At 47.0% G+C, this 57,671-nt stretch carries 46 protein-coding genes and 1 pseudogene (1 of these 47 running past the window's edge); 33 read left to right on the top strand and 14 right to left on the bottom strand.

Going from position 1 to position 57,671, the window contains the following annotated elements:
* A protein-coding gene (locus AC5JR3_RS05170; RefSeq protein WP_495843730.1) for an esterase-like activity of phytase family protein crosses the window boundary here: on the top strand, positions 1-94 show its end. 1,079 nt of this gene lie to the left of the window's left edge; 94 of the gene's 1,173 nt are visible here — the last part of the coding sequence; its start codon lies beyond the left edge, outside the window; it ends in the stop codon at positions 92-94.
* Between the two features lie 88 nt (positions 95-182).
* Positions 183-773, top strand: a complete 591-nt coding sequence (locus AC5JR3_RS05165) for a chromophore lyase CpcT/CpeT (protein ID WP_495843692.1) — start codon at positions 183-185, stop codon at positions 771-773.
* Positions 774-888: 115 nt separating this feature from the next.
* On the opposite strand, the gene AC5JR3_RS05160 is transcribed toward AC5JR3_RS05165, so the two are convergent.
* Both AC5JR3_RS05160 and AC5JR3_RS05155 read right to left on the bottom strand, forming a co-directional pair.
* The gene (locus AC5JR3_RS05160) at positions 889-1,824 is read right to left on the bottom strand and encodes an ATP adenylyltransferase family protein (RefSeq protein WP_495843690.1); all 936 of its coding nucleotides are present in this window, start codon (positions 1,822-1,824) and stop codon (positions 889-891) included.
* 50 nt (positions 1,825-1,874) lie between these two features.
* Positions 1,875-3,146 carry a TetR family transcriptional regulator gene (locus AC5JR3_RS05155; RefSeq protein ID WP_495843688.1) on the bottom strand — a complete coding sequence of 424 codons (1,272 nt, stop codon included), beginning with the start codon at positions 3,144-3,146 and terminating at the stop codon, positions 1,875-1,877.
* Between the two features lie 133 nt (positions 3,147-3,279).
* On the opposite strand from AC5JR3_RS05155, the gene AC5JR3_RS05150 reads away from it, so the two are divergent.
* Positions 3,280-4,134 (top strand): acyl-CoA desaturase, encoded by an 855-nt coding sequence (locus AC5JR3_RS05150; RefSeq protein ID WP_495843686.1) that lies wholly within the window; start codon positions 3,280-3,282, stop codon positions 4,132-4,134.
* Positions 4,135-4,256: 122 nt separating this feature from the next.
* On the opposite strand, the gene AC5JR3_RS05145 is transcribed toward AC5JR3_RS05150, so the two are convergent.
* Positions 4,257-4,553 (bottom strand): acylphosphatase, encoded by a 297-nt coding sequence (locus tag AC5JR3_RS05145; protein WP_495843684.1) that lies wholly within the window; start codon positions 4,551-4,553, stop codon positions 4,257-4,259.
* Positions 4,554-4,656: 103 nt separating this feature from the next.
* On the opposite strand from AC5JR3_RS05145, the gene AC5JR3_RS05140 reads away from it, so the two are divergent.
* The 12 genes from AC5JR3_RS05140 (at position 4,657) to AC5JR3_RS05085 (ending at position 23,807) form a co-directional block, all read left to right on the top strand.
* A complete protein-coding gene (locus tag AC5JR3_RS05140) occupies positions 4,657-5,127 on the top strand; it encodes an ABA4-like family protein (RefSeq protein WP_495843728.1) in 471 nt (156 codons plus the stop codon).
* Between the two features lie 428 nt (positions 5,128-5,555).
* A complete protein-coding gene (locus tag AC5JR3_RS05135) occupies positions 5,556-7,940 on the top strand; it encodes a response regulator (protein ID WP_495843682.1) in 2,385 nt (794 codons plus the stop codon).
* A gap of 159 nt (positions 7,941-8,099) precedes the next feature.
* Positions 8,100-12,467, top strand: coding sequence for a PAS domain S-box protein (locus AC5JR3_RS05130; RefSeq protein ID WP_495843680.1), 4,368 nt, complete (start codon positions 8,100-8,102; stop codon positions 12,465-12,467).
* A gap of 47 nt (positions 12,468-12,514) precedes the next feature.
* Positions 12,515-12,895: a response regulator gene (locus AC5JR3_RS05125; protein WP_495843678.1), complete on the top strand. Its 381-nt coding sequence runs from the start codon at positions 12,515-12,517 to the stop codon at positions 12,893-12,895.
* A 599-nt stretch (positions 12,896-13,494) separates the two neighbouring features.
* The gene (locus AC5JR3_RS05120; protein ID WP_495843676.1) at positions 13,495-14,082 is read left to right on the top strand and encodes a DUF1816 domain-containing protein; all 588 of its coding nucleotides are present in this window, start codon (positions 13,495-13,497) and stop codon (positions 14,080-14,082) included.
* 298 nt (positions 14,083-14,380) lie between these two features.
* Positions 14,381-14,761 carry an SPOR domain-containing protein gene (locus tag AC5JR3_RS05115; RefSeq protein ID WP_495843674.1) on the top strand — a complete coding sequence of 127 codons (381 nt, stop codon included), beginning with the start codon at positions 14,381-14,383 and terminating at the stop codon, positions 14,759-14,761.
* A gap of 242 nt (positions 14,762-15,003) precedes the next feature.
* Positions 15,004-15,891, top strand: coding sequence for a FecR family protein (locus tag AC5JR3_RS05110; protein WP_495843672.1), 888 nt, complete (start codon positions 15,004-15,006; stop codon positions 15,889-15,891).
* On the top strand, positions 15,872-18,607 hold the full coding sequence (locus AC5JR3_RS05105) for an EAL domain-containing protein (RefSeq protein WP_495843670.1): 2,736 nt from the start codon (positions 15,872-15,874) through the stop codon (positions 18,605-18,607). Before AC5JR3_RS05110 ends, AC5JR3_RS05105 begins: the two co-directional genes overlap by 20 nt.
* A 186-nt stretch (positions 18,608-18,793) precedes the next feature.
* A complete protein-coding gene (locus AC5JR3_RS05100) occupies positions 18,794-19,396 on the top strand; it encodes a hypothetical protein (RefSeq protein WP_495843668.1) in 603 nt (200 codons plus the stop codon).
* A 49-nt stretch (positions 19,397-19,445) separates the two neighbouring features.
* Positions 19,446-21,659 carry an OmpA family protein gene (locus AC5JR3_RS05095; RefSeq protein WP_495843666.1) on the top strand — a complete coding sequence of 738 codons (2,214 nt, stop codon included), beginning with the start codon at positions 19,446-19,448 and terminating at the stop codon, positions 21,657-21,659.
* Positions 21,660-21,771: 112 nt separating this feature from the next.
* A complete protein-coding gene (locus tag AC5JR3_RS05090) occupies positions 21,772-22,266 on the top strand; it encodes a Rab family GTPase (RefSeq protein ID WP_495843664.1) in 495 nt (164 codons plus the stop codon).
* A gap of 8 nt (positions 22,267-22,274) precedes the next feature.
* On the top strand, positions 22,275-23,807 hold the full coding sequence (locus AC5JR3_RS05085) for a sensor histidine kinase (RefSeq protein ID WP_495843662.1): 1,533 nt from the start codon (positions 22,275-22,277) through the stop codon (positions 23,805-23,807).
* 97 nt (positions 23,808-23,904) lie between these two features.
* Here the strand turns inward: AC5JR3_RS05085 and AC5JR3_RS05080 are convergent, their stop codons facing one another.
* Positions 23,905-25,287, bottom strand: coding sequence for a sensor histidine kinase (locus AC5JR3_RS05080; protein ID WP_495843660.1), 1,383 nt, complete (start codon positions 25,285-25,287; stop codon positions 23,905-23,907).
* Positions 25,288-25,849: 562 nt separating this feature from the next.
* Here AC5JR3_RS05080 and AC5JR3_RS05075 point away from each other — a divergent pair.
* The 8 genes from AC5JR3_RS05075 to AC5JR3_RS05040 all read left to right on the top strand — a co-directional run bounded on the left by AC5JR3_RS05075 (position 25,850) and on the right by AC5JR3_RS05040 (position 35,143).
* A complete protein-coding gene (locus AC5JR3_RS05075) occupies positions 25,850-27,169 on the top strand; it encodes a glycosyltransferase (protein WP_495843658.1) in 1,320 nt (439 codons plus the stop codon).
* 40 nt (positions 27,170-27,209) lie between these two features.
* Entirely contained in the window at positions 27,210-28,160 is a 951-nt protein-coding gene (locus tag AC5JR3_RS05070; protein WP_495843656.1) for a glycosyltransferase family 2 protein, read from the top strand.
* A 62-nt stretch (positions 28,161-28,222) separates the two neighbouring features.
* The gene (locus tag AC5JR3_RS05065; protein ID WP_495843654.1) at positions 28,223-29,290 is read left to right on the top strand and encodes a glycosyltransferase family 2 protein; all 1,068 of its coding nucleotides are present in this window, start codon (positions 28,223-28,225) and stop codon (positions 29,288-29,290) included.
* Between the two features lie 244 nt (positions 29,291-29,534).
* Positions 29,535-30,407, top strand: a complete 873-nt coding sequence (locus AC5JR3_RS05060; protein WP_495843652.1) for an ABC transporter permease — start codon at positions 29,535-29,537, stop codon at positions 30,405-30,407.
* A 218-nt stretch (positions 30,408-30,625) separates the two neighbouring features.
* Positions 30,626-31,645, top strand: coding sequence for a glycosyltransferase (locus AC5JR3_RS05055; RefSeq protein ID WP_495843650.1), 1,020 nt, complete (start codon positions 30,626-30,628; stop codon positions 31,643-31,645).
* Positions 31,646-31,720: 75 nt separating this feature from the next.
* Complete coding sequence (locus tag AC5JR3_RS05050; RefSeq protein WP_495843648.1) at positions 31,721-33,004, top strand: ABC transporter ATP-binding protein; 1,284 nt, start codon at positions 31,721-31,723, stop codon at positions 33,002-33,004.
* Positions 33,005-33,080: 76 nt separating this feature from the next.
* Positions 33,081-33,992, top strand: coding sequence for a glycosyltransferase family 2 protein (locus tag AC5JR3_RS05045; RefSeq protein WP_495843647.1), 912 nt, complete (start codon positions 33,081-33,083; stop codon positions 33,990-33,992).
* Positions 33,993-34,054: 62 nt separating this feature from the next.
* Positions 34,055-35,143, top strand: a complete 1,089-nt coding sequence (locus AC5JR3_RS05040; protein WP_495843645.1) for a glycosyltransferase — start codon at positions 34,055-34,057, stop codon at positions 35,141-35,143.
* Positions 35,144-35,492: 349 nt separating this feature from the next.
* Here the strand turns inward: AC5JR3_RS05040 and AC5JR3_RS05035 are convergent, their stop codons facing one another.
* The gene (locus AC5JR3_RS05035; protein WP_495843643.1) at positions 35,493-36,638 is read right to left on the bottom strand and encodes a sensor histidine kinase; all 1,146 of its coding nucleotides are present in this window, start codon (positions 36,636-36,638) and stop codon (positions 35,493-35,495) included.
* A 1,067-nt stretch (positions 36,639-37,705) separates the two neighbouring features.
* Between AC5JR3_RS05035 and AC5JR3_RS05030 the strand changes: the two genes are divergently transcribed.
* The 7 genes and pseudogenes from AC5JR3_RS05030 (at position 37,706) to AC5JR3_RS05000 (ending at position 48,891) form a co-directional block, all read left to right on the top strand.
* Entirely contained in the window at positions 37,706-38,752 is a 1,047-nt protein-coding gene (locus tag AC5JR3_RS05030; protein WP_495843641.1) for a permease, read from the top strand.
* 26 nt (positions 38,753-38,778) lie between these two features.
* Positions 38,779-39,570 (top strand): TIGR03943 family putative permease subunit, encoded by a 792-nt coding sequence (locus tag AC5JR3_RS05025; RefSeq protein WP_495843640.1) that lies wholly within the window; start codon positions 38,779-38,781, stop codon positions 39,568-39,570.
* Positions 39,571-39,712: 142 nt separating this feature from the next.
* Complete coding sequence (locus AC5JR3_RS05020; RefSeq protein WP_495843638.1) at positions 39,713-41,224, top strand: Ig-like domain-containing domain; 1,512 nt, start codon at positions 39,713-39,715, stop codon at positions 41,222-41,224.
* Positions 41,225-41,588: 364 nt separating this feature from the next.
* On the top strand, positions 41,589-43,325 hold the full coding sequence (locus tag AC5JR3_RS05015) for a pentapeptide repeat-containing protein (RefSeq protein ID WP_495843637.1): 1,737 nt from the start codon (positions 41,589-41,591) through the stop codon (positions 43,323-43,325).
* Between the two features lie 597 nt (positions 43,326-43,922).
* Entirely contained in the window at positions 43,923-45,470 is a 1,548-nt protein-coding gene (locus AC5JR3_RS05010) for an iron uptake porin (RefSeq protein WP_495843726.1), read from the top strand.
* A 412-nt stretch (positions 45,471-45,882) separates the two neighbouring features.
* Complete coding sequence (locus AC5JR3_RS05005; protein ID WP_495843635.1) at positions 45,883-48,012, top strand: hypothetical protein; 2,130 nt, start codon at positions 45,883-45,885, stop codon at positions 48,010-48,012.
* A gap of 209 nt (positions 48,013-48,221) precedes the next feature.
* Positions 48,222-48,891 (top strand): annotated as a pseudogene (locus AC5JR3_RS05000) (response regulator transcription factor).
* Positions 48,892-48,897: 6 nt separating this feature from the next.
* Here AC5JR3_RS05000 and AC5JR3_RS04995 read toward each other — a convergent pair.
* Positions 48,898-49,221, bottom strand: a complete 324-nt coding sequence (locus tag AC5JR3_RS04995) for a (2Fe-2S) ferredoxin domain-containing protein (protein ID WP_495843634.1) — start codon at positions 49,219-49,221, stop codon at positions 48,898-48,900.
* A gap of 160 nt (positions 49,222-49,381) precedes the next feature.
* Between AC5JR3_RS04995 and AC5JR3_RS04990 the strand changes: the two genes are divergently transcribed.
* The gene (locus AC5JR3_RS04990; RefSeq protein ID WP_495843633.1) at positions 49,382-50,029 is read left to right on the top strand and encodes a class I SAM-dependent methyltransferase; all 648 of its coding nucleotides are present in this window, start codon (positions 49,382-49,384) and stop codon (positions 50,027-50,029) included.
* A gap of 74 nt (positions 50,030-50,103) precedes the next feature.
* On the opposite strand, the gene AC5JR3_RS04985 is transcribed toward AC5JR3_RS04990, so the two are convergent.
* Entirely contained in the window at positions 50,104-50,994 is an 891-nt protein-coding gene (locus tag AC5JR3_RS04985) for a 3'(2'),5'-bisphosphate nucleotidase CysQ family protein (RefSeq protein ID WP_495843631.1), read from the bottom strand.
* 461 nt (positions 50,995-51,455) lie between these two features.
* Here AC5JR3_RS04985 and AC5JR3_RS04980 point away from each other — a divergent pair, with 461 nt between their 5' ends.
* Both AC5JR3_RS04980 and AC5JR3_RS04975 read left to right on the top strand, forming a co-directional pair.
* Positions 51,456-51,740 (top strand): hypothetical protein, encoded by a 285-nt coding sequence (locus AC5JR3_RS04980; protein ID WP_495843629.1) that lies wholly within the window; start codon positions 51,456-51,458, stop codon positions 51,738-51,740.
* A gap of 300 nt (positions 51,741-52,040) precedes the next feature.
* Positions 52,041-52,262, top strand: a complete 222-nt coding sequence (locus AC5JR3_RS04975) for a hypothetical protein (protein WP_495843627.1) — start codon at positions 52,041-52,043, stop codon at positions 52,260-52,262.
* A 253-nt stretch (positions 52,263-52,515) separates the two neighbouring features.
* On the opposite strand, the gene AC5JR3_RS04970 is transcribed toward AC5JR3_RS04975, so the two are convergent.
* The 7 genes from AC5JR3_RS04970 to lpxC all read right to left on the bottom strand — a co-directional run bounded on the left by AC5JR3_RS04970 (position 52,516) and on the right by lpxC (position 57,551).
* Entirely contained in the window at positions 52,516-52,848 is a 333-nt protein-coding gene (locus tag AC5JR3_RS04970) for a 7(1) septoil knot domain-containing protein (protein WP_495843625.1), read from the bottom strand.
* Between the two features lie 156 nt (positions 52,849-53,004).
* Positions 53,005-53,490 carry a pentapeptide repeat-containing protein gene (locus AC5JR3_RS04965; protein ID WP_495843623.1) on the bottom strand — a complete coding sequence of 162 codons (486 nt, stop codon included), beginning with the start codon at positions 53,488-53,490 and terminating at the stop codon, positions 53,005-53,007.
* Positions 53,427-53,753, bottom strand: a complete 327-nt coding sequence (locus AC5JR3_RS04960) for a hypothetical protein (protein ID WP_495843620.1) — start codon at positions 53,751-53,753, stop codon at positions 53,427-53,429. Before AC5JR3_RS04960 ends, AC5JR3_RS04965 begins: the two co-directional genes overlap by 64 nt.
* Before the next feature lie 61 nt (positions 53,754-53,814).
* The gene (lpxB, locus tag AC5JR3_RS04955; RefSeq protein WP_495843724.1) at positions 53,815-55,011 is read right to left on the bottom strand and encodes a lipid-A-disaccharide synthase; all 1,197 of its coding nucleotides are present in this window, start codon (positions 55,009-55,011) and stop codon (positions 53,815-53,817) included.
* Between the two features lie 131 nt (positions 55,012-55,142).
* Positions 55,143-55,955: an acyl-ACP--UDP-N-acetylglucosamine O-acyltransferase gene (lpxA, locus tag AC5JR3_RS04950; protein WP_495843619.1), complete on the bottom strand. Its 813-nt coding sequence runs from the start codon at positions 55,953-55,955 to the stop codon at positions 55,143-55,145.
* Between the two features lie 103 nt (positions 55,956-56,058).
* A complete protein-coding gene (fabZ, locus tag AC5JR3_RS04945) occupies positions 56,059-56,577 on the bottom strand; it encodes a 3-hydroxyacyl-ACP dehydratase FabZ (RefSeq protein ID WP_495843617.1) in 519 nt (172 codons plus the stop codon).
* Between the two features lie 74 nt (positions 56,578-56,651).
* Positions 56,652-57,551 (bottom strand): UDP-3-O-acyl-N-acetylglucosamine deacetylase, encoded by a 900-nt coding sequence (lpxC, locus tag AC5JR3_RS04940; RefSeq protein ID WP_495843614.1) that lies wholly within the window; start codon positions 57,549-57,551, stop codon positions 56,652-56,654.
* Positions 57,552-57,671 lie beyond the last annotated feature (120 nt).

Here is a 57,671-nt window from a genome sequence, read left to right as displayed (position 1 = left end):
TGGTAGCCAGAGTTTAGTGTTGGTGAGCGATGACAACTTCAGTGAGAGGCAACTGACGCAGTTGCTTTTATTTCGTCTCAAAGGTTTGAGCTAAAGAGAGTTCAAAAGTACATGTAGGAGCGATCGCCCTCGTTTTACAATTAATTAATGAAAATATCATGTCAATTTTGAAGAATTAGTTAATGACTCATTCTACTGATATCGCTACCCTAGCTCGTTGGATGGCAGCCGATTTTAGTAACCAGGAACAAGCCTTCGAGAATCCACCTTTTTTTGCTCACATCCGCGTCTGTATGCGTCCGCTTCCGGTGGAACTACTAGGCGGCGTCAGCTTATTTGTCGAACAAGCCTATGACTACATGCTGAATACCCCCTACAGATTGCGGGTGTTGAAGCTGACTGATATAGGCGATCGCATTGCAATTGAAAACTATACCGTTAAAGACGAAAAACCCTTCCACGGTGCCTCCCGCGACCTCAAACGCCTGCAATCTCTTACCGCCGACCAACTGGAGAAACTCCCCGGCTGCAACATGATTGTTGAATGGACAGGTCATAGCTTCAAGGGTGAAGTTGAACCGGGTAAGGCTTGCATGGTTTTTCGCCAAGGTAAGGAAACCTATCTCGACAGCAGCTTCGAGATCGACCAAGACAAATTTACCAGTCTTGACCGAGGATGCGACCCCCAAACCGATGAGCAAGTTTGGGGTTCGGTGGCTGGTTCGTTTTACTTTGTCCGCTGGGCAAGTTTTGCCGAGGAGGTAAAAGTTTAGTTAGCTTTTTGGTTGTGAGTTTTTAGTTGTTCGGGCGCACAATGCTAGTTAAGTTGCGTTGTTGAGCAAAACAGCCGCGATCGCCTAATTCCTCACTAAAACACGTACAGGCTCTCTAAATAGTTGGTATGGCGACATTTTTCAAAATACTCAGGGGGCCGTAGTCTTTCAAAAGCTTCATTTCCTCCGCATTCCGTACCAGGAGGGCACCCGCGAATCCTAAGGAATTTACTGAGATTGACTCAAAATGTTCTTGCGATCGCGGTACGATCAGCATCCATTCCCGTGTCGCGAGAAAGTTGTAGGGTGCAGATTGCCTGTTTTCCGGGGCGGCAACATCCCCCTGCAAGCCTAGGGTACGTAGTGAGGCGTGATAGCGCTCAAGGGTGGCGATCGCCGCTTCTAAGGGAGATTTCGACCAATTTGGGTCTAGGGAGACAACAGCATGTCTAAAGGGAAAGCCTGGTATTGTCCCAAAACCCTTAAATGTAGCGGATGTTAGCAGAGGTTCAATGGGGATCTTTGAGCCTTCTGGAGCCAGGGGTAGAGGGATGAGTTGTAAGTGCTTGTGTCGCTGGCTAGCCCCGGCAATCTGACCACCATTGTAGAAGACTAAACCATCAATTTCGGCAAGACTTGCCCACATCGCCTCAAAATCTTGCAAATTTAACCAGTTTTCCTGTTCCTCAAACGAGCGCGTCACAATCAGCAGGTGATGGTCAACGACATTGAATTTGTTCAACAAACCGACATGGGTGTTGGAGATGTCTGCAACAAATAGGTCTTGATCATAGGGAAGGAAGGGGTTGAACTCCTTTCCAGAATTGGTAACTTCCTGGTTCTGCTTCTTTGCCTCATCTTTGCGAACAAGATTGGACAAAATCCGCACCAGGAACCGAACGCCACCCTGCTCTACAAATTCATACTTTGTAGGGATTGGCTGGAGCGCACCGCATTGGAGTGCTTGCTCAGTTCGCTCGATCACCTTTGCCCATAACGTTCCCGGTTCCAGCACTTGTGTCTCCCGTGCAGTCGGTTTTTCTTCAGACACCGTTACTCCTTTAAAATCTGACGCCCTTTTTCGAGCATAAATCAAAACTACTATGCCTTGCGATCGAGTTTGAACGCCCGTTCTAAAGCAGCTTTTTCCTTTGCTCTTTGAGCATAAGGCTGTAGTTGTGTAGTATCCCACCCGCTCAAGACGCTTAAATCTTCTAAATCAATGCCCTTCATTAACATTTCTACGCACCAAGTCTGTCGGGCTTGGGAGAGTGATGGTGGTTGACCTTCAGGCGTGAGCAACTCCGCCGTAAATTCTTGCCACGCCACGTATAACTCGGTTTCTGAGAAGGGTTCACCAGAATCGTTGATAAATAAAGCAGATTTGTCATCTTTGCGGCTTTTTAGCCACTGGGTTAGAGGATTGCGCTTGTAGGAGCCGTAGCGCTTGCCCATAATCCACTGATTGATGGGGACTTGTCGCACTGCACCTTGATTTACCTGCAACAGATACTGTTCGTCCTTGATTTGATGGGTTAGCGAAGCGGCTCTGTAGGAGTCTCGCTCTAAACTCACCACTTCTTGCGGACGCAAGCCTGTAGCAAACAGCGTGTAGGCTAAAGCATAATTTCGCAAACTTTGTTTTTTTGCTTGTTGCAAAATTTCGTGAACTAATACCCCTGGCAAATCCGCTATTTCCTCTATAGCCCTGCTTTTAAAAGGGGGTTGGGGGAAGTCTCTCAAGCTAATACTGTTGTTTGAAGCCTCTGGCGCAGGCAAAACTGCACCGTACAAACACAACTGCACCAAGCTCTCCAAAAAATCCTCGCGATCGCTCCAAAGTTCGTGGAATTCGCTGGTAATTTCAATGACGAGATACCCGAACAACATACCGTTGAGCAAGCTGGATAAGTTTTCCGGGGAGATCCGGAGCTGTAGTTGCTCTCGCTCAATCACCGCTGCGAGATATTGGGCAACTTCCTGATTAGCAAGGGTGACACCTCGTCCTAAGGCGCGACGATTTTCTAAGGTGAATTGACCCGCTTCCCCAACGACAGAGCGGAGTAATTCAGGAATGGTTTCTAATACCTGGAGGCGATCGCGTGCATAGCTTTTCAGCGCCTGCGCGACATGGGTGGTGTGATGAATTTGCTCTCTCAAGGCTTCACCCAGATGGGTAAACACCGCAGAATCTTCAATAACGGCTAAAAGTAATCCTTGCTTGTTTCCAAATTGCCGAAACAGCGTTACTTCGTTGACTTGGGCGAGTTCGGCAATTTGCCGCGTTGTCGTTTCTGTCACTCCCTGAGAGCTGAACAACTCCAGCGCTGCATTGATTAAGCGCTGTCGAGTCGAAGAATGCGTTCGAGCCATAATCTTAATGCAAGTGACACTTGCAATTCTGAATTTCTGTTGTTAAGCTTAGGAGAGAAAGTGCAAGTAACACTTACATCATCATCAACTCCTCAATAGAGATTCCTTTTAAGCTACATAAGAAAAAAGATTTATGACCAACAACTCCCTTTCAGCAACTGCCCAAAGAAGTTCGCCCTTGACTATTAGCTGGGTCAGCGTGGGCTTTTTTGCCATCATTCATGCCTTAGCACTGCTAGCTCCCTGGTTCTTCTCTTGGTCAGCGTTGGGAGTAGCAATCTTTCTCCACTGGCTGTTTGGTAGCATTGGTATTTGCTTAGGCTACCACCGACTCTTAACTCATCGTAGTTTTCAAGTACCGAAGTGGTTGGAGTATATCATTACAACTATTGGTGTGTTAGCGCTACAAGGTGGCCCGATATTCTGGGTTGCAGGTCATCGTCAGCACCATGCTCACCCTGAAGATGAGGTGAAAGACCCTTACTCTGCACGACAAGGTTTCTGGTGGAGCCATATGCTGTGGCTTGTCCTTCAAAGAAAAGAATTTTTTGAGTATGAAACCTATAAAAGATATGCCCCGGATATTGATAGAGACCCCTACTATCGCTGGCTAAATAAGTATTTTCTATTGCTTCAGATTCCTTTGGCGCTGTTACTGTACGCCGTGGGTGGTTGGTCTTTTGTGATTTGGGGAGTATTTGTCAGAGCCGTGGTACTGTGGCACAGCACTTGGCTGATTAATTCTGCTACTCACCTGTTTGGCTACCAAGCCTATGAAGTAGAAGATGGTTCTCGTAACCTCTGGTGGGCGGCAATTCTCACCTATGGCGAAGGTTGGCACAACAATCACCACGCTCAACCTAATGTTGCCCCAGCCGGACGGAAATGGTGGGAAATCGATGTCACTTGGTGGGCAATTCAAGTGTTGCAAGCGGTAGGTTTGGCGAAAAAGGTAGTTATGCCTCCGCAGCAGCAAGCTGAAGGCTAACTTCCGTAGAAGTACAAAGAATTTTTCTAATGCGATCGCTTTTTCAATAGCGCCTCGCGTCTACCTAAGATCCCCGACTTCTCCAAGAAGTCGGGGATCTCACTTTCACGAATTATTTACAACTAGCGCCGAATCTCGAACCCTTGTAAACCTTCTGGCTTTTCGTACTCAACCGCGACATCTTTAACCACAGCACCGAGAGGGCCCTTGTGACACCAACGCACCATGGCTTTGACAGCTTCCTCCGTACCTTCAAACACCGCTTCCACCCGTCTATCTAGGAGGTTTCTTACCCAGCCATTAACTCCTAAATGTTTTGCCTGGTTCATCGTAGAGTATCGGTAACTAACTCCCTGAACCTTGCCGGAAACGAAAACGTGGGCGCGGACTTGCTCTGGTGGTGTTGATGTATCTGTCATTGACGGGAAAGGTATTTACACATCATCGGCTAAATCCGATTCTAATCGGTCAATTTTAGTAATACTTGAGTGTGTTGACCCTATGCTTGATCATTTTGGTGCTATGACGATCGCGCAATTATTTAATCTCGCCAATCTCTTTGTTTTGCCCTTCTGGGTACTGATGATTCTGCTACCCAATTGGGGCGTCACGCGGCGAGTGATGCAATCCTATCTGCCCTTCGTCCCCTTGGCTGGGGCTTATGTGTATTTGTTCATCAGCAGCGTGACCCCAGAAACGGCACAAGCGCTGTCTAATCCTCAGCTAGCCGACATTGCCCACTTCCTTGGGGATGAGACAGCCGCCGCTACAGGCTGGATTCACTTTTTGGTGATGGATTTGTTTGTCGGGCGCTATATTTACTTAGAAGGGCAGCGTACAGGACTGTGGACAATTCACTCATTGGCGTTGTGCTTGTTTGCGGGCCCGATGGGATTGCTATCTCATATTGTCACCTATGGGATTTCCCAAAAGTTTGCCTCACCTGTGGCGTCAGAGGTGGGAACGCCGTCGGCAAGTACTCCTCAGAGCTAGAGGGGTTTGCAGTTGAGTGTAGATTACAATCTCTCTTTTTGCTCCCCCTTGTCTCCAGTCTGTTTTCAGCCTTGATACTTCACCCTCAATCTCAAAAGATAGTCATCTAGATGAAAAAAGGATTTCTGGAGGAGATTCGTAACATTATTTAGAAAAATTTATGATTATTTACGGTTTTTGGGTGAAATTTAACTAAATCTAGGTAGATGATTAGTTAACACAGGATTGATGGCAAGAGGCGATCGCGCTTGTTCAAGTGACTGAGAACTATATATTTCAGTCGTTTTCAGCTCGCTCTGCTTGGCTGGTTATGCAGCGAACACTTCAGGAGATGGGCATTTGATGCGCCCTAATGATTGCAGTCATAGGGTTTTTGAAAAGCGATCGCAACGGGGATCAACTTTGCCTAAAGCTAGAAAGGTGCAGTAATGAGAATTCTCCTGGTAGAGGATAATGAGCCTTTAGCTAAAGCTTTGGCTTTAGCTTTGAGTGAGCAATACTACGTTGTCGATATCGCCAGGGATGGACAAGAAGCGCTGAGGATTGTGGAAACCTTTCCCTACGATTTGCTGCTCCTTGATGTCATGCTGCCAAAATTGGATGGGGTGAGCCTTTGTCGGGAACTCCGTACTCGTGGTTATCTACTGCCGATTCTCCTCTTGACAGCACGCGATACCAGCACAGACAAAGTCACAGGGTTAGATGCCGGAGCCGACGACTATCTCGTTAAACCCTTTGACTGGGATGAGTTATTGGCTCGGATTCGCACCTTACTGCGTCGGGGAAACTGTTCCCAGTCATCCATTCTCACCTGGGGTGAAGTGTCATTAGAGCTGAGCAGTTGTCAAGTCACTTATCAAGACCAGCTTGTCCCCCTGACGCCCACTGAATACCGCCTGCTAGAGCTATTTATGCGTCATAGCAATCGCGTCTTTAGTTGTGGAGCTATTTTGGAACATCTGTGGTCTTTTGAAGACCCGCCAGGCGAAGAGACTGTGCGCTCACATATTAAAGGGTTGCGTCGAAAACTCAAATCAGCAGGTGCACCCGTTGATTTAGTGGAGACAGTCTACGGTTTGGGGTATCGCCTCAAGCCCGAAGCAACGGAGCCAACAGCAACTGAAACCCTCCCTCCTGAGCCTGACACGGCTCCTATCACTCCTCAGATGTTGATGCCCCAGTCTAGCCGCAAGTCGCAACTCCTGAAAGCCCTGGCTGCGAGTTGGGAACAGCTTAGAGGTGAGGTTTTAAACCAAGTAGCGGTGCTAGAAGAAGCAGCGATCGCCTATAACTCTGACACCCTCAGCCCAGAACAGCAAAGGCAATCCCTAACAGAGGCTCATAAACTAATCGGGTTATTGGGAACGTTTGGCTTAGTGCAAGGGTCGCGACTCGCCCGCCAAATCGAAGACTTAGTACGCAGCGACACCTTAACCTCAGCCCAGGTAGAGCAATTAGAGGAATTGGTGGCAACCTTGCGTTCTGTGGTAGAGCAGCCGATTGCCGAGCCACCCATCCTACAAGCCCTACAAGACACAACAACTCTACCCAAAGAACGCCCATTCCTCTTAATCGTTGATGATGATCAACAATGGCTTGAGCAATTGCTACAAGAGGCGGCGGGATGGGAAATGGAAGTGCAGAGGGCTACCACCCTCACGTCCGCGAGACAGCAAATCGCCCAACGACGTCCAGATGCGATCCTGCTCGACATTTCCTTTGAAAGTGAAACAGAAAATGGTCTTACCCTACTGGCTGACCTGACGACGTTCACTTCGCAAATCCCCGTGATTATCCTCTCCAACTACGGAGACTTTGCCGACCGACAGTCTGCTGTCCGCTTAGGAGCTTGGGCATTTTTGCAGAAGCCTATCCCCGTAGAGCAAGTACTGGCGATCGTTACCCAAGCGTTGCAACCCAGCTCAATAACGACGGCAGAGATTTTAGCTGTCGATGATGACCCACAGGTCTTGGCGGTTTCTAAAACCCTGTTAGAGCCGTGGGGAATGCGGGTGACCACCCTGGAGGATTCTCGACAGTTTTGGGAAACCTTGGAGGAGACTTTACCAGACTTACTCATTTTGGATGTGGAACTCAATCACCACGATGGTGTTGAGCTGTGTCGGGTGGTACGCAATGACCCCCGCTGGAGTGGGTTGCCAATTTTGTTTCTGACCGCCCATACTGATTCCGGTATTGTGCAACAGGTATTTGCGGCTGGGGCAGATGATTTTGTTAGCAAACCGATTGTGGGCCCGGAACTGGTGACGCGGATTATGATGCGGTTAGAGCGAGTGCGGATGCTACGGCAATTAGCCGAAATTGACCAGTTGACGCAACTCACTAATCGTGCTAAGTCTTCTCAAGATTTTGAGAAGTTTCTGGATCAAGCCGCACGGACGGGAGGGATATTTTGTCTGGCGCTGATCGATTTAGATTGCTTTAAACAGGTAAATGACCGTCATGGTCATAGTATTGGCGATTCAGTGTTGCGCTGGCTAGGCGGGTTGTTGCGTCGTTCGTTCCGTAGGCGCGAGGACATAGTCTCACGCTGGGGAGGCGAAGAGTTTGTCATTGGTTTGTACGGTATGAACAAAGCGTCGGTGGCGCGGCGGCTTAATGAAGTACTGGAAATACTGCGCCGAGAGGCATTCACCAATACTAATGATGAAAAATTCCAAGTTACCTTTAGTGCGGGAGTCGCTGAATATCCTGAAGATGGGACTACTCTTGAATTGCTATATCGCGCGGCGGACAAGACACTTTACCAAGCGAAGGAGGCGGGGCGAAATCAAGTTTTGGTTACTAGCTAAGGATTCAATAGGCAAATAAGCTGCAGCTAATCAGGAAAGAATTGTCACCACGATTAATCAGGAAAGAATTGTCACCACGATTCAACACTTACCTAAAATCTCTCGGTGAATAACATGATTTATTGTGATTCTAGTTATTTTGGGCAAGTAGGGGGCTGGTTGCCTATTGCGGTTGCGGGGTTGTGGGCGATCGCCTTCTCCATTGTCGGCATATTAATCTATTCCAATCAACGATCAGCTCTGCCCAGGCGATTGGCACAATTGCAGGCGACAAATGTTGTGCTAATGCAGGCATTAACTAGTTATTCGCGATCGCAAACCACTTTACAACAAGACAAATTACAGCTAGAACAGCGATTGGCAGAGCTTTCTACCCAAGTTCTCCAAATCGCTAAATTCTTATTTTTAGAGGCTGAACCTACTCAGGGACAGGAAAGTCAATCCTTATTGCACGCTGTAACGACAGCGATTAACTCTGGGGAAACCTTGCTCCGAGAAGAAATTGAGATTGACCTTGGCGATGGCAAACGGAAAACTTTCCTTAACTCTGCTGTCCCCTTGCGAAATGAAAATCAAGAAGTCATCGGGGCAATCTTAGTCAATCAAGATATCACCGAGCAACAACTTGTTGAGAAAGCTTTTTGGGAAAATCAGTTATTGATTCAGCGCATTGCTGAAGCAATGCCAGCCATTTTGTACCTCCATGACTTAGTGGAAGGGCGCAATATCTATAGCAATCATCAAATCTCCGAGATTCTCGGCTATTCGCCCCACGAGGTGCAGCAGATGGGTTCAGAGCTGATGGCGGTACTCCTCCATCCTGATGATCGAGCAACCGTGTTTGCGGCGGGTAAACAACTGGCAACGGTTTCAGAGGGAACCGTTGTAGAAGTTGAGTATCGGATGCGACATGCCAATGGCGAGTGGCGCTGGCTTCATAGTCGAGATATTGTCTTCACCCGCAATGGGGAGAATTTGCCGCAACAGATTGTCGGCGTGGCGGCGGATATTACGGCGAACAAGCAGCGAGAAGCGCAAATCCAGTTTCAAGTTTCGCTTTTAGAGCAAGTGCGTAATGCGGTGATTGCGACGGATTTGGAGGGAAATATTACTTATTGGAACCATTTTGCGGAAACGCTTTATCAATGGAAAGCCGAAGAGGTTTTGGGTAAAGCGATTGGTGAGCTGCTCCTCCCGATTGGAGAGCAGGAACTAGTAGCAGCAGCAGAAGTTATGAGCCGTCTTCGCTACAAACGTTGGGAAGGGGAGTTTACAGTTCGCCGTAAAGATGGAAGTACGTTTCCTGCCTATGTTGTTGATTCCACGATTCACAATAGTCAGGGGCAGCCAATTGGTTATGTGGCGGTGAGTATTGATATCACTGCTGCTAAATGCTCAGAGCAGGAGTTAAAACAATACCGCGATCGCCTAGAAGAATTGGTGGTAGAACGTACTGTTGCCTTAACCAAAACTAATCAACAACTCCAACAGGAAATTTGCGATCGCATCGCCACTGAAACGGCACTCCAACAGAGTGAATATCGCTTCTACACTCTGGCGAAAGTCTCTCCCGTTGGCATCTTTCGTACCGATGTTTGGGGAAATTGCCTATACGTAAATGCTCGCTGGTGCAAGATGACGGGGCTGACTCTAGCAGAGATACTAAAACAAAATTGGGTAAGGGCATTCCATCCTGAAGACCAGAAGAGGGTTTTTGCCGCCTGGAACCAAGCCGTGCAGGAGAACGCCCCCTTTCAAGCTGAAGGTCGGTTGCAGCAACCGGATGGGACGATTGTGTGGGTGCTGGCGCAGGTGGCAACTGAACGTCAAGATGTGGCGGATGTCAGCGGTGACTACGTGGGGACAATCACCGACATTACAGAGCGTAAGCAAGCAGAAATAGCGATCGCAGAAAGTGCCAAGCGCTGGCAAATGATTGTCGAAACTATTGGCGAAGGGATCACCCTCAGCGATGAAACCGGGCAATTTGCTGTTTTTAATTCCCACATTCAACAAATCACAGGCTACACCCAGGAGCAAGCAAACCGTTGTCCTGATTTTCTGGCGCTACTCTACCCGGATTTCCCAGCTTATAGGCAAGCCCGACTCCAGCTCCAGAAGACGATCCGGCAGGAGGGATGCCGCAACGTTGAAACGACGATTTGTAATGCTCAGGGTGTGCAGAGAACGCTGCTCGTTTCCACCTCACTGATGCAGTCTGACAATAAACTCTGGTTCTTAAGTGCTTACCGAGACATTACCCTTCGCAATCAGGTGCAGGAGGCGCTTTGGGAAAGTGAAGCGAGGTATTGCTCTTTAACAAATGACGTTCTCGATAATTCAGCCGTTGGCATTTTGATTTTGGATGCGGAGTTTCGCATTGTCTGGATTAACACGGCGCTAGAAAGCTTCTTTGGTTGGGATCGCGAGAATGTGGTGGGGGAGGATAAGCGACAGCTCCTTCGTAACCAGATGGAGCCGCTATTTGCTTCCCCAGAGGAATTTATCTCAAAGGTGTTGGCAACTTATGAAAATAATACCGAGATTGAAAATTTTGAGTTCCACGTTCTCCAGAGTGAAAATTGCACCGAACGCTGGCTAGAACACTGGAGTCAACCGATCCAATCGGGGCTTTATGCGGGGGGACGTATTGAGCAGTACACCGACATTACCGAACGCAAACAAGCGGAGGTCGTCCTGCGTGAAAGTGAGGAACGCTATCGTCGTCTGGTAGAAATGTCCCCAGAAGCGATCGTTGTTTATTGTCAGGGGAAATATGTGTATATCAATGCAGCAGGAGCGCAACTGCTCGGCGCGGCAAATAGCGAGGAATTGATCGGCAAACCAGTCTTGGATTTAGTGCATCCTGAGGATCGAGCGTTCATTAAGTCTCGAATTCAACAAACTGAAGAGCAAGAAAAACCGACACCCCTCAGACAATTTAGGCTGGTTCGCCTAGATGGGCAAGTCAGGGATGTTGAGGCAGCAGGAATCCCCATTACATACCAGGGTAAGCCAGCCGGACAAGCGATCGTTCGTGATATTAGCGATCGCAAACACGCTGAAGCTCTACTCGCCGAGAGTGAAGAACGCTATCGCGTCGTCTCAGAGCAAATATCTGACTTTGCCTATGCCCTTTGCATTACGCCTGATGGTAAGGTGACAGTCGATTGGATCACTGACGCCTTTAGCCGCATCTCTGGTTTAACGCCACAAAAACTCAAGCAGTTTAATAACTGGAAAAAACTCATTCATCCCAACGACCTTCCCCTCGTCCTACAGCGGATGCAACGGCTTTTTAACGGTCAACCGGAGGTGAGCGATTACCGCATCATTACTGAAAGTGGTGCGGTGCGTTGGCTGCGGAATTATAGCCACCCGGTGCGTTGCGATCTCCAAAACCACTGTCTCCTCATCTATGGTGCCGCCCAAGATATCACCGAGAAAAAACAAGCAGAGGAAGCCCGCCAAGAAAGTGAGGAACGTTTCCGTAAAATCTTTGCCGACGCCCCGATTGGTATCGCCTTAGGTTCCCCGGAAGGTGAGATAGCTCACGTCAACTCTGCCCTTTGCCAGATGTTGGGATATACAGAACAAGAAGTAATCGGGCATGATTTTCGGGAGTTTAGCTTTCCTGAAGACTTGGAAGCAGAAGAGTTACTTATTGAGCAAATTCTACACAGAGAAATCTCTTCCTATCAGATAGAGAAACGTTTCATCAAAAAGAATGGCGACTTGTTCTGGAGTAATCTCACCTGCGGTTCCATCCTTGACCACAATGGGAATATTATTTATGGATTGGAAATGGTTGAGGATATTACAGAGCGCAAGCACATCGAACGCATGAAGGAGGAGTTTATCTCTGTCGTCAGTCATGAACTCCGCACTCCCCTGACTTCCCTACGTGGTGCTTTAGGATTAATGACCAGTGGGCGTCTGGGCACACTCACCAAAAATGGTGAACGCCTGCTGAATTTGGCGGTTGCGGATACTGAGCGCCTGGTGCGTCTGGTGAATGACATTCTGGATGTCGAACGCCTCAAGTCAGGAAAACTAGCGCTGAAGCTCCAGGCAATTCCGGTGACGAACTTGATGCAGCAGGGGGCAGATATTGTGCAGCCCCTAGCCGAGAACGCAGGTATTACCCTCAGGGTTGTTCCTCTGACTGCGACTGTTTGGGCAGATAGCGATCGCATTATTCAGACTCTGACCAACTTACTCAGTAATGCCATTAAATTTTCCCCAAATGGCAGTACAGTATCTGTCAGTGCTAAAGCCGATGGCGATCGCATCCTCTTCCAAGTTACAGACCAAGGACGTGGCATTCCCGCCGAGCAACTGGATAGTATATTTGAGCGCTTTTCCCAGGTAGATGCTTCCGATTCGCGTACTTACGGCGGGACAGGCTTAGGGTTAGCCATCTGCCGGAGTATCGTGCAGCAGCATGGCGGATGCATCTGGGTCGAAAGCACTCTCCAAGCAGGTAGTACTTTTTACTTCACCTTACCCATGCCGCCATCTGCTTAATCTATCTCTTTTCCATCAGCCCTCCCTAGTTCAGGAGGTTAAAGGCAATGAGTGTCAAGCGCATTCTCATTATTGATGACGAACCAAGTATCCGGCATGTTATTCAGCTGACTTTAGAGACGATGGCAGACTGGGAGGTATTAACCGCCAGTTCTGGTCGAGAAGGTTTAGTGATCGCCAAAGCCGAACAACCTGACGCTATCTTGCTAGACATTATGATGCCTGATGTTGATGGAACCGCGACATTAGCCAATCTACAAGCCAGTAAAAGTACACAGCACATCCCTGTATTTTTATTAACTGCAAAGGTAAGATTCGGTGATGAACAGGCGTTTAAACACTCAGGAGCCACGGCGGTGATTGCCAAGCCATTTAATCCATTGACCTTAGCCGCAGAGATTGCTAAAACCTTGGGATGGAAATTATAAACTCAACAAAAACGCATCTGGGGCTAGTAATCGTCAAATCCTATAAAATTTCCGAAAAATAGCCGTAGTTTTATCTACTTCACCCCCCTGCTAGAGATAAATTTTTGCATTTGTCCTGTCTAAATTTGAAAATAAAAAATTTACTATCCCTGATTGATTATTACCGCCTACTTACTTACACGCCTATCAACTATTCACAAGTGATTTATAACGGCTATATTCTGATTGCTATCGGCTTAAGAAGACCTTATAGGTAGTAATTTATCAAATCAATATAATTTAATCATTAGTTTCAACTTATTCACAAGTTATTCATACTTATGCTCTAATCTCAAACCAATGTCAGATTGTGAGAACTTGTTTATTAGACCTCTTGCAAAAATGTACCAGACCCCTCCCCAACCCTCCCCTTACTAAGGGGAGGGGGCAAGATTTCAAGTCTCCCCCCTTAATAAGGGGGGATTAAGGGGGGTCTATTCGACTTATGCAAGAGGTCTATTGCTGCCCTGCTGGTTTAGAAAACTTTGTTAGCAGTAAAACAGATAATCAGCGGACAGAAAACCTTATTCTGATTTTTGCTCGTATCGAGGAGGGCTTCTATGGATTTGGGAAAAACCATTGAGCAGATGGCAATGTCTTCCCTTGCCAAACTAGGATTGGCTTGGTGGGTAAAAGTTAGCACTAAGTTTCCTCGTTGCACCTACTATCTTGGTCTTTTTGTCAGTGCCAAAGAAGCAAAATTGGCCCAATCAAGTTATCTTGAAAGGCTAGAGAACGAAGGTGCAACAGGTAGCACAATGGAAATTGTCCGTTGTCAACCCAAAGGCTTCAGTGATATTGAAAAAAATGAGAGTGGAGTCACTCCGTTATCAAATTTTCTTGATTTGATCCTGCCAATTATCAATGAAGAAATCGAGAATGTCTTAGAAACCTATCCCGATCATTTTTGTCAAAGCTTTTTTGCTATTCCTCAATGGTATGGCAAATTAGTGACTTACGTGCTTCCTAAAATTCCCCGCGTTGGCATTGTCATTGAAAATCCGTCAAAATCTCTGGCTCCACAAAAAATTCCTACCTCTTCCTTAGAATTTCGACTAGATGTGGAATCATGGGTTCGTTCTGGAATTCAGCTCATTTGCCAAGAGAACTTTAATCCTCTACTACTTCACTCAACTCAGAAACTTTAATCAATGATTTGGCATTGTAAGCCTAACGGAGGCTGTCTCTAAAGAATTGTAAATCCCTGGAGATCCCCCTCGCATCCCCCTCGGAGATCCCCCTCCCGTCCCCCTTAAAAAGGGGGAAGCCAGAAGAGGCTTCGCCTTTGATATCACGGGGGACTTCCAAGAGAGTTTGTTCCCCCCTTTTTAAGGGGGGCTAGGGGGGATCTATCCAATCCGCAGACTAATAAGAGTCTTGAGTAGAGCCTTTAACTGGTAAGTTTGAGAGGTATTCCCATTCCCAACGAGACTCTCTTTCCCAAACATGCCATCGGTTAAACACCCCCGGCTAGATTTCTCCGCGATCCTCCTTGTTATGGCATGTTTGGGGCTAGCTAGTCAGTACTCCATTGCCCAACAGGTTCCTCCGAATTTGAGCGCTCCAACAACTCAGGCGGAGACTATTATTCTGGGTCAACCCTGCGAAAATACTTATGTAGTAGTGATTCCCGCCTCTGACCCTAAAATTTTGGACAAAGTCAAGCCCTATAGACCCCTAGCATTTCTCACCAACTCGCGGTTGGGTTGGTATGTGCAAGCTGGCTCTTTTAGCGATCGCGCCCTCGCCGAGTCTCTGAGCTATCAGTTACGCTCAGTAAATCTGGATGCACGCGTAGCGTATCTCCCCGTGCGTTGTCAGCGTTAGGAGAGGGAGGATTAGGGAGGGGAATAGCTTTTAATTTAGGTGTTGAGGAGAATCTTTTTTTCTCTCCCCTGCGGCTTTGCCGATTTAACAATAAGTAATGGAATGTAGTTAATAGCAGGTGGGAAGGCAAAACATCGCTAGGTGACTGCCAAATTCAGAATTGTCACCTATCGTTAACTTGGAAAAACCATTGCTGTGATAAACCAGGCATAAACATTTAACCGCTTTACCCAGAGGTTGTAATGGTGCGAATTTTCTTGGAATCCCTGACTAGACGACGCTCTCGTAAAGTGCCTCAAACTTTATTGGGCTTAACCGGGCAAATTGTCCTGCTAGTGGGTCTATTAAGCAGTAGTGAAAACTCGGCAGCACAAATCCTCCCGGTTCGGGTCGATCGCTGGCTAGAAGTTCGCTCTGTTTCTGGTAATGTTACGTATCATCAAGGAAAGACATCTCAAGTCGCTAAAGTAGGAACAAGGCTGCAGTCAGTCGGTGATGCCATTGACACAGGTTCCAACGCTAACGCTGTTCTGGCTGTAGATACAGGGATTGGAATTGTCGATGTCTCTCCCGATACCACCGTACGTATCAAAGCCCTACACGTTAACAATAGCGGTGGGCTAGTGACCCAACTGCAGGTCAATGGTGGGCAAGCCAGATTAAGGGTGCGTCGATTTAGTAATCCGAGTTCAGAGCTGGAGATTCATACTCCGGCGGGGGTGAGTGCCGTGCGGGGAACGGAATTTGGTGTTGCCGTTCACGCCGATGGTAGAACGGGTGTTGCTACTTTAGAAGGCAGTGTTCTCAATATGTCTCAGGGGGAATCTGTACCCCTTCCCGCCGGGTATCAAATTGTGATGATTCCAGGTCAACCCCCAACTACCCCTGTCCCCATCGCCAATGACACGCGCCTAAATCTGCGCCTGCTCACGGCGGTCGATCAAAAAACAGCGCGTATTGTTGGTGTGGTCGATCCAGTTAATCTGACGATGATTGCAGGGCGTAAAGGAGTAAGCGATCGCAATGGCTATTTTGATATCACAGTACCCATTCCTCCCAATCGGCGGATTTCCGCAGTTGTTACTACGCCCTTAGGAGACCGTAAGGTCTATGAATTGGCAGTTCCTTAAACATTTACAGGACAAGCAAGACTTTATTTCGAGGACAGCGCCTCATCCATCAGTCCCTACCCCCACTCCTCGATGGCGGCGATACCTGCGCTTGGCTTCCCCGGCTTTACTCGGAGGCATGACGGCGGTATTTGTTGCGGGTTTGTCGGCATTGGGGACTTGGCAGCCGTTGGAACAGCTTGCCTACCGAACCTTATTCAAATTACGGGGCCCGATCCCGTGGGATGACCGGGTGGCAATTATTGCCATTGATGAAGCCAGCCTGAGAACCCTGGGGCGTTATCCCTGGGGGCGCGAAGAATACGCCAAATTGCTTGATGTTTTGAGCCAAGCCGGTTCCAGTGTTGTTGCTTTTGACATTTTGTTTCCAGAACCCAGCCCCGCCGACGCGCAACTAGCCGCCGCGATGGATCGTCATGGGCGGGTCGTTTTATCAATGGTGTGGGACGAAGGTACTACGCCGTTGCTGCCTACCCCACAATTGCGGGAGTCTGCCCTCGAAGAGGGACATGTACGTACCTACGCCGACAGCGATGGCATCACGCGTTATATAGAATCCTACTCCTTTGACGTTCCGGCATTGTACATAGCAGTGGCTAAAGCTTATTCTCTGACGGCAGAGCTAGTAAAACTCCCAAAGCTCGACGAACCGTTATGGATTAATTGGCTAGGGCCAACGCAACTAGCACCGGAGTATTCCTTTGCCGATGTTGTTCAGGGAAAAGTGCCAGGAGCTGCCTTTAAAAACAAGATTGTGCTGGTGGGGGCAACGGCTACCGGACTTGACCCCTTGTATACTCCCTTTAACCTCAATCCCGCCGCCAGTGGCGTTCACTTACACGCCACCGCCCTCAGCAATCTCCTCCAGGAAAATTACCTGCGTCCTATGGCTCCGGGTTGGTTCCTGCTGATTTGGGTGCTGGGGGGGCCTGTGCTCAGTGTCGTCATTGCCCCTTGGCGTTTTGAGCGACAACTCGCCTGTTGGGTAGGGTTGTGCGTCTCGTGGGGAGTTGTGAGTTTTCTGATGTTTCGAGCGGGCTACTTGCTGCCAGTGGCAACACCGTTAGTCTTATTTAGTCTCACCGGAGGTGTCATCGCCCTCCAAGAACGGCTGCGAATGAGGACGCGGCTCCAGCAAAGTGAGGATCAATTGCAGTTTTCCGCGTCTCATGATGCCTTGACAGGTTTGTCTAACCGCATTTTATTCGTTGATGCGGTGGAGAGGGTGATGTCGAGAGCGAGCTTAAATGAACGCCTTACCTCGGAAAAACCTTTACCCGATCGCTTATTTGCCGTTTTATTTTTAGACCTCGATCGCTTTAAGGTGATCAACGATAGCCTCGGCCATGGTGTTGGCGATCGCTTATTAGTCGCGATCGCTCAACGCCTGAAAGCCTGCTTGCGCCCTACCGACACCATCGCCCGCTTTGGGGGAGACGAGTTCGCTATTCTTCTCTCCCCCATCCACGACCTCAGTGATGCCACCTATGTTGCTGAAGTCATTCACACCGCCCTCGCTAAACCGTTTCAACTCCATAACTATGAAGTTTTCACCACAGCGAGTATTGGCATTGCCTTAGGGAAAACTCGCAACAACCCCTTGCCAGACAGCAATGGCGAAAGGCAAAAACCAGAGGAATCCCTCCTCCCTCAAAGGCTAGACGCCCTACAGCGCAATTGTAACTACGAGCAACCAGAAGAGATTCTGCGTGATGCCGATATTGCCCTACATCAGGCAAAAGAACTGGGTAAATCTTGCTATGCCGTTTTTAATACAACGCTACATACCCGCGCCTTTGCCCGTTTAGAGTTAGAAACTGACCTGCGACGGGCAATGGAAGAACTAGAGCCTCCCCACTACCAAGTATCTGGGCAGACTTTCTACCCCTCCCTACTCCCTAATCCCCAGTTCCAAATTTACTACCAGCCCATCGTTTCCCTGAAAACAGGTCAAATTGCTGGTTTTGAAGCGTTAGTTCGCTGGCAGCATCCCAAGCGTGGCTTGGTGTCTCCCGTTGAGTTTATCCCTTTAGCAGAAGAAACTGGGATGATGACAGCCCTTGATTGGTGGGTGCTGAGGGCAGCCTGTCGCCAACTACAAATCTGGCAAGAGCGTATTGCCCTCTTCTCGCCCCAAGCATCGCGCTTGCCGTGGGGAGGGGCAGATGCTGGTTTTCCCTCTCCAGATACGGGTGTAGGGCGATTGACGATGAGCGTTAATCTTTCGAGTCTCCAGTTAAAGCAATTGAGCTTGATTGAGCAAGTCAAGCAGATCCTTGAAGAAACGGGTGTTTCTGGCGACTGTCTGAGATTGGAGATCACTGAAGGCTGTTTGTTGGACAATTCCCTTTTCTCCATCACTCCGCTGCAACAACTGAGAGATTTGGGCATTCAACTTGCCATTGATGACTTTGGCACCGGCTACTCCTCCTTGAGCCGTCTCCACGGCTTACCGATTAATACGTTGAAAATTGACCGTTCCTTCGTCACCCGACTAAATCATCAACAGGAAGGCGTGGAAATTGTCCAAGCAATCCTTACCCTCGCCCAAAGCCTCGGTATGGACGTTGTCGCAGAAGGCATCGAAACGCAAGAACAATTGGCTAGATTGAAAGCCCTCCATTGCGACTACGGACAGGGGTACTATTTTGCTAAACCCTTAGACACGGCTGCTGCTACGGCGTTGATCGCCAAATCCTATCTGGATCAAAATTAACCACTAGCTTTCCCCTTGAGCTAGAGCAGATGTTCCCAAACCTCAAAATCCCCATAAACTAATAAAAGCAGATTAAAAAGCGCTATAGGTATATCTGCAACTAGCGAGGTTTCACTCCTTTTAGGGGACAAAAGCCGCGCTAGACTCAAACCAACTTTATTGCAGCAGGAATTTAGTATGAACGAGATGACCAAAGAAGAAATGCGAGATAGGCTGGGGAATATTGACCAAATTCGTGACATTCTTTTTGGCAATCAGCTCAGGGATTCTAATAGCCGCTTCGATCAAATTGATGCGGAATTGTCTAGACGATACCAAAGCTTACAAGACCAAATTAATGATGTTCAAAAGAGCTTATCACTGGATTTACAAACAGCGGTTGATTCCTTAGAAAAAAAAATTAGAGCGATCAATTTTAGTACTCAAAAAGAAACGACTGAGCTTCGACAATTAACCGACCGCATTAATAAAAATCTCTCTAGCCACATTGACGATCTCAGTCAAGATGTTGAGCTTCAAACCAATTCCCTTCGCACAGAGCTTTTACAAAACAAAGAAAAAACCGAAATCGATATGCGATCGCTAAAATCGTATATTCTCGAAGAACTTGACAAGCGGCTCTCCTTGGTGAAAGATGCCAAAGTCTCCAAAGATGATATGGCAGAAATTATGTTTGAGATCGGCTTGAGACTCCGAGAAACCGAGATGATTTCTGAAATGCAAGCCGTCAACGAGCCGAATAACTCCCTAGATAATCGCTTACTAGAGCCGGGACAATTTCACGAATAAGAGGAAGACTTCGTTTGCGAGGCTTTGGTCAAAATCCCCCTGACCTGTAATGTCCAATCACTCCTCAAATTCTACCCGCAACGACTTCAACGACGACTCAACCCCTCCCTTAGAAGGGTTATTCAGTTTGTTGAGCGAGTTCAGCCTCCTAAACTCAACGGTTGTCTCATCCGAAGACCAAACAAAAGTTGAGCCGCCACCTCAGCAAAGCCATGAAGCCGCACCTCTGGAGGCTGACGGCTTTCCAGGTGCGGCTTCAGATACACAGCCGCCTGTAGCGGAAAACTTTCTCCAGGAAGTCCAGAACCTTCAGGAGCAAATAGCCGAACTGTCTTCAGCCCCGGAGGATTCGCTCTTAACAAGCCAACTTTCTGCTATTTTGCGGCAAACTCAGCCAAATTTAGAGGAAGAATCGATTCAACGCTTGCAAAATGTTTTGTACGATGCTGTAATTCCCAACGACCGCCAAATAATTAGCAAACTGGCAGAAAACCTGGCAAATCTTGAGCGAAAAATTTACGACCCCAATGAGTTAATTGTTCTCCTGTTGCCATTGATTGCAGAATTAATAAGCTTAAAAATCGTTGAATCAAAAGAAGAAGTAGTTCAGGCGGTTTTTCCGATTATTGATCAGGTAATTCAGGAAAAAAGCCAGAAGGATCGAGCTGCTATGGGGAGGGCGTTCGCCGCAATTATTCCTACGGCAATTTCTCAACAAATTCAGGACTCCCCTGAGGAAATCGCCAAGGCAATTGGCCCCACAATGGGCAAAGCGATTAAAGAGCAAGTCACCCTGGAGGGGGATGCCATGGTCGATGCCCTTTATCCGGTGATTGGCAACACGATTTCTAAATACATGGCAGAGGCGGTGCGAGACATCAACGCCAAGGTGGAAAATGCTCTGAGTGTAGAGGGCGTTAGTCGTAAGATTCGCGCCAAAGTCCAAGGGGTTTCCGAAGCAGAACTGATTTTAAAAGAGTCTTTTCCCTTTAGTATTCAGGCAATCTTTTTAATCCATAAAACTTCGGGTTTGGTAATTTCTGAGGTACAACCAGGAAGCCAACAGCTAGAGTCAGATATGGTGGGAGGGATGCTCACCGCCATCCGCAGCTTTGCTAACGAGTTTATTGGTCACTCAGGCAATGCTTCGGAACTGACGGAGATTGAATACGCAAGTTTCAAGATTATTTTGGAGGTGGCTGGCTACTGCTACATCGCTGTGGTGACTCAGGGGGAGACGCCCAAGGTGTTCATTGAGCAGCTACGCCACACTCTCAGTAGCATTATTCAACTTTACGGCAAGCCGATTGAGTATTTTGATGGCGATCGCGCTACTATTCCTGAGCAGGTTCATCAACGTTTAGAAACTTTGATCTCTACCGCCTCTGAAGCGGTTAAACAAAAAGACCCCAAAACCAAAAATAAACCGCCCGCTCTGCTGGTAATTGGGTTAGGGATTTTACTGGCTGTTGGTGGTTGGGGAATTTACCAATATCGTTTGCGCCGCTTGGAAGCAAAAGCCGCATCAGCCTTATCATCCACTCCGGCGCTAGCAATTTATCGCCTAGGCGTAGATGTTCGCGGTAATACCCTAGAACTTCAGGGGCTGTTACCCAACGAAGAGTTGCGCCAAAAAGCCGGAGAAGTTGCCCTCTCGGCTGTACCTAAGCTGAGGTTGGATAACCAAATTATTGCCGTTGAGGTTCCGCCCGACCCCGTGCTGATAGCAGAGGAAGTCCAGCGACTAACAACGGTTCTCAGCCAGCTAGAAGGCGTTGAGATTTTTGCAACTTATGCCGACAATCGTGTCCGGGTAGAAGGAAAGGCAAACCAAGCGCTGGAGGTAAACGATGTTGTCCAGGCGTTTGAGCAAATTCCAGGCGTTCGTTCTGTCATTGTTACTCTCAACGCTCAGAAGTTACCTATTGACAATCGTATTTACTTTGATAAAGATTCGACAGCTTTAAGAACGAGTGAAATCAAGGGTAAAATTAGCTCAATTGAACAGTTTTTGGCACAATACCCAGAAACACAACTAGCAATTATTGGTCATGCTGATGGTATTGGGAGTGCAGCCAGCAACGAACAATTAGCAAAACAGCGAGCCTTCGTTGTAAAAAACACTCTCGTTCAACAGGGCATTGCACCTGAACGATTGCAAGTCACCTGGAGCGGACAACCGCCTCCCGATGTGGATACCCCAGAATCGATCTGGTTAGCTAGATGCGTAAGATTTGAACGACTTCTTCCCAGCAAAAAGTAACTAACTGAACTGACAAAATTCACAAAATTTGCATAGAGATTCTTTTGGGCAAATCCTTTATAAAAGATGAAAATAGAACCTAGTCGTGTCAATAATATCTAAGAAAATTTGTATGGTTGGCGATTTTGGTGTGGGGAAAACCAGCCTAATTCGCCGTTTCGTGGAGCGTCAATTTAGCGATCAGTATCTTTCAACCGTTGGGGTAAAAATATCCCGGAAGACGGTTGCCGTAACTCCAGACCACAAAAATGACCTCCTGGATGTGCAATTACTGATCTGGGATATAGAAGGTCATACAAAATTTAATGCGATCGCGCCTTCTTATCTACAGGGAGCAAGTGGTGCTTTAGTTGTAGCCGATTTAACTCGTCCAGAAACGATAGAACATTTAGGCGATCGCATTCAGCTATTTTCATCAATTAATCCTAAAGGCGTCATTAGTGTTGCCTTAAACAAATTTGACCTGATAGATCAGGAGACGCTCCCAAAAATCCTTGAAGAACTTCAATTTGATCGAGAGCATGTAGTGGCTATCCACATAACGTCAGCAAAAACAGGTGAAAATGTTGACGAAATATTTGGGAATTTAGCTCATAAAATAGTTTAACTTTTATTATGAACAAGTTGTTTGAAAAGCTTTTATCTTCTGGCAGTTTAGAATATTTTACCCTCGATCGACAATTAACTATTTTAGAAACATCCCCTAGAGTCAGTCAGTTTGCCGATCATCCTCAAGAAGTTTTGCCAGGGAGGGATGCACGCTTAGGTTTTCCTGAATTAGTAGGATCAGAAGAAATTTTAACTGCCATCCTTCAAGGACAACAGGCGAGTTTTGAAATTAAGGGAATTGTACGTTCCTCTGATCAGAATTCTCCCCTGTATATAGATGTTTCTGTGGGTGAGTATCAAGAAGAGAAGACGCTTGAGCGTAAGTTACTGGTATTAGTTGCCGATGTCACAGAAATGATGGTTTTAAGACAATCATTAGTCCAGCGAGCCAGTGAAGCTGAATTGTTGCTCAGTTCGCTGACAGTCTCCAAAGATTACATCGACAAAATATTGCGGGCGATGGGAGATGCTTTGTTTGTCACCACAGCATCAGGGAAAATCAAAACAGTTAATCAATCTGCTCAAAAATTATTTGGTTATCAAGAGTCAGAACTGCTTGGTCAATCAATTTCCTTAATTATCAGCGATCAAGACTTTCTTAATGAAACCCAAGAGCAGAGTCTGGCATCGGAAGATTTTTTGGAAAATGTGGAAGTGAGCTGCAAATCAAAAACTAACCAAGCAATGACTGTAGAGTTTTCTTGTGCAGCTGTTCAATCAGAAACAACGGGTTTACAAGATTTTGTCTTTGTCGGTCGAGACGTTACAGAACGCAAGCAAGCAGAAATAGCTGTTCGTCAAGCACTACAAAGAGAACGAGAACTCAATGAAATAAAATCAAGTTTTTATTCTATGGTTTCCCACGAGTTTCGTAACCCGATGACTACTATTTTAACAGGAGTAGAGTTAATCGAAAATTATAGAAATAGAGCTTCTGAACAAAAACTCAAAACCTATTTTCAACGCATCAAACAAGCCGCTAAAAATATTACTCATTTAGTTGAAGATGTCTTGGTAATTGGCAAGGCAGAAGCAGGTAAGTTAGAATTTCAGCCCTCTTTGTTAGATCTAGACGCGTTTTGCCAAGATTTAGTAGAAGAACTACAACTCACAACACCTCAACATCAACAAATTATCTTCGTCAATAAAGGAAACGGCATCCCTGCTTATATGGATGAAAATTTGCTGCGGCACATTTTGGTTAACTTGCTTTCTAATGCGATTAAATATTCCCCTGAAGGCAGCAATGTTGATTTTAAGCTGCACTGTGAGTTTGAAGAAGCAACGTTTGAGATCAAAGATGGGGGGATTGGGATTCCCCCAGATGCTCTACAGCGTCTATTTGAATCCTTCTATCGAGCAACGAATGTCGGGAAAATCGCTGGAACGGGTTTAGGATTGGCGATCGTTAAGAAGGTTGTGGACTTACATCAAGGCAAAATTGAGGTGGCGAGTGAAGTAGGTGTGGGTACAACCTTTACTGTTGTAATTCCCTTGGATAATCGTCAAATAGAACAATTGGAAGCCGGAGTTGAATAGGAACAAGAGCTAGGAGTATAGCGACGGCTCTAAAATAGAAGCGATCGCCCCTACCTCAAGATGACTTTTAGGATAATTCATTAATACTCTAACAAAATTAAATTAAGGGAAGCAAAATTTCAAACTCTGTACCCATATCTGACGGAGAATCTCTCAATTCAATAGGAGTAGAGCGCAACTTTAACTGTCCCCCATGCCTTGCAGTAATAATCCAATAACTTACGGATAAACTGGTTTCTTTTTCTGCCCGTTTCTTTGTTGAGAAGGATTCGATAATCTGCTGTTGAGCTTGAGGCGACAAACCGGAACCATTGTCAGCAATGCGAATCGAAACCCATCGAGTATAAGGAATGCTGGGGTTGATTGTTTCTCCAGAACGCACCTCTGTTGTAATTTCAATACAGGGATTGTGAGCTGATGCTGATGATTGGGTTGCAAAATTTTGGCGCACAGCATAGGTAATTACTGCATCTACAGCGTTACTCAATATATTCATGAAAACTTGACTAAGCTGACCCAAAAAGCAGGAAACGGGGGGGAGATGACCGTAGTTTTTGACTACTTTAATTTCACTATTCAGGCGGCTTTTTAATAACAGGATAATGTTGTCTAAGCAAGAGTTTAAGTCTGCAGGTCGGGGATATACTTCATCAATATGGCAAAAATTTTGTAAACTTGTGCCTAGCTTTTTTAAGCGCTCGGCTCCGGCTTCGACGCTAGCGATCGCTTGGGGTAAATCAGTTTGCAAAAACTCAATTTCAATTTCTTCTTTGATTGACCTTATCTCGTCGGAGGGCTGGGGAAGTAGTTTCTCATAGACTGCTAACAATTCTAAAATTTGCTGGCTGTAACTTGAGATGTAGGTTAAATTTCCCCAAATAAATCCCACAGGATCTAAAATTTCATGGGCAACGCCATCGACAAGTCGCCCCAAACTTGCCATCTTCTCACTTTGAACCATCTGCGTTTGGATGCGTTCATAGCGAATCTGCGTTTCGATCCCTCTGATTTGCCAAGCGGCTAAGTGTAATTGCTGAACATCTAGGAGTTGATAAGTGCCTGATGTAGTTTGCACCACTACGGGTTCTGCCAATAATTCCGGACGACGACGCAATGCCGACTGGGTGGCGGCTAAAATCGGCGTACTCTGTGGCAATATCAATGTCTCTGTGCGAGCATAGCTGTACAGACTGCTCAACGGCTGCGGCAAAAATAACTCTACTCCCTGAGGATGCAGCAGACACTCCAACAACTGCCGCCGCGAGATCATGCCGAGGAATTCACCCTCTTCAAATAAGATGACGCCCGGTAGTAAGGGATACTTTTCAAAAACTCGCGCGACTTTTATCCCCCGGCACTTAGGACTAACGGAAAAGTCATAACGCGGCAACTCCTCAAGAGTTGAGTCGATACTGAGGTCGCGATCGCTTCCGGCTAACAACGATGGCGGTGGCAAAAATTTGTTTTGCACCGACTTCAACACCCATCCATACAAATGACTGAGCTACATGTAGCTCTTTTTTTAGCTTACCATTGACGAGCATTTATTTAGATGCTGTCAAACCCACAATCGTATTCAATATTGACTTTTTTGGCAAAGATTTTCACAAATTATGGAAGCAATGTCAGCGTTTATTGACTATTAAGTTGCACAGAACGCGAACCTTAACTAGAATTTAACCTAATAGCGGAAGTTGAGACAGATTTATCAGGAACGATCGCGGCAAAGTTAAGTGTAGATAGGGTTGCCACGACTAATCGAAAGCTTAACTACTGAACTTTTTTCAGGAAAATAGCAATCTTCACATCCTTCAAAGGAAGGATTTAGAGGCTACTTTGCAATGTCTTTAAAATCACCAGGCAAAGATGAAGTTTTAATGAAACTTCATCTAAGATATCTGTACATTTACTGACCCTGGGGTAGGATGACGTGCAGTTCAAAAAGTCGCTCGCTCAAGTTCCGCCGCAACTGTTATGTATGAGCGCGATTGTTCAAGCTCAATGACTGTCACAGAAGCAAGCAGAATTACAGGGAAAATGTAATGAAAGTAGCCTTTATTGTTGGCAGGTTTCCTGTCTTATCAGAGGCATTTATCCTCAATCAGATTACAGGTCTGATCGATCGGGGGCACGAGGTTGATATCTACGCACTAGAAGGTCCATCAGGCGAAGATAGGATGCATCCCAGTGTGGAGAAATACGGACTCCTCGATCGCGTCCACTACACACCCCAGGCTCCAGTTAACTATTTATGGCGGGTGCTGAAAGGTTTATGGCTACTGGTTACTAATTTTTACAAAAACCCTGTAGCCTGCGGACGATCGCTAAATGTTTTCAAGTACGGCAAGCAAGCCCTATCGTTGCGGTTGCTGTATGGGGTAATTCCCGCACTAGGTACTCAGCCCTACGACATCATTCACTGTCAGTTTGGCTTCTACGCCCTCCGAGGTAAGTTAATTGAGGATGTCGGTGCTCTAACGCTTCACGAGCTGGGTGTTCTTCGAGGAAAGTTCATTACCTCATTTCGCGGCTTCGATATCAGTTGGTACGTTCAGAAGCATGGCGATCGCGTTTACGACCAACTGTTTGAGAGAGGACACTTTTATCTCACCAACTGCGAATTTTTCCGACGCCGAGCCATCTCCATCGGTTGTGATCCCAAAAAGATTGTCGTACTTGGCTCAGGAATCGATTGCAGTCGATTCGCCTTCTCTCCCCGTCGTCTACCTGCTGATGGTCGAATTCGGATTGCAACAACAGGTCGTTTGGTAGAAAAAAAAGGAATCGAGTATGGTATTCGTGCTGTTGCTAAGTTAGCCAAAGACTACCCCAATATCGAGTACAACATCATTGGCGATGGCTATTTACGGGAACCCTTTGAGCAACTGATTCAAGAGCTGGGGATGGGTGACATCATCAAGCTCCTCGGCTGGAAACAGCAGCAAGAAATTGTTGAGGTTCTCAAGAATTCACAAATTTTCGTTGCGACTAGCGTCACCGCGAACAATGGCAACCAAGATGCCCCAGTCAACACCTTAAAAGAAGCCATGGCAATGGGTATGCCTGTGGTTGCAAGTCGCCATGGCGGGATTCCAGAATTAGTTAAAGATGGGGTTTCAGGCTTTTTAGTCCCAGAGAGAGATGCTGAAGCGATCGCTAAAAAATTACTTTATCTAATCGATCATCCGGAAATCTGGTTAGCGATGGGCAAAGCGGGTCGTGCTTGTGCAGAAGCGCGCTACGACATGCACAAGTTGAATGACGAGCTTGTTGAAATTTACCAGCATGTATTGACAGAAAAAGCGACGGTGTCAGCGGTGAATTATAGAGACGTATTAAAAATTGGGCCTAATCTTACCTAACCTATAGCGACAGCTCTCTCATCAAAATTCACAAATCAAGATGCCGACAATCTCTATTATTCTTCCTGTACACAATGCTGCTTCTACCCTACTAGAAACAGTCCGATCGGTTCAACGGCAGACCTTCTCTGATTTTGAGATTGTTGCAGTTAATAATGGCTCAACCGATCACTCCAAGGAAATACTAAATAATATTGCAGACCAGCGTTTAAGAGTTTTAACCTGCGACACCATTAGTCCGTCATCTGCCCGTAACTATGGTTTAGCTCGCGCCACAGGAGAATTCATTGCTTTTCTGGATGGCGATGATCTATGGACACCCGATAAGTTGGAAACGCAACTCGCTGCTCTGCGGCGGCATCCAGAAGCAGGTGCTGCCTATAGTTGGGTTCGGTTCGTTGATGCAAAAGGAAAACTTCTGTACCAACAACAACCAGTCATCTTTGAAGGGAACGTCTATCCTCAGATGCTACAGAAAAATTTTCTTGCCTGTGGTTCTGTTCCTCTCATTCGCAGACCAGTAATTGAGTCCGTCGGTGAATTTAACACCTCACTTGGATCTTCCGAAGACTGGGATTACTGGCTGCGAATAGCAGCGCGCTGGTCGTTTGTAAACGTTCCTAAGTATCAGACAGATTATCGTCAATCTCTATCGTCAGCGACATCTAAGGTAGCGAAAAGAGAAAAGTACAATCTCATTATCATTGAAAGAGCGTTTCAAGCGGCGGGTGCAGAGCTACAGTATCTCAAAAATCGAAGTTTAGCTGAGAACTATTTGTATCTCTCAGAACTTTATCTTCGCCACAACCCTAATAGTGGAGGGGTGAAGCTAGCTAGTCAGAAAATTCGGTTAGCGATTCAGCTTAATCCAAAGATACTAACGTCTATAAGAACGGCTCGCGTACTTCAGCAAATTGCCAGAAGACGATTTTTGCACCGTCCAGAAGGCAATCTGCTGAAGCGATCTCCGCCTGAAAGGTTAATTGATTAGCAAAAACCGACCCTCTCATAAGATTCCTAGAAAACCCTTATTTGTACAAGGAAAGAGTAACAATGACAGCTTTGCAAGTCACAATCGTTGTTTCTCCCCGCGAGCGTTTTAGCTGTACCCGCGAATCTCTTGAAAGTATCTACGAGCATACAAACACACCCTTCAAGTTAGTTTATGTTGACGGCAACTCTCCGCGTGAGGTTCGTTGCTATCTTGAGGCTCAATCACAGGAAAAGAACTTTCAACTTGTTCGCACGGAGAACTACCTCTCCCCCAACCAAGCCAGAAACATAGGTTTGGCTCAAGTGGACACTAAATATGTCGTCTTCTTTGATAACGATGTCATCGTCTCACCCGGATGGCTAGACGCGTTGGTTCAGTGTGCTGAAGAAACAGATGCCTCCGTCGTCGGTCCCCTAATGTGCCAACACCTACCTCTGCATGAAGTCGTCCACTTTGCTGGAGGTGAATCCCGCATCGTTGAGGATGTTAAAGGCAGACGTCATCTGCGGGAAAAGATGTACAAGCAAGGTCAGCGGGTAGCCAAGGTACGCGACCAACTCAAACGGACGCCAACTGAACTAGCAGAATTCCACTGTGTTTTAGTACGTACCGCAATTTTTGAAAAAATTGGGCCGCTGGATGAAGCCATGTTCAACACCAAAGAACATCTTGACTTCTGCATGACGGTTGCCGAGGCAGGAGGCACCGTTTACTTTGAACCTGACTCTATCGTTACCTATGTACCTGGCCCCCCCCTAGAGTTAACAGATATACCGTTTTACATGCTGCGTTGGAGCGACGCTTGGGTGCTCAATAGCTTACAGCGCTTGCGCGAAAAGTGGGACTTAACAGAGGACGGGTATTTCAAATATAAGTACAAAGTTTTGGGATGGCGGCGAAGAGAGACCATTCTCCGCCCCTTAAGCCGTAAGCTGACTTTTGGAATCAAAAGCCAGTGGATGGAGAAAGTTCTAGTGCCTTTCGACAAAGTGCTAAACCGTTATCTGACCGACCGCTATATGAAAAAGTACTTGGATCAGAAGCAACAACAAGCGGCGAATTCATTGCCCCCTGCTATAACGGCAAAGCCGTTGCAACCGACTAAAACGATGACCGCTGTTAAGTAGTCGGGAAGTTTGCTAATTGCCAGGGTAGTAGAAATTGTTCCAGCGCGATCGCGACACAAAGTTAGATGAGGCTCTTAGGGATAGCTCTATTCTTTGCTCTAACGTCGCCAGCAGTCGGGAGAGAACAATATCTACATAAAAAATAAAAACCCTGGTAAGCTCCTAGCAAACCTACCAAAAAGACAGCCAGGACACAAACCCAAAAGATGCTATCTCTTGGTAATTGAAGTGAAGGAGGAAAATTTTGAGGCAACGTCAGGGTTTGAGGCATCTATCCTCAGAGGTAGTTTACACTCCCGAAAGTAAGCTGAGGCATCCTGTTGCCTTGTTGCAACGGATGTGGCTAGATTTGCTCGCATCTCGTGAACTGGCTTGGCGGCTGATGGTGCGAGACATCAGCGCTCAATATCGTCAGTCATTTCTCGGTATCGCTTGGGCATTTATCCCGCCCATTGTCCTGGCAGCCGGATTTACCCTGGCGAGTAATGCCAACATCATCAACGTTGGTGCCACGGATATTCCTTATCCGGCTTATGTCGTGTTTAGCACCGCACTCTGGCAAACATTTGTTGAAGCCTTAAATGGCCCAGTACAGGCAGTAACCGCAGCAAAGTCAATGCTAGCGAGAATCAACTTTCCCAGAGAAGCGCTAATCTTGGCAAAGTTAGGTGAAGTGGCGTTTAACTTCGCCATCAAGCTGATTCTAATTATCGGGCTATTTATTTGGTTCCAAGTTCCCGTGACTTGGACGGTCATTTTAGCGCCTGTCGCTTTGATTCACCTGGTGTTGCTGGGGACGCTGTTTGGCATTTTATTAGCACCGTTAGGTGTCTTGTACCAGGATGTCTCCAAGGGGCTAACGATGGTTACAGGTTTTTGGCTGTTTTTGACTCCGGTTGTTTATCCCGTTCCCACTGGAGGAGCCTTTAAATTTCTGGTGCAACATAATCCGGTCACGCCGCTGTTGGTGACAACACGAGAGTTGGCAACTACGGGAGTGTTAACAGAAGCTCCAGGGTTTTGGGTTGTGAGTGCGCTTACCTTCGTTGGCTTGCTGCTAACTTGGATTGCCTTCCGTTTGGCAATGCCCTTTGTGATTGAAAGAGTGAGTGCCTGATTAGCGTTACAGAGGAATAAGGGCGATCGCCAGAGCTAAAATCAAGCCTTTGTATACCTTGTGTTTCTCTCGTTCAAACGCTGAGATTTATTAGGCAAGCAAAATAACCCTTATATCTTTGTCAATCCACTGGAAACTAGCCAAATTAATAGTAATTAAACTGGCACTGGGATATTGACTTGTGGAAGAAAAGCTGTAGTTAAAACCCTAGAAAAAATATGGAAAAACTTGTTTCCGTTATTATTCCTTGCTTTAATGCCCAGAAGTGGGTGGCAGAAGCAATAGATAGCTGCCTTAAACAAACCTATCCTCAGATAGAAATCATTGTAATTGATGACGGGTCTACTGATAATAGTTTAGAAATTGTCAAGAGTTATAAAGACAAAGTAATCTGGGAGACAGGAGCAAATAGAGGCGGAAATTATGCCCGCAATAGAGGGTTTACATTATCAAAAGGTGAATATATTCAATATTTGGATGCCGACGACTATCTATTGCCAGAAAAAATAGAAAAGCAAGTTCAGGCGTTGGAAGCAACGAAAACAGATGTTGTTTATGGGGATTGGCGCTACAAAAAACACCTACCAAATGGTAATAGCTTTTTGGAAGATATCAAGACCTGCGGGCCGAAAACGGATTTTCTGGAATCATTACTAGCAAACGACCGCTGGGTACCTCCTGTCGCCCTACTCTTTACAAGAGATATAATTAGCCGTTCCAGTGGTTGGGATGAAAATTTCAAAGCCGCGCAAGATCGAGATTTTCTCTTATCCTTAGCTATTGATGGCGCAAAATTTACCTACCAGCCCATCTGCCACTCAATCTATCGAAGTCACGGCAAAGTAACCGTTTCTACAACCTCTAAACTTCACTGGCTGAGATCCCACTGTTTAGTAATGGAGAAAGCCGAAAAAAAACTCGCTCAATCCGGTAGACTTTCCTTAAACTATCGTCAAGCTCTCGCTAAAGCCTACTTTGAAATGGGGAGAGAGTATCTGTATGGTGATTCCTCTAATCCAGAAAATAGTAAATGCTGGCACTACCTGCAAGTACTCAAAAAATCTCTATCCGTCTATCCAGAGTTTCAGGTAACCTATCGCAATATAGTTTATAAGCTTACACAAAAGTATTTAGGCAGCAGTCAATCAGAACTACTTGCCTATGTTGTAACAAAAGTAAAAAAGAAAATCTCACCGCAAGCTTCAGAGAAGTTCGTTCAGGTACAAAATTCAGTGTAATTCTATGAAAATTATTTTTTGTAATTTTACTATATTATGCTGTTTGGCTAAGTTTTTTTCGATTAAGGAGGTTTAATGATGTTAATTGAAGCCAAAAATCAAAAAATGGCAGTTCCGCCAGAAGATAAGGCAGTAGTTGTCTCAGTTAACAATATCTCAAAAAAGTTTTGTCGAGACTTAAAACGCTCTCTCTTATACGGCGTACAAGACATCGCCACCGAGGTAACAGGTGGAACGAGAAAGAGTGACACCTTACGAGCCAAAGAGTTTTGGGCACTAAAAGATGTCAGCTTCCAACTGCGGCGGGGAGATGCTGTGGGCTTAGTCGGTTCCAATGGAGCCGGAAAAAGTACGCTGCTGCGGATTATTAGTGGTTTGATTAACCCCGATACTGGCTCCATTACAGTTCGCGGAAGAGTTGCGCCTCTCATTGCTCTAGGAGCAGGATTTAACCCAATCCTCACCGGACGAGAAAATATTTATGCCAATATGTCAATTTTAGGGCTAACCACTAAAGAAATTGATAGTAAATTTGATGAAGTTGTAGAATTTGCTGAAATCTCGGATGCGATTGATGCACCAGTACAAACCTATAGTTCGGGAATGGCAGCACGGTTAGGATTTGCCTGCGCCGTTCATATCGAACCGGAAATTTTATTAGTGGATGAAGTTCTATCTGTTGGGGATATCAAGTTTAAGATGAAGTGCCATCATCGTTTGGCAAAACTTCGAGAAAATGGTACAGCGTTTATTTTAGTTTCTCACAACTCCCATAGCGTATTAAATGTTTGTAATTCCGCAATTTACCTAAAAAAAGGAGAATTAATTACTCAGGGAGAAACTGAAGATGTAATTCGTCACTATGAAGAAGACTTGTGTTTGAGTGGAACTGAAACGGCGGCGGGACCACTGTTTTTGCCAGAAAAGCCTGCTAGTGAAAGTATGGGCTTAGATATTCTTTCTGTATCGTTTAAGGATGAGGAAGAAAATATTTTGCAATTCCCTTTATGTGGGGAAACAGCTTACTTCTGTGTTGAATGTAAATCTTATGAGTATATTGATGATGCTAATTTAGGTATTAAAATTACGGCTTTAGCAGGAGAAAGTGAACAGGTATTGTATATGACATCGGCTAGTGAGAATGAATATTTAAAGATATCTCCTGGAAAAACCGAGATCCAAATGCAGATGCCTCACTTGGGTTTAGTTCCTGGAACCTACAACGCCAGAATTTACGTGAGGAGTGGCGTCCGCTCCTTTGATATTGTTAGATCATTTCGCTTTACGGTGAAAGCGAGTAAGAATACCAGCCACTGCTTATTTTATCAGCCCCGAAGCTGGAAAGTTATTAATAAATAAGTGCTTAATGCGTTCTGAATTTAGATTCGAGCGTAACGTCTTTTGAGAGCGCGATCGCCTAACTTAACAAACAAAAATGAGCAATCCCTCCCTTAGCATTATCATCCCTACCTACAATCGACCTCACTTACTGCCGCGTGCTGTTCAAAGTGCTCTAGCACAAACGGTAGAGGATCTGGAAGTGGTCGTCGTTGATGATGGCTCGCCAGAACCCGTGAAGTTGCCCGAACACCCTCGGCTCAGGGTGATTCGGCTGCCGGAAAACCGGGGAACCGCCGCCGCTCGTAACGCGGGAGCCGCATCCGCACGGGGGCGCTGGATTACCTACCTCGACGATGATGACCAACTATTGCCCCACATGGCGGAAGTGTCCCTCGCCGCCCTGGCAAACACAACACTGCCAAAACCAGTGGCGGTACTGTCCGCTCTAGAAGTGGTGAATCAGGAGGGCAAAGTCACCCAGACTCGCCGCCCGCCAACTCTCCCACGAGGCAAGCATTTTTTCCTGGAAGAAATTGAGCCAGGGCAGTCATTTCTCTCCAAGCAGACACTAGTGGTAGAGCGCGAGCTGATTTTAGAAATCGGTGGTTATGACGAGTCCTTCAGCTCCCGCGTCCACACCGAGATTTTCTTGCGCCTCAATCCAGTCTGCTCAATCCTGGGTGTGCCAACGGTCACTTACCAACTGATCAGCCACGAAGGGCCGAGAATCTCGCGCGATCCGTCGCGGCGTCAGGTGAGCTTCCACCAACTGGTACGCAAGCACAAATCCCTCTTCAAAGCGCACCCAAAGATGTTTGCCGACTTTGTCTACAAACACGCCTTGATGTCCTATGAACTAGGTCAGAAAAGCGCTGCTCTTTCAAGCGTATTGTGGGCGCTGCGAATCCGTCCCCGTCACATCCTCGGTAAAGTTACTTGGCCCTTAAGGAAAAGCTTGCGTGGCTATGCCATGCAGGTGAGACAAGCACCGTCAAAGAGCAATTAGCGTTGCTCAAACAACAGCAAATTTCACCTAGTCCCTTTGATTAACGCTTTAAGAGGTTCGACATGAAAAAAGCTTCCGTGATGTACATCATCAGAGGATATCCTCAGATTTCTCAGACTTATGTCAAGACAGAACTTGAAGCAATTCATGATGACTACGATGTGACCATCGTTTCTCGAAAGCCATCCAACGTCCCTTATCAAAACCACTTTCCCTATCATCATTTGACCAAACAGGATGCGATTCGAGAACTAGTCGAACAGGTGAAACCTGATGTTATCCACACCCACTACTTGAATCAGCTAGAGTTTGTTGGGTCCTTGGCTGAAAAGATGGGCATACCCTTCACTGTGCGATCGCATTCCTACGATACGATGGCTCTTAGAAAGAAGAACTGGAAAGGTCGTATCAGAGAAGTCCTCGAACGGAATACGCCTCAGTTCCAGAAGGTAGCGAAAATTAAACAAAACCTTCACTGGGCTAACCACGAGCTTTGTTTGGGCATTTTAAGCTTTCCCTTCGCACGGCAGTATATGGAAAAAGCAGGCGTCCGCGCCGACAAGATTATCGACTGCTATCCTGTCGTGAACTACGAACTCTTCCATGACCGCTCGCCGAACGGCAACGCCATCATGAATACGGGCGCTGCTATTCCCAAGAAGAAGATGGAAGATTATATCCAGCTCGCTTCGTGGATGCCGGAACAGGAATTTAACCTCTACGCTCTCGGCTACGATGTCGATCAGCTCAAAGCTCTAAACGAAGCCAAGGGGAATCCCGTAAACATCATTCTGCCCGTAGAGCCGAACCAGATGCGTCCGGAATACAAAAAGCATCAGTGGCTCGTCTATACGGCAGCCTTTGACTTGGCAACAGTGGGTTGGCCGATGGCAGTGGCGGAAGCCCAAGCTGCAGGCGTCGGTGTGTGTGTACCGAGGATTCGTCCGGATCTCCAAGAGTACGTCGGGGAAGGAGGATTTCTCTACGATTCAATCGAAGAGGTACGAGAAATCATCGCTAAGCCAGTCCCGGAAGAGATACGAGAAGCAGGATTCTTGCAGGCGAAGAAGTCAGGTATCCAGGAACACAAACATTTACTCACTGAGCTTTGGGACAAAGCAGCAGGGCGTCAGTTATCTAGTGTCGCTTAAGCGCTTTCTGAGAAAATAATACCCAGAAGGCGAGATCCCCGGCGGCTTTAAGAAGTTGGGGATCTGAAGCGCTAACATCTCACAATCTTTCTCAACATCAAGATTAAATTAACAAGTTTTATTAAAAATTAGCATCAAAAGATAAAATTTGTGCTGAGTTAAAGAAACTCAAAAACTCAATCCTCCCTAATTGTGAGAGTGATTTTAAATAACTATTAAGTAAGCTCCGAGTTTGGAGATGCAAAAATCTTTGGCAAGTACCCGTAGTTGAGAGTACATGGGCTTCATCGCCAAAAATCTAAAACTAGTCTTACTGATTGAGCGCTGGCTAGGGCTATTCCCCCAGCCTCTATTTTATAAGGGGCAGCAAAATCTCAAACTCTGTTCCTTGCCCCGGCTGAGAATTCATAATCAGTCTGCCTTTATGCTTTTGAGTAACAATTTGATGACTAATTGCCAAACCTAAGCCTGTTCCTTTGCCAACGGGTTTAGTAGTGAAGAATGTTTCAAAGATACGCTCTTGAACTGAAGGTGGTATACCCATCCCATTGTCGGTAATTCGTATAGACGCCCATTTAGAGCCGTCAACGTCTAATAGAGCAGTAGTTAGGGTAATTGTAGGTGAGGAAAGTTTGTCTGGCTCCAACAGTCCAGTTCCAGATTCAAGACCTTGGAGATTAAACCCTTCCAACGCATCGATAGCATTACTAATAACATTCATAAATACCTGACTGATCTGACCAGAGTAGCAAGGAATTTCTGGCAGATCTCCATAATTTTTGATAACTTTAATTTCTGCTTTGAGGCGATTATTTAAAATCAATAATGTGCTTTCAATACACTCATGCAAGTCAGAAAGCTCCATTTTATTCTCATCTAAGTGAGAAAAATTTTGTAACCCTTTAATAATCTGAGTGAGTCGTCCAGACGCAACCTTCATACTTAGCAAAATTTTCGGCAGGTCTTCTAAAATAAAGTCTAACTCTGCTTCTGATTTCAGCTCCTCAATTATTTCAGAGACTTGAGGAAACTCAACTTCATACTCTCTCAAAATCTGCATCAGCATCTGGCAGTAGCTGGAGAGAAACTTAAAATTACCCGTGATACAGTTAACCGGATTTTTGATTTCATGGGCAATCTCCGCCACCATTTTGCCCAAACTCACCATTTTTTCCGATTGGATCATCTGGGCTAAGGATTGTTCATGCAGTAGCTGGGTTGTGAGTTCGTGAATTTGAGATTGAGCAACTAGTAATTGGTGGGAGTCTAGTAATTTATAAACCCCTGGCTCGGTTTCTACGACGATCGGTTCATAGATTAGCTCTGCTGTACGCTGTAATGACCAACGTGCCGCTTCTACAATCAATGTGTCTGTTTTCAGTATTGAAACTTCTGTATTGGTAAAGCGATACAAAGAGGCGAGGGAACGCTTGAGAAACAGTTCTAGTCCGTAAGGACGGCTCATCTGTTCTAAAAAGCGTCGCCGCGAAATCATTCCTAGAAACTTCCCCTGGTGTGTCAAGATTGCGCCGGGTAGTAGGGGGTTTTCTTGAAAAGTTTGAGCGACGTCCTTGCCTAGGCAAGAAGATTCTATTTGAAAATCATGTAGTGATAGTTCTTGAAGTGTTGATTTTAAATTTAGCTTTGGCATCTCGGTGAAAGATGTTACTGATAACACGGGATAATGAGCCTGTAGAACAATCATAATGACACTGTATTAATACTGGTTATTTGTAATAAAAGGCAAATTTTAATTTAACATCACCTAAATAGAACGATGTAAATAATTAAAGGTTTGTAGTCAGCGTTAAATTCTTCAAAATCTGGCTACAACTCTGACCAAAAGCCTATTTAAAGAACTTTACATAATAATACAAAGTTTGATTTATTCTCGCCTACTTACTTACACAAAATTTATCAATCAAGGGCATGGCATTGCTATTCCCCTACGAGAAAATCAACGTTTTTATATTTCTTTTGTATAAATCCTGCTAATACCCTATTGTGCTAAGTATAGCAATCTCAATAAAATACTTTTGTCAAGTTTTAATTAAGATTAGTTAAATAAGACTTTAAATTCAAATTAAAATTTGAGGAATAAAATTCTGTGATCGCTTCATTTCAAAAACCCTAGCCTTTATCGCCAAACATCAAATGGACAATCTGCCTAAAACATAAAAACTTGCAAATAATTCTTGAGTTCTCAATTTTAAAGTAGTTAGAAGTGAGAGTTTTTTAGTAAAAACAACGGTTGAAAACTATGCCAATTTGAGTAAATAAATCTTCAAGACTTAAATCCTGATTATTTTTTGACGAGTTGTAGAGATGCGTTAGCGTAGGAACACTCTTGCTGCTCATCTACGAGAAGGGTTAATGAGTTGCCCGGTGCCTCAAAAAACAGTTTGGCAACAACTCAGCCCTTCGCTCGTCATGTCTCAATAGCGATCGCGTAACTCACTCTTGCTTTCCGCAGGAATCAAAAAATAGTAAGATCAGTAACTTTCGGTAAAATATCGCTGACGGCACGATCATTTTGGTAAATCTCGTTGCATCGCCAACTGCATGAATCAGCTAAACAACGGCTTCACCCTTTTTTTGAGTTTACTTGTTGAAGCAATCCCTTTTTTGCTGCTGGGGGTTTTGCTCTCCGGCGTGCTGCTTTTGTTTGTCGATGAGCGGCAATTGATTGCGGCAATGCCGCGCAACCCGTTCTTGGGCGCTTTATTTGGAGGGTGTGGAGGCTTTCTGTTTCCGGTGTGCGAGTGTGGCAATGTGCCAGTGGCGCGGCGGTTGTTGATTCAGGGCGCACCCGCCCCAGTGGCGATCGGATTTTTGCTTGCCGCCCCAACGATTAACCCCGTGGTTATTTGGGCTACCTGGGTAGCGTTTCGAGACCAGCCGGAAATCGTGTTACTGCGAGTTGTGTTTTCTCTAGGGATTGCCACGATCATTGGTTGGGTATTCAGTGCCCAGGTAGATATACGTCCGCTGCTGCAAAAGGGAGTGGCACGCTCAATGCCAACGACAGAAGGCAGGGGTAGAGACAGTCGTAGGCAATCTAGTTTCTCTAGCAGCATCGACGACACCCCTACACTTTTACAATCGGGTTCCTTCTTGCTGGGTGAGCCAGGAGCCCCTATACGACTGGATACAACGGTGCTTCAGGGAAATTTGGCCGCCGCTACTGCCAGAAAACCCCTCAATGACCGACTGCGGTTATTGCTAGAGAATACCGTGCAGGAGTTGCGAGAGTTGGGCGGTATTTTGGTTTTAGGAAGTGCGATCGCTGCAACGATTCAAGTCGCTGTCCCGCGTGAAGTCATCCTCAACTTAGGGCAAAGTCCAATTACCTCAATTTTGGCAATGATGCTGCTGGCATCGATTGTATCGATTTGTTCCACCGTTGACGCCTTTTTTGCCCTTGCCTTTGCCTCAACCTTTACCAGCGGAGCGTTACTCGCTTTTTTAGTCTTTGGCCCTATGGTTGACTTGAAAGCAATCGGCTTAATGATGTCAGTGTTTCGTGGCAGAGCCATTGTTTATATCTTTGCTTTAGCTGCACAATTAGTATTTTTATTGACACTGTTCGTCAATTTTTACCTTAGTTAGTCATCGGTTGATAAGTGCTTGCGGTTATGGGTTCAAGAAAAAAATTCCAGTTCAAACTTCAGAACTTCTTACTGCCTCTAGTAGAGGTGATGGCTCTCGGTACCTGGGGTGTTTTGCTCCTGAAATACTGGCTGACGGGTCAACTAAACCTACTGATTCACCCGAATTACTTTGGGTTGGCGATCGCTACAGGCTTCTTCTTGCTAATTGTCTCCATACTCAGAACTGCCCAACTGCTGTGGGCGCGGCGTCAACGACAGTTGGGAAAAATCCCCGCCGTACCTGTCGCGCCACACATTACATTGTTTCCTCCCGGTTGGAGTAGTCTTTTGCTCCTCGCCGCTGCCATTGCCGGACTGATCGTAACGCCCACTGTGTTTGCCAGCGATACGGCTATTCAACGGGGAATTACCGACTCCGTGATGTTAACGCGGACACAACCCCAATCATTTCGGAGTGTCAGCCGTCCCGAAGAACGGAATCTGGTTGAGTGGATACGCACCCTCGGTGTTTATCCAGAACCAGACGCCTACGTCGGTCAGAAAGTAAACGTGCAGGGGTTCGTCGTGCATACAGGGGAACTGCCGTCGCAGTATTTCCTGATTTCCCGCTTTGTAATTACCTGCTGTGCGGCAGATGCTTATCCTGTGGGATTACCCGTGAAGTTGACGACAAACCGCAACGCCTATCCACCGGATACGTGGTTAGAGGTGGAAGGTCAGATGATTACAGAAACCTTGGCAGGAAGGCGTCAACTGACGATTGAAGCAAGTTCCCTCGAGAAAATTGAGAAACCCGCCGATCCTTATTTTTATTAAGGATGGGAAATTAGGGATTGAATATTGCCGATCGCCATCTCTAATATAAGCAGCAAGCAAGTTATTAGCGGCATGGGCAGAGCTGACTATTTACAAAAATCGCAGCTGATAGCTAACACCACCGAAGGCTGACAGCGAAGTTATGAAAAACGCAAAACTCAAACTGAAAAACGTTCTGCAACCGCTTGACCAAGTCGCGTTGGCATTGATAGTAGTGCTGAGCGTAGTGACGGGACTGTTGTTGTGGAATGGCGATCGCTCCGGCCCACGGGTACGCAATTTTAGCTGGCAGGATCAACGAATTGGAGCGGAAGATACAGCGTTTACGCTCACCTTTAGCCGCCCGATGGATCAACAGAGTGTAGAAGAAAATTTAGAAATTACACCGTCTTTACCCGGCAAAATTAGCTGGGCCGGACGCAAAATGGCTTATACCCTAACAGAGCCTGCCCCCTATGGTACACAGTACCAGATGCAAATCAAGGGAGCAGAAGATGCGTTTAAAAGTGAAAACGGTCAAGGGACGGAAATTCAAGCCTATGAGGGACTATTTCGCACGCGCGATCGCGCCTTTGCCTATATCGGCGTTCGGGGCCAAGAGCAGGGGCGATTAATCCTCTACAACCTGACACAACAGAAAAAGTTGATTCTCACCCCGGCTGACTTGGTGGTGACAGACTTTAAACATTACCCGAATGGAGAGCAGATTTTATTTGCTGCCAATGACAAAGCTAGCCAAAGCCAGAATCTGCTAGCCGAACAACTCTATACCGTAACTACAGGGCTTCCTGGTAAAGACGAAACATCCCCAGAACCCGCCGGAAAAATCGACCGAGTTTTGGATAGTAAGGATTACCAAAATCTCGAATTTGATTTATCGGCAGATGGGCAAACTATTGTGGTGCAGCGGGTGAATCGACGCAACCCGGCGGAATTTGGGCTATGGGTTGTGCAAGGCGACGAGAAGCCACGACCTTTGGGAACCCAAGGGGGCGACTTTGTGCTTACACCAGATAGCCAATCTTTAGCGATCGCCCAAGGACAAGGGGTAGCAATCTTACCCTTGACCACCACCGCCGCCAAAGACCCGTTGGACTTTTTGCCCAAGTTTGGCATGGTGTTGAATTTTTCCAGGGATGGAAGCGCCGCCGCGATGGTGAAGTTTAATACCGACTACACGCGATCGCTATTTTTGGTCACTAACCAGGGCGTTCAACAGGAACTATTACGCACTACGGGTTCCATTCTCGACTGCAAGTTTACCCCCTACAAAGAAACGCTGTACTGTCTACTGACCCAACTAGTAGAAGGGGAAGAATATCGCGAAGACCCCTTCGTCGCCGCGATTGACCTGAAGCCAGAAGCAAACAAACCGCAAGAAAACAACAGCCCCCTTGTCCAACCGCTGCTAGTCTTGCCAGAACAGCGGGATATTCAGATTAGCTTATCCCCCGATGGATTAGGGCTTTTGTTCGATCAAATCGTCACCGCTGGGGATAGTTTGACGACAGGTTTAAGAACAAATGAAGGGTTAGCGATCGCCGATGCTTTGCTTTGGCTACTCCCCTTACCCGACATGGAAGCCACTGACGAAGTGCCACAACTACAACCCGATCAGTTATTACCCGGCTTTCGTCCCCGTTGGTTACCGTAATGGCGATCGATGAGGCGATCGCTTACTAGAGAGTTGTTCCCGACTTCCCCTGCAACTCAATGAGGATGACAGGCACTACACTTTACTGACAAAAATCTAGGTAAACTTGAGGCAATAGTTGCGAAAACTTGAGTAGGGGCTGGCGATCAAAAGCCAGTCACAACAACGCATGAGGTTTTTCAAAACCTACTGGATTTCTCAAAACCCTAGCGACTCAACACTCCTCGCCACTTAACCACACTGCCCTATTGGGGTTGCATCTTCTACCGAGTCCGGCTAATAACTGCATTTACAAATTTATATTCTTTCACTATATCTACAGGGATTAGATCGGACGTAACATCACCCTGTCCAAAGGGTCTCCATGCAAGTACAGAGTTTTCTAGACCGTTACCGCCAAGGAGAACGTGATTTTTCCCATATTGACCTGAGTGGGGCAAGCTTGAGTGGGGCAAATCTTCGGAACATCAATTTGACAGGGGCTAATCTCACCAGAGTCAATTTGAGCTGGGCGTCTTTAAACAATGCCCAACTGACAGGAGCTAATCTGAGTCAAGCCGATTTACACAGCGCTACCTTCAACAAAACTAATCTTGACCAGGCAATTTTAAGTGCGGCAAAGCTGACGAAAATTGACTTGCGTTTAGCAACGTTACAAAAAGCAGACTTGAATTGGGCGGTGCTGCAAGAGGCTGATTTGAGTGGGGCTAATCTCAATCAAGCCAAACTAGACCAGATTAATTTGGAGCAGGCGAAACTCAATGGCACCCAACTCATTGAGACAGAACTGATGGAGGCGAATCTCTGTCGCGCCACCCTGATTGGGGCGAATCTCTCTGGGGCAAATCTGCGGGAAGCCCATCTCGAAGAAGCCAATTTACGCGACGCAATTTTAGTCGGCGCTAACTTAACGGAAGCTAACCTGAGGGCGGCTTATTTACGAGGAGCGAATTTCTCTGAGGCAGATTTGCATCGGGTAATTCTGAGTGGTGCAGATCTCAGTGAAGCCAATCTCAACAATGCTGACTTGAGCCGAGCAAACCTGAGTGGGGCGTATCTACTAAAAGCCAGCTTGCGTAAAACCCATTTAGTCCGAGCAATTTTGCAAGACGTTTATTTGTTACGTGCTGACTTGTCTGATGCCAATCTACGCGGGGCAGACTTACGGCGAGCGGATTTGAGTGGGGCGTACCTAAGGGAGACAACGCTGAGTGAGGCAAATTTGAGTGAGGCTTTTTTATTAGAAACTCACCTGATTGGCACGAATCTTAGTCGGACGGAAATGACAGGCTGTTGCATCCACGGCTGGCACCTCGAAGATGCTGATTTATCAAAAGTTGAGTGTCGTTATGTCTTCACTCGCTTTGACTATGCCTCGAAAAGTGCTGGCGAGCGCTATCCACAATCCCGCGATTTCCAGCCAGGGGAACTGGGGTGTCTGTACACGGCGGATGCCAATTCCACCATCGAAGTTCAATTTCAAACCGCTCCTCATTGGGCAACACTGGTGTTTGCCCTGGCTCAGTTGGAGTTGGAGTGCTCCAATTTACAACTGATGATCAAAACCTACACCGCAACGGACGGTAACTATCTCCTGCACCTAGGAGCCAGTCGAGTAATCAACACGCAGGTCTTAACTGGGCGGCTTTTGGTGCTTTATGAATCGCTGCTGCCGCGATTGGCTACCCAGGGTCAAAAAATCTTGGATTTGCTGGAAATTACTGAGCCTCTTGAGGCATTGCCTATCGACCTGCCCACACAAACGGGGACACCACCCCCCTTACCTGTACTGGATCAGCGGCGACGGTTGTATCAAGAGGTCGTCACCCAAATCCAACATATCCTTATGTCTCAGGCTCCTGAGCAATTTGTAAAAAGCGTACAGCGGTTACTTGAGTTTCTCAAGCAACAGGGAATTTCCACCGAGGAGATTCAAAAGAAAATCATTAGAAACATGATTATCAAGCGGGCTGAACGTGACCCAGCATTCCAAAAACAGCTCCTGCATTGGGAAAAAACTGCCGAGGAAGCCGCCCGTTTTTCCTCAGTGGGGCAGGCAATGCGTTGGGCGATCGCCTCCATTTGGTCTGAGAAAACTTAGGGGTTTTCCTAGAAGTTTTGGAGAATAACCTGATCTTTTGGTTACGAAACGCATAAAAGATTACAAAGATTGCAACGTTACTTGGCAGTTGGCTCCTCGTTTCGGCTAGAATCGAGCGCGAATGTGGTGTTTTGAGGAGTTCAAACTGTGAAATCTGCTTTAAGTTTAGGAAAGACGACTTCCTCGGCTTTAATTTTTGCAACGATTGGTTGCTTGGTAAGCAGCATCTCGGCTGCCCAAGCCACCCCTGGCATTGTTTCTAGCACGGTAGCAACATCTGCCGACGCTTCGTCTCAGAATCAGGCATCTACAGATTTTTCTTCAGCAACAGAGTTAGCCGATACAATACCGACAACTCCTCTGGCTCTTACAGAACTTCCTAAAACCGAGGCAACGGATAGCGATCGCACAGAAGCTAACGCGATCGCCCTTTCAACAGCCCCAACCGAGTTTTCTGCCCTCCCAGAAATTTCTAATTTAGAAACTGGGGTAGAACCAACCACCCAGACAAACAGCGAAGATTTATTGTCTCCCACTCCTCTACAGGCACAAACTCTACCGACTAATGAGGTGGACGAGTCCCTGGCTCCTAACGCCATGCCCTTTGAACCCGCCTATGGCGATGAAAGTGACCCAATGGGTCAAGTCACTAATGTTTCCCAACTCCAGGATGTTCGACCCAATGATTGGGCATACGAAGCCTTGCGAGAACTGGTAGAGCGCTACGGCTGTATCGCTGGTTATCCCGATGGCTCCTTCCGAGGCAACCGCGCACTCACCCGCTATGAATTTGCGGCAGGATTGAATTCCTGTTTAAATCAAGTTGAGCGTTTAATTGCTGGTGTTGGCAGCGATTTGGTAACTCAACAAGACTTAGAAACCCTCCGGCGACTGCAAAGTGAGTTTGAGGTAGAACTGGCAACCTTGGGAACTAGAGTCGATAACCTGGAAGGTCGCCTTGCCACCTTAGAAGACAATCAGTTTTCAACAACAACCAAACTCTTTGGACAAGCCATTGTTGGGGTTCAAGGACGCTCCGAAGGCAACTTTGAACTGTTCAACAACCCAATTCCTGACACTGACACCAATGTCAATGTCATCAACAACGTTCAGTTGAGTCTGTTCACCCAGTTCAGCCCTCGCAGCATCTTGCTTACTAGTCTGCAAGCAGGCGCAGGTAGAACGAGCAATTTCCCAGGAACCTTGGGTAACTATGTGGGCTTAGGATACGAAGGAGACAACAACAACGATTTGCAGTTAACTGACCTTAACTACCGCCAGTTGTTTGGTAATAAATTTGCCGTCATTGTCGGGCCTGAGGGAGTTAATCCCGTTAACGTCTTCCGGGGTGTCAACCGCATCGAAAGTGCCGGAACAGGGCCACTTTCCCGCTTTGCCCAACGCAACCCGATCATCAACACCGGTGGGGGTCGTGGTGGAATCGGCTTTGACTGGCAACTTGCCAGTCGCTTTAGCTTACAAGGCGTTTATTCCGCTGGCTCACCAGCCGATGCAGCTAACGGCGGTCTATTTGGCGGAGATAATGGAACCACTACGATTGGGACACAGTTGGTTGCTTCTCCCATAGATACCCTCGATGTTTCTCTGCAATACATTAACTCCTACTCACCCTTTGGTCGGTTGGGAACTGGTGTTGGGGATGATTTCTTATCGGTACCATCTTTTAGCGCCAGAACTCCCATCAGTACGAATGCTATCGGTGCGGGTCTGGAATGGCGAGTATCCCCACGCGTTACCGCTGGAGGGTGGGCAGGCTACACCACTTCCGATTTCAAAAACGTTTCGGGAAATGTTGAGACGTTTAACTGGATGGCGTTCCTCAATTTCCCTGATTTGTTGGGCGAAGGCAACCTCTTAGGTTTATACGTGGGACAGCCTCCCAAGATTACTAGCAGTGACCTCCCCGTCGGACAAAATATTCCTAGCTTTCTGACTCTGGGGAACCCTCTTGCTGGTGAGGGTGGGCAACCCTCGACAACAACTCACGTAGAAGCGTTCTATCGTTTCCGGGTATCAAATAACATCAACATCACGCCTGGAGTGATCGTGATTTTTAATCCCCTTCACAACTCAGACAACGAGACGATTACGATTGGTGCCCTCCGAACTACCTTTAGCTTCTAAGCCCCGTAGACGCTAAAAAGCGAAAACGACTCCCCCTTCATTTCTCTCCGAGGAAAGACGGATGGAGGGGGAGTGGTGCAGGGGCATTTGGGAAATTTTTACGTGTAAATACTGATATTTACCTAAAATCGAGCAATTTTGAAAAAAAAAGCAGTTATTCCGGAACATCCTCTTTTAGGCAACGTCATACTACCAAACCATATGAATGCTGGGCTGGAAGGTTCATACTTCCATACCAGCGCCATATGGTAACGAAATAACATTTCAGGACGCTCTACATTAACTTTTCTCTAAATCCAGGTTGCCTTAGTTTGAATCCGGAAAATTTTTTGAAAAAGGTGTTTCCCCCTGTTGAGTTCTGAGTTGGGCTAGATCAGTTTCTTTCCATTCATTCATGTTGTGGAGTTTTAGCATGGTTTCTCTATCAAGTCGGTATGCTATTTGCTTGGGTCTGGCTGGAGGTTTAGCGATCGCTCTTGCTCCTATCGCTAGTGCCCAAATCGAAGTTACAGGTGGTAACATCGCTGGCGAAGCTGCTTTTTTTGTACCCAAGACAGATGCGGCTGGTAACGTCACTCTATTTGACGTTGGGGTCAACACACTCCGGATCGAAAGTGCTAACGGAGTGACAACAAATTCTGTGTTTGCACCCGGTGCTGCTAGCTTTACAGATACCGATAACAGTGGTACTGCCAACAGTGGGGATACAGGTGTTTTGCAAGGCACCCTTTCAGGAATTGCCTTTACCTCTAACGGTTTTCTCGTGCCGTTCTCCCAGCGAGACACCGTTCTCAACTTTACCGTGGACAGCTTTGCCTCCGCAGGGACGCTTGACGGGTCGTTAATTAGCCCTCAAACGGCTGGTGATGCTCCCTTAGTTTTCTTGCCGAAAGTAGAAGCAGTTCTGGCGAGTGGGTCTAGCTATGAAGCGGCGCTTGGAGACTTGGAAATTGGAAACTTCAAGGCTGACTTAGACAATGGTTTGATCGATCTGCCTTCCAACGTGAAATTCCGCGAAACTGCTAGCACTCCTACGACTGGAGGTTCCCAGTCTTCTATTGAGCGGCGCATCAAATTTAAGTTTGAAGGGGAAAACCTGGCAGCAAATAGCTACGAATTTGAGACCAGCGATGATGAAATCAATTTTGTTGGTCAAGCCAACAAGACATTTGAGATTGAGACTGTTGACGCTAGCGGCACACAAAAGTTCAAAGCTACAGGCAATCTTGGTGCAGTAGATGTCACGCTGAATGGTGATTTCTCGGCTCTCGATGGAACCATAGACTCTACCGAAGCCTTAGACAAGTTCTCGATCAACGGTAAAGATCAGGGGGAAGTCTCTGGTTTCTCTTCGATTTTCACAAATAATGGAGTCGCTTTCAGTAGCACTGGTGGCACAACCAAGTTTGAGTTTGTGCAAGGTGACAACAAACTCGAAGGCACTGCTGAGGATGGGGTCAATTTCTACGCTGTGGCTGGGGTTGGTCGCACCATCAACCGCGACAACTTCACCAGCGATGGTTCCGGCTATGAGTATTACAACGTTAGCAATGATACCGACGTAAACTTAGTCCGTAATATCAGCAACGCTAACATCACTTTCAACAACAGTATCAATTTCGGCTCCAGCAACATATTTATCACGCAAAACAGAAACATCCAGTTCACTGGCAGCGGCGGCAGCACGATTGTGTTTGACGGCAGCGGTTCTGGACAGGCAGCAGTTTCAGCTGGTGGTGGTGGCACCTCAGCAGGTGGTGGTACCTCAGCTAGCGGTGGTACCTCAGCTAGCGGTGGTACCTCAGGCAGCGGCAATAGCTCAAGTTCAGGATTTGCCAACACCGCTAACACTAACTTGTTCGCATTTTCAGGGTCTTCCACTACGGCACAAACCCAATACGAGATCATCCAATCTGTGCGCTTCACCAGCACTAGCAGCAGCCAAGGAACGGTGAATGTCAAATATAAGGAGCGTGGAGGCAATCGGTATTATGTAGCCACGCGCAGTGCGGGTCGTGGTCGTGGTTTGGCTCTAGGTCGCCAACAGCAGCAACAGCAAGTGGCATATCAGCTAGTTGGCCCATCTAGCCGTGCTTTCCCTGGTTTAGTGGGTCTGCGACAGCTTTCCACTGAGGAAACCGCGAACATTGCTGAAGAGGACACCACCACCACTGACGAAACTACCACTGACGACACCACCACCGACGAGGACACCACCACTACCGACGACACCACCACCGACGGCGATGATGATGCCGACGACGATGATGACGCCACCACCGACGGCGATGATGATGCCGACGACGATGATGACGCCACCACCGACGGCGATGATGATGCCGACGACGATGATGACGCCGACGGCGATGATGATGCCGACGACGATGATGACGCTGACGGCGATGATGATGCCGACGACGATGCCGACGCCACTACCGACGACACCACTACTGATGATGCCGACGGCGATGATGATGCCGACGACGATGCCGACGCTACTACCGACGACACCACTACTGATGATGATGCCGACGATCAGTAATAATCTCGTCTAAACCGTTAGTAGTAACGACAAACAGTAACGCTATCTCTAGGACAATACTAGTTGAAACCTAGAGAGCGCTTAGTAAGGGGACGACAGTGTCGTGCCCTTACTTACTTTGATAAGTGTTCCTGATTTGCTGCTATCTTTCGCATCCTAGCGAACAGTAGTATGTTGACGTATTACCGTATTGCTCAGGCGTCATGGCGATGTCTTGCCACATCTTAGTTATTGAAGATGAAGCCAAACTCGCTCATCTGATTGAGTTGGAACTGAAGTACGAAGGCGATCGCGTTAGTGTATCTTCTGATGGCTTGGCTGGTTTGACAGTTGCGCGAGAGTCTACGCCAGATCTAGTCATTCTTGACTGGATGCTACCAGGCATATCAGGGCTATAAATTTGCCGCCGCTTGCGAGCAACGGGTGACAAGGTGCCTGTTATTTTGCTCACGGCAAAGGATGAAGTTAGCGATCGCGTCGCCGGATTAGATGCCGGGGCAGATGACTACGTAGTCAAGCCCTTTAGTATTGAGGAATTACTGAGTCAGGGCGCACTTGCGGCGGACGCAGGAAGAAAGCAGCGACCTCGTGCAATTTACTGACTTGAGCCTAAACCGTAGCAGTCGAGAAGTTTATCGGGGCGATCGCTCGATTGAACTGACTGCAAAAGAATTTGATTTATTAGAATATTTACTCTCCCATCCTAAACAAGTCCTTACCCGCGATCAAATCCTGGAACAGGTTTGGGGGTACGACTTTATGGGCGACTCAAACATCATTGAAGTTTATATTCGTTACTTGCGACTAAAGCTGGAAGCTAACGACGAAAAGCGGTTGATTCAAACCGTACGCAGCGTTGGTTATGTATTGCGAAATTAAGTGAGATTAGAAGCTGAAACGCCTATGAATTCTAGGATGCAGTTTTGCCTCGACGGGTTCTCCCCCTCGTAAATGTTGTTCAATAATTATTGGTACATCGCTGGGTTGAACCTGACAGTACCAGGTTTCTTCAGGGATAATCCGCACAGTAGGGCCAGAACTACACTGTCCCTGACAGTCGCAACCCACCACGGTGTAGCCTTCCAAATCCGCCGCTTGAAAGGCAGCTAGCACGGCAGCCGCTCCAGCCGTCGCACAAGATCGGTGCTGGCAAATGAGGATGCGTCGTTGTTCTGGTATGGGTGAATTTTTTGGAAAAGCAGTGTCCAAGCTTTGTTTCGGTGGTGAAGGGAATGTTGATCTATCTTAACGACACTTGATTTCTTACCCGTGTCTAGGATGCCTCTCACGTTGTATCAATGCTGAAATTGCTTTACATTCCGTAATTTTTTCTACACTGAGAGTAGAACGCTATTTTCACAACGTACTGATGTTACTGCGACCGAACCAACGCACAAAGCTAGACGATAGCAGCGACGAGCTGTTTTATTCCCAGCCCCGTTTTGTCACTCATGTTGACGAAGGCTTCATCGATCGGCTGACGAATTTGTATCGCGATCGCCTCAAGCCCAATACCCGGATCTTTGACATGATGAGCAGTCATATCTCCCACCTGCCAGAGGAGATAAAATTTGCTCACGTCGAAGGACATGGAATGAATGAGCAAGAACTCTCCGACAATCGGCGGCTAGATAGTTATTTTGTACAAAACCTCAACGAAAATCCTAAGCTCCCTCTGAAGGATGAAGATTTTGATGCGGTGCTGAACTGCGTTTCCGTGCAGTATCTCCAGTATCCGGATGCTATATTTGCCGAGATTCACCGCATCCTCAAACCGGGTGGAATTGCGATTATCAGCTTTTCTAACCGGATGTTTTATCAAAAAGCGATCGCGGCTTGGCGAGATGGCACAGAAGCTAGCCGTGTGGAACTTGTGAAAAGTTACTTCCAATCCATCCCCGGATTTAATGAACCGGAAGTTATTGTTCATTCCTCTGCTGTTCCTAATTTATTCCAAATGCTAGGAGTTGGCGGCGGCGATCCGTTCTATGCTGTCCTGGCTCACCGTGTTTCTTAATACAAATTTCCTCATCCATAGTCAATAAAAGGTATTAACTGTATCGAGTAAATCTAGCCACAACCCTAGCCCAATTAGCGATCAATTTTTGCCAAAATCGCTGAGGCTTGGGCACATAAATCTTGATGGCAATGACCATTACTTGCCATCAACCCGCCCCACTGATTGACATCCTCCTGGTTGTATTTCAGGGGTGTACCGTCGAAGTGGGTAAATTGTCCCCCGGCTTCGGTAAGGATCAGTTCTGGGGCGGCGATATCCCAATCTTTGGGGGCAGATTTGCCGGAGAGGGAGATGTAGACATCGGCATGTTGTTCTACAATGGTGGCGATTTTGCAGCCGACACTGCCGACGTAATGTTTGTCTTGGAAGGGAAGTTGCTGTAAAAGCTGGTTGAAGCGTTCGTCCCGGTGGGTGCGGCTGGCAACCAAGGATAAATCAGCGATCGCCTCCCGTCCTGAGACTTGCAGTTTACTCACTACGCCAGCGCGAGTTTCTACAAAGGTTCCACCACCAAGGGTGGCAAAATAGAGCTTTTCGGTTTCTGGCCAAGCCACAACGGCTAAAATCGGGCGTCCATCGTGGACTAAGGCAATATGAAGCGCATATTCTCCAGTACGGTTGATGAAGTCGCGGGTACCGTCTAGGGGATCGATTACCCAAACCCAGGATTGCGGTAGCTGTCGGGCTGTCTGGGCTTTGTAGGTTTCTTCACTGAGATAGCCGAAGTCTTGGGTGCTGTAAGTTGCCTGGAGGTTGTTGAGAATATACTGATTGGCGGCGACATCGGCGGCGGTGACGGGGCCATCTTTTTTCTCCTGAACATCCAGGTTGCCCTCGTTAGAGGTGCCGCGATAGAAAGAGCGCAGGATATCGGCTGCTCCCCAACCGACATGACGAGCGATCGCCAAAATATCTTCTAACCCCTCATAGAGGGTGCCGCCTAAAAATTTTAATTCCGTCAAGTTAATACTCCTTAATTAGTAGGACGGGGAATTGACTCCCTCTGCCATTTAAGGCGATCGCGCCCTGATTAAATTAGAGAAAGGCGATCAATACTTAGATATGTCTAGTTTATTGAAGAATCCCTAAGAAATTTTTACAAAAGCGACGGGTAAAAAATGGCTCTGTTGCTTATGTTGCCTAAGTTACACGGCTTTAGTCCCGATACTGTCAAACCAGCAACTTATTAAGTCTTTTTTCCTCTTCACTCATACAGAGGGAAAGCCGCGCTTCAATATATCAATAGCAGGCAATATTCAATTGCCTTGGTTCAAAAAAAAAGAAATTGAGCCAAGACTTTACCAACTCGAAGATTTTTCTCAGAGAAATCTGGAATCCGCCCCGATCTCTCTGTAATGCTTAGTTATTGCCAGGATCGCGCCTTGGTCTGAGTGTCAGCCAATAAGATTAAGGATAAGCAACCATGAACTGTATTTCCCAACTCGCTCAACTGATTTTAGACTTCTATCGCGAGGAGCCAAAGCAACTGCAACAACTGGCAGTTCTTCGGGCTTGTAAGGTATTTCGACGTTGGGGGGTTCTGTACATTCGCAGTCGCGATCATGAAACTGCCGCTATTTTGGCGAATGCTTGTCTAGAAATCGCAGAACCTGTCGCTCGCCTGCGATTGGCAAAGAAAATCACATTTATGGCAGAAAATACCCCAGTTGCTACCTTTCCCATAGATTTTAAGAAAATCAACGCTTAGGTCGCTGCACTGCCAGGAATTGCCAAACCACAAGACGCGATCGCCCTCACCCACATTCTCAGGCATAAACATGGGGCGGTCATATTTTATTTTGGCGACTAAGATCGCATTAGGCTATTTCTCAGCAATTATGAAATGGGTAGCAGGCACAATATAGACTGCTACTCAGTCTTTTTTACTGGGAAGTTACTCAAAAAACGTTACGACGTTCATCTATCCTTGGTGTGGGGATAGAAACAACCTTTCTGGCAACAGTTCCGTCTTTGGCAAACCACCGCCTGCATCCTTTAGTAGAGCAAAATGAGCAACATTACAAGTAAATCCGTAGACTTAGTTTTACTATTTACCATCACGGCTATCCTGACTATTGCCGTCCCGACAATGGTGCAACCAGAGAAAACCGCAGCATCCGCCGCCACCGAGCAAGAAGTGTCCGACTCTGCTGTACAATTCGGCCCGGCTGGGGCGTTTGAGCAGATGCAGGCAGGTGGCGTCACGGTAAGATCGCGATGGGGTTATTGAGCAGCCACTAAAACATCGGTACAGCCAGTAGTAGCGCGTCTAGTCCAAAATAGGGCATAAATCCTCCGAAACCTCCCCTAACTTAGCAGGACGTGCTACTAAGTAAGCAGACAAAATTATCGGTAGGGTGGGCATTGTCTTTCATACCCTGTAGAAACTGTTAGATCTGGGACTCAAATCACAGCTTTTTTCATCACTTCTTATTATCAGAAACTTCCTCTGTTCTATCTTTCGACATTTTTATAGACCGCTCTTAGGGTGAACCGGAAAATGTGCTGACAAACCCGATAGTGATATCGGGAAGAGTGGTGACAATTTGCACCCTGAGAGTGGGAAAAGAATCGACGATTTGCCACTCACCACATCGACCGGGAAAGGTAGTTACTTGTTTGACTGGCAAGTCGGGATGATCGGAGACAATCTTGACTTTAATGTCCGCCAAGCTATCAACAATCTGTACTCTGCCATACAGAGGTTTGCCCTGATAGGTACAGTTAGCGCGATCGAAGTAGGGATTAGCTGAGGCTGGTGGTGTCAGTAGCAGAGGAAGTGCCAAAACCAGCCAGTAACTCCAAGGTTTTATCACTAGCCATTACCGATTAAGAACTACAGCGTTTTTTAAGGGAATCCCAGACATTTTATCTGTGATGTAGACAGTGCTTCCTACTAATTAATTTTGTTTTAGCGATTACCAATTAACCAAAATGAGAAGGTCTATAGGCTGTATTTAAAAAATTTTTATTTACCTATAAAATTCAAATATCCCATCTAAAACTGTTTCTCTTAAATCCGCCTGTGCCAGTTGCACTCCTTCGATATCTGCTCCTCCGAACGCTGCCCGTCTTAGTTTGGCACCTGTGAAGTTAGCGTATCTTAAATTGGCTTGCCGGAGATTGGCAGATTCTAAGTTGGCGTGTTGAAAATTTGTGAATCTCAAAAATGCACCGCTTAAGTCAGCCTCTTGGAGCTGGGCTTGACTTAAATCGGCAACATACAAGTTAGCACCGCTAAGATTTGCACCTTGTAAATTGGCGTTTCTCAAGTTAGACCGGAGCAGATTGGCACCGCTTAAATCAGCACCGCTTAAATTAGCATTACTCAGATCGCAGCCGACACATTGATTAGTCTCCAACAAACGTCTTACTTGTCCGAGATTAGCCGCTGCTACGGATGTTGATAGCCAGAGCGGGATTGTAATTGTAGTAATGAATAGCGCTTTGAGTTGCATGTCATTTGCCCCTGTTCGTTAGAACTGACGCCTCCTGAAGTGAGTTGCAGCAATACACCTTTAGCCGAGGCGCGTAAAGCCTCAACTTTAACTTTAATGATAATTGTCTCTCGGAATAAGTCAGGGATTCTTAACGTTGGGATTGCAAGAATTGATGAATATCGGATTGCTTCGTAAAAATTAAACCCGGTGAGGACAATCTGATTGTTAAGGCAGGCGATCGCATATAGCAAGCGCGTGCTGAGTCGGTGAATTAAATTCAACCAGCACGCTTCCTTGGGGAATCAGGATTGTCCTCACCTATGGGGTGAGTAGCTATACAAGCTAGCTCTGAGAGATTAGTTGCAGGACTTCATGGGCGGCGCGATCGCAAACACCGACTTCTCCTAAAGCCCGCCGCATATCCTGATAATCTGCCAAGGTTGTAGCGCGTTTTTCAGGGTCGAGGAGGGATAGCGCCTCTTTGAGGATATTTTCCGGGGTGGCTTGCTCTTGTAGTAACTCCGGGACAACCGAGCGCATCTCCACCAAATTAGGCGGCGACATGAAGGGAATGGAAAACTTGAGGATGTTATGCCCTACCCAAGCGGTGATGGGGTTAACGCGATAAAGCACGACCTGAGGCACGTCTAGAAGCGCCAATTCTAGATTTACGGTACCGGACTTAGCGATTGCTAAATCGGCGGCAGCTAGAGCCTCCTGAGTCTGTCCTGAGACAATTTTGGCACGCAATCCATATTGGGCGCTCGCCTCTTCAATGGGACGCCGGAAGCTTTCCATGGACAAAGGAATCCAGAAGAGGATGTCTTGAGTTGTAGGGGGCGGGTATGCCGTGATTGAGCTTTGAGGGGAGAGGTGGGCTTGGAGTTGTTTGGCGGCTTCAAAGATGACTGGCATCAAGTATTTCAGTTCTTGCTGCCTAGAGGCAGGAATCAGCGCGATCGCCAGTTGTTCGGGTTCGATTCCCAGGGTTTTCCGTGCTGAAGTCCGACTTGGTGCCGCCTGCATCTTGTCAACCAAGGGATGCCCCACCCAGCTAACGGCAGCCCCTTTTTTTTGAAAATAACGGGCTTCTTCGGGAAAAATTGCCAGCAACAGGTTACTCATGCTGACAATTTTCGCGGTATTGCGGGGAGAAACCGACCACACCCACTCCTGGGGCGCAATGTAATACACCACTGGTACTTGGGGAAATCTTTTTTCTAGAAACGTGCCAATGCCCAGATTTGGCCCCATATAGTCAATTAGCAGCACTAAGTCCGGCGGACTTTCTAGGAGGTACTGTTTGGCGTAACGTTGGACTTTTAGGGTGGGTAAGACGAAGGGCAGAGATTCCAGAATGCCGACAGAACCAATGGCGGTGGTATCGCCTAGCAGCCTTGCCCCGGCGGCTGCCATGCGCGGGCCTCCGAGGGCGACAATTTCCAACTCCCACCCCAAAACGGCGGCTTGACGCTTCAAGGCATCAATCAGCAGTGCGCCTTGCAAGTCTCCAGAGACTTCACCGGTGCTGATGAAGATAGTTTTAACGGCTAAGTCCTGAGGGCGAGTCGGTGAGTTAGGAGTCTTTAGACTGGTTTCCTCACGGCTGACGTCAGACGGCTGAGTTTTCTCCACGGCTTGCTCCTAACTTTTGATCATGCAGAAGGTTTCTATGCCTCATCCTTTGAGACTTTTCTTCCAGGAATTGAGCCGCGACGCCCTTCTAGCTGGGAGAGTTGGAGGAAGTGACGCAGGTGTTGTATCTGTTCGTTCTCTGGCAACAAGTCAAGCTGTTCTAGGGCTTGCTTGAGGGGTAAGCCAGAACGGTACAACGCCCGAAAAGCTTTTTTGAGCTGTGCGACTTCGGTGGCGTTTAACCCCGCCCGCTTCAGTCCGACTAGATTGAGCGATCGCACTCGTGCCGGATTGCCTTCTACCAGGGTAAAAGGAGGAACGTCTCGGTCAATCCGGCTCATCCCTCCAACCATTGCTTGTCGTCCAATATGGACAAATTGGTGAATGCCTAAGACACCACCAATCACAGCGCGGGATTCGATATGAACATGTCCGGCTAAGGCAACGTTGTTGGCAATCACCACATGGTCTTCAATGACGCAGTTATGGGCGACGTGGACGCATGCCATTAGCAGATTGCCGTTTCCAACCACGGTAGATTGCCCCGCCCCTGTGGCGCGGTTGATGGTGACATATTCGCGAATGCGGTTGCGATCGCCAATTTTTACCCAACTTTCTGCCCCGTCGTACTTCAAGTCTTGGGGTTCTAAACCAATCGCTGCGCCGGGAAAAATCCGATTATCCGCACCAATTTCTACTGGTCCTTCTAGAATCGCATGAGCGCCAATTGTCGTTCCTGAACCCACTTTGACCTGCTCTCCAATGACCGCATAAGCCCCGACGGTGACTGTCGGGTGTAGTTCAGCATCAGGGTGAATCACAGCAGTGGGATGAATCAGTGTTTTCATTAGTCATTAGTCGTTAGTCATCAGCCATTAGTCATGGGGTACTAGTCCTTTGTCAAGGCTCAATGACGGTTGACTAGTGACCAATGACCACTCAGTTTTATTTTTAGTCTACGAGGGAAAACATCAATTCGCCTTGGGCAACGCGCTGACCATCTACTTCCGCCCGTGCCTGCATCTTGCCAAAACGACGGCGTTTGACGCACAACAGTTCCACGGTCATCACCAGCTGATCACCAGGAACAACGGGACGGCGAAAGCGAACTTTATCAATGCCTGCGAAGACAAATAAACTGCCATCCACATCCGGCAGTTGAGTGAGGACAATTCCTCCTACCTGCGCCATCGCTTCGACAATCAGCACTCCCGGCATCATCGGGCGTCCTGGAAAGTGCCCCTGAAAGTGGGGTTCATTGAAGGTGACATTTTTTAAACCGATCGCCCGTTCCCCTGGAACATACTCGATAATTCGATCGACTAGGGAAAAAGGATAGCGATGAGGCAGGAGTTGCTGAATTTCTTCGAGGCTAAAAACAGCTTTTTTAGGGTCTAGATTGCTTGGTTGAGCAGCAGTTTCCACCGCATTAGAACTATTCGGCTGATTGAGGTCGGTCAGTGTGGACATGAGCATTCTCTAAAAGCAAGGGCGTTGGGACTCAGAGATAGGGGCTAATCAGGTAGGTACTCCCGAGTTAGTCCTCAGTCGTTGATTAATCGCAGCAGTTGTTTTGCCAGTTGGACGTGCAAATTATGGCTGGCTTTGTAAGCAAGGAAATGAGCTACTGGAAATATGCCCAGTAGACTTAAATCCCCTACTAAATCTAAAAGTTTATGACGCGCTGGCTCATTTGCAAATCTTAACGGCGGATTCAACCAGCCATCATCGCCACAAACCAAGGCATTTTCTAGACTTCCACCTTTAATTAAACCAGCTTGCCGCAGTTGCTCAACCTGGCGAGCAAAACCAAAGGTTCGCGCTGGAGCGATCGCCGAAGCAAAACTCTCCTGGCTTCCTAGTAACCAACTATGCCACTGATTGCCAATCGCCGGATGCTCAAAATCGATCCCGTAGGTAAAACGAGTTTCTGGTGCAGGTAACGCTGCCACAAACGCATCACCGTGCTGCACCCATATTGGTTCTGTCAACGTCAACGGACAATCTCCAATAGCCGCGTCTCCTGCTTTTGCCGACTCCCGTCCTACTGTTGCGATCGCTTCTACCCACTCTTTGGCACTACCATCAAGCAGCGGCACTTCTGAACCATCAATTTCAATCCGGGCATCATCGACTCCACTGCCCGCTAATGCCGCTAACAGGTGTTCTACCGTCCGCACGCTCGCCTCTCCTACCGCCAATTCCGTCGAAAGGGTCGTCTGGCTTACTGCCTCTACCCGCGCTGGAATCACTGGAGCATCGGGCAAATCAACCCGCACAAAGTAGCGCCCTACTCCGGCTTTCTCTGGTAGCACCCGCACCGTCGCCCTCTCCCCACTATGCAGCCCCACCCCCGTTCGTTCAATGCTACCTGTCAAGGTTTGGCGAAGTGCGAAGTGCGAGCGGTTTACAGTTTGCGATTGGCGATTGGGTATTGAAAACATGGTTTAGCTTGTTATTTTTTATCCATGACGAAGAGTGGGTAAGGTTGAAGCTCGACAGAACAAAACTTCACCCTTCATCCTTCACCCTTCATCCTTCACCCTTCATCCTTCACCCTTCAT

The sequence above is a fragment of the Kastovskya adunca genome, assembly GCF_059505785.1.
This window is presented reverse-complemented; position numbering and strand designations above follow the sequence as displayed.

Bases quoted from the DNA above. Each gene is read 5' to 3' on its own strand.
- AC5JR3_RS05150 (WP_495843686.1), top strand. From the start codon at position 3,280: ATGACCAACAACTCCCTTTCAGCAACTGCCCAAAGAAGTTCGCCCTTG.
- AC5JR3_RS05090 (WP_495843664.1), top strand. From the start codon at position 21,772: ATGGTTGGCGATTTTGGTGTGGGGAAAACCAGCCTAATTCGCCGTTTC.
- AC5JR3_RS05055 (WP_495843650.1), top strand. From the start codon at position 30,626: ATGGAAAAACTTGTTTCCGTTATTATTCCTTGCTTTAATGCCCAGAAG.
- AC5JR3_RS05095 (WP_495843666.1), top strand. From the start codon at position 19,446: ATGTCCAATCACTCCTCAAATTCTACCCGCAACGACTTCAACGACGAC.
- AC5JR3_RS05110 (WP_495843672.1), top strand. From the start codon at position 15,004: ATGGTGCGAATTTTCTTGGAATCCCTGACTAGACGACGCTCTCGTAAA.
- AC5JR3_RS05070 (WP_495843656.1), top strand. From the start codon at position 27,210: ATGCCGACAATCTCTATTATTCTTCCTGTACACAATGCTGCTTCTACC.
- AC5JR3_RS05030 (WP_495843641.1), top strand. From the start codon at position 37,706: ATGAATCAGCTAAACAACGGCTTCACCCTTTTTTTGAGTTTACTTGTT.
- AC5JR3_RS05115 (WP_495843674.1), top strand. From the start codon at position 14,381: ATGCCATCGGTTAAACACCCCCGGCTAGATTTCTCCGCGATCCTCCTT.
- AC5JR3_RS05140 (WP_495843728.1), top strand. From the start codon at position 4,657: ATGACGATCGCGCAATTATTTAATCTCGCCAATCTCTTTGTTTTGCCC.
- AC5JR3_RS05145 (WP_495843684.1), bottom strand. From the start codon at position 4,553: ATGACAGATACATCAACACCACCAGAGCAAGTCCGCGCCCACGTTTTC.
- AC5JR3_RS05015 (WP_495843637.1), top strand. From the start codon at position 41,589: ATGCAAGTACAGAGTTTTCTAGACCGTTACCGCCAAGGAGAACGTGAT.
- lpxC (WP_495843614.1), bottom strand. From the start codon at position 57,551: ATGTTTTCAATACCCAATCGCCAATCGCAAACTGTAAACCGCTCGCAC.
- AC5JR3_RS05010 (WP_495843726.1), top strand. From the start codon at position 43,923: ATGCCCTTTGAACCCGCCTATGGCGATGAAAGTGACCCAATGGGTCAA.
- AC5JR3_RS04975 (WP_495843627.1), top strand. From the start codon at position 52,041: ATGAGCAACATTACAAGTAAATCCGTAGACTTAGTTTTACTATTTACC.
- AC5JR3_RS05085 (WP_495843662.1), top strand. From the start codon at position 22,275: ATGAACAAGTTGTTTGAAAAGCTTTTATCTTCTGGCAGTTTAGAATAT.
- AC5JR3_RS05050 (WP_495843648.1), top strand. From the start codon at position 31,721: ATGATGTTAATTGAAGCCAAAAATCAAAAAATGGCAGTTCCGCCAGAA.
- AC5JR3_RS05165 (WP_495843692.1), top strand. From the start codon at position 183: ATGACTCATTCTACTGATATCGCTACCCTAGCTCGTTGGATGGCAGCC.
- lpxA (WP_495843619.1), bottom strand. From the start codon at position 55,955: ATGAAAACACTGATTCATCCCACTGCTGTGATTCACCCTGATGCTGAA.
- AC5JR3_RS05125 (WP_495843678.1), top strand. From the start codon at position 12,515: ATGAGTGTCAAGCGCATTCTCATTATTGATGACGAACCAAGTATCCGG.
- AC5JR3_RS05155 (WP_495843688.1), bottom strand. From the start codon at position 3,146: ATGGCTCGAACGCATTCTTCGACTCGACAGCGCTTAATCAATGCAGCG.
- AC5JR3_RS05005 (WP_495843635.1), top strand. From the start codon at position 45,883: ATGGTTTCTCTATCAAGTCGGTATGCTATTTGCTTGGGTCTGGCTGGA.
- AC5JR3_RS05020 (WP_495843638.1), top strand. From the start codon at position 39,713: ATGAAAAACGCAAAACTCAAACTGAAAAACGTTCTGCAACCGCTTGAC.
- AC5JR3_RS04965 (WP_495843623.1), bottom strand. From the start codon at position 53,490: ATGCAACTCAAAGCGCTATTCATTACTACAATTACAATCCCGCTCTGG.
- AC5JR3_RS05035 (WP_495843643.1), bottom strand. From the start codon at position 36,638: ATGATTTCGCGGCGACGCTTTTTAGAACAGATGAGCCGTCCTTACGGA.
- AC5JR3_RS05075 (WP_495843658.1), top strand. From the start codon at position 25,850: ATGAAAGTAGCCTTTATTGTTGGCAGGTTTCCTGTCTTATCAGAGGCA.
- AC5JR3_RS05025 (WP_495843640.1), top strand. From the start codon at position 38,779: ATGGGTTCAAGAAAAAAATTCCAGTTCAAACTTCAGAACTTCTTACTG.
- AC5JR3_RS04980 (WP_495843629.1), top strand. From the start codon at position 51,456: ATGAACTGTATTTCCCAACTCGCTCAACTGATTTTAGACTTCTATCGC.
- AC5JR3_RS05120 (WP_495843676.1), top strand. From the start codon at position 13,495: ATGGATTTGGGAAAAACCATTGAGCAGATGGCAATGTCTTCCCTTGCC.
- AC5JR3_RS05045 (WP_495843647.1), top strand. From the start codon at position 33,081: ATGAGCAATCCCTCCCTTAGCATTATCATCCCTACCTACAATCGACCT.
- AC5JR3_RS04990 (WP_495843633.1), top strand. From the start codon at position 49,382: ATGTTACTGCGACCGAACCAACGCACAAAGCTAGACGATAGCAGCGAC.
- AC5JR3_RS05135 (WP_495843682.1), top strand. From the start codon at position 5,556: ATGAGAATTCTCCTGGTAGAGGATAATGAGCCTTTAGCTAAAGCTTTG.
- AC5JR3_RS05105 (WP_495843670.1), top strand. From the start codon at position 15,872: ATGAATTGGCAGTTCCTTAAACATTTACAGGACAAGCAAGACTTTATT.
- AC5JR3_RS05100 (WP_495843668.1), top strand. From the start codon at position 18,794: ATGACCAAAGAAGAAATGCGAGATAGGCTGGGGAATATTGACCAAATT.
- AC5JR3_RS05040 (WP_495843645.1), top strand. From the start codon at position 34,055: ATGAAAAAAGCTTCCGTGATGTACATCATCAGAGGATATCCTCAGATT.
- AC5JR3_RS05065 (WP_495843654.1), top strand. From the start codon at position 28,223: ATGACAGCTTTGCAAGTCACAATCGTTGTTTCTCCCCGCGAGCGTTTT.
- fabZ (WP_495843617.1), bottom strand. From the start codon at position 56,577: ATGTCCACACTGACCGACCTCAATCAGCCGAATAGTTCTAATGCGGTG.